Origin of the sequence: Streptomyces sp. MUM 203J, assembly GCF_022414595.1 — a bacterium.
Taxonomy (GTDB): Bacteria; Actinomycetota; Actinomycetes; order Streptomycetales; family Streptomycetaceae; genus Streptomyces.
Genome location: NZ_JADWYO010000021.1, coordinates 1 through 56790 on the forward strand (window position 1 = coordinate 1; position 56790 = coordinate 56790).

The 56790-nt window shown below is 72.7% G+C and carries 49 protein-coding genes and 5 tRNA genes (1 of these 54 only partly in view); 39 read left to right on the plus strand and 15 right to left on the minus strand.

The genetic code is table 11. The features are described 5' to 3' along the window. The first annotated feature begins 179 nt into the window (after positions 1–179). From I3F58_RS13420 to I3F58_RS13440, 5 genes are all read left to right on the plus strand, one after another. Positions 180–806, plus strand: coding sequence for a GNAT family N-acetyltransferase (locus I3F58_RS13420; RefSeq protein WP_240108607.1), 627 nt, complete (start codon positions 180–182; stop codon positions 804–806). Between the two features lie 96 nt (positions 807–902). Further along, a complete protein-coding gene (gene cbiE / locus I3F58_RS13425) occupies positions 903–2123 on the plus strand; it encodes a precorrin-6y C5,15-methyltransferase (decarboxylating) subunit CbiE (protein ID WP_240108609.1) in 1221 nt (406 codons plus the stop codon). Between the two features lie 307 nt (positions 2124–2430). Further along, positions 2431–6039: a nicotinate-nucleotide--dimethylbenzimidazole phosphoribosyltransferase gene (gene cobT / locus I3F58_RS13430; protein ID WP_240108610.1), complete on the plus strand. Its 3609-nt coding sequence runs from the start codon at positions 2431–2433 to the stop codon at positions 6037–6039. A gap of 545 nt (positions 6040–6584) precedes the next feature. Continuing rightward, positions 6585–7814 (plus strand): uroporphyrinogen-III C-methyltransferase, encoded by a 1230-nt coding sequence (gene cobA / locus I3F58_RS13435; RefSeq protein ID WP_240108611.1) that lies wholly within the window; start codon positions 6585–6587, stop codon positions 7812–7814. Positions 7815–7828: 14 nt separating this feature from the next. Next, positions 7829–8647: an RNA methyltransferase gene (locus tag I3F58_RS13440; protein ID WP_240108612.1), complete on the plus strand. Its 819-nt coding sequence runs from the start codon at positions 7829–7831 to the stop codon at positions 8645–8647. A 12-nt stretch (positions 8648–8659) separates the two neighbouring features. On the opposite strand, the gene I3F58_RS13445 is transcribed toward I3F58_RS13440, so the two are convergent. After that, positions 8660–10009 (minus strand): serine/threonine-protein kinase, encoded by a 1350-nt coding sequence (locus I3F58_RS13445; RefSeq protein ID WP_240108613.1) that lies wholly within the window; start codon positions 10007–10009, stop codon positions 8660–8662. Positions 10010–10544: 535 nt separating this feature from the next. Between I3F58_RS13445 and I3F58_RS13450 the strand changes: the two genes are divergently transcribed. Then, positions 10545–10754, plus strand: coding sequence for a hypothetical protein (locus tag I3F58_RS13450; RefSeq protein WP_240108615.1), 210 nt, complete (start codon positions 10545–10547; stop codon positions 10752–10754). A gap of 217 nt (positions 10755–10971) precedes the next feature. Here the strand turns inward: I3F58_RS13450 and I3F58_RS13455 are convergent. The 3 genes from I3F58_RS13455 to I3F58_RS13465 all read right to left on the minus strand — a co-directional run bounded on the left by I3F58_RS13455 (position 10972) and on the right by I3F58_RS13465 (position 11228). Further along, positions 10972–11043 (minus strand) — tRNA-Val (locus I3F58_RS13455). Between the two features lies 1 nt (position 11044). Then, positions 11045–11118: transfer RNA gene (locus tag I3F58_RS13460), tRNA-Cys, on the minus strand. A 37-nt stretch (positions 11119–11155) separates the two neighbouring features. Then, positions 11156–11228, minus strand: a tRNA-Gly gene (locus I3F58_RS13465). Positions 11229–11409: 181 nt separating this feature from the next. Between I3F58_RS13465 and I3F58_RS13470 the strand changes: the two genes are divergently transcribed. The 3 genes from I3F58_RS13470 to I3F58_RS13480 are packed head-to-tail and all read left to right on the plus strand — an operon-like array spanning position 11410 to position 14190. Continuing rightward, positions 11410–12477 carry a chorismate-binding protein gene (locus I3F58_RS13470; RefSeq protein WP_240108616.1) on the plus strand — a complete coding sequence of 356 codons (1068 nt, stop codon included), beginning with the start codon at positions 11410–11412 and terminating at the stop codon, positions 12475–12477. Positions 12478–12479: 2 nt separating this feature from the next. Further along, positions 12480–13295, plus strand: a complete 816-nt coding sequence (locus I3F58_RS13475) for an aminotransferase class IV (protein WP_240108618.1) — start codon at positions 12480–12482, stop codon at positions 13293–13295. Between the two features lie 55 nt (positions 13296–13350). Beyond that, positions 13351–14190, plus strand: a complete 840-nt coding sequence (locus I3F58_RS13480) for a GNAT family N-acetyltransferase (RefSeq protein WP_240108619.1) — start codon at positions 13351–13353, stop codon at positions 14188–14190. 10 nt (positions 14191–14200) lie between these two features. On the opposite strand, the gene I3F58_RS13485 is transcribed toward I3F58_RS13480, so the two are convergent. Beyond that, positions 14201–14728, minus strand: a complete 528-nt coding sequence (locus I3F58_RS13485) for a DsbA family protein (RefSeq protein ID WP_240108620.1) — start codon at positions 14726–14728, stop codon at positions 14201–14203. Between the two features lie 146 nt (positions 14729–14874). Here I3F58_RS13485 and I3F58_RS13490 point away from each other — a divergent pair, with 146 nt between their 5' ends. Further along, positions 14875–15351: a hypothetical protein gene (locus tag I3F58_RS13490; protein ID WP_240108621.1), complete on the plus strand. Its 477-nt coding sequence runs from the start codon at positions 14875–14877 to the stop codon at positions 15349–15351. Positions 15352–15475: 124 nt separating this feature from the next. Continuing rightward, positions 15476–15676 (plus strand): hypothetical protein, encoded by a 201-nt coding sequence (locus I3F58_RS13495; RefSeq protein ID WP_240108715.1) that lies wholly within the window; start codon positions 15476–15478, stop codon positions 15674–15676. A gap of 19 nt (positions 15677–15695) precedes the next feature. On the opposite strand, the gene I3F58_RS13500 is transcribed toward I3F58_RS13495, so the two are convergent. Beyond that, positions 15696–16259 carry a CGNR zinc finger domain-containing protein gene (locus I3F58_RS13500; protein ID WP_240108622.1) on the minus strand — a complete coding sequence of 188 codons (564 nt, stop codon included), beginning with the start codon at positions 16257–16259 and terminating at the stop codon, positions 15696–15698. Between the two features lie 288 nt (positions 16260–16547). Further along, a complete protein-coding gene (locus tag I3F58_RS13505; protein ID WP_003959770.1) occupies positions 16548–16961 on the minus strand; it encodes an SsgA family sporulation/cell division regulator in 414 nt (137 codons plus the stop codon). 199 nt (positions 16962–17160) lie between these two features. Between I3F58_RS13505 and I3F58_RS13510 the strand changes: the two genes are divergently transcribed. Together I3F58_RS13510 and I3F58_RS13515 are read left to right on the plus strand one after the other, a co-directional pair. Further along, positions 17161–17727: a TIGR02611 family protein gene (locus I3F58_RS13510; protein ID WP_374207965.1), complete on the plus strand. Its 567-nt coding sequence runs from the start codon at positions 17161–17163 to the stop codon at positions 17725–17727. A gap of 66 nt (positions 17728–17793) precedes the next feature. Next, positions 17794–17868 (plus strand) — tRNA-Val (locus I3F58_RS13515). Between the two features lie 105 nt (positions 17869–17973). Here I3F58_RS13515 and I3F58_RS13520 read toward each other — a convergent pair. Further along, entirely contained in the window at positions 17974–20457 is a 2484-nt protein-coding gene (locus tag I3F58_RS13520) for an SCO7613 C-terminal domain-containing membrane protein (RefSeq protein ID WP_240108624.1), read from the minus strand. 112 nt (positions 20458–20569) lie between these two features. On the opposite strand from I3F58_RS13520, the gene I3F58_RS13525 reads away from it, so the two are divergent. Together I3F58_RS13525 and I3F58_RS13530 are read left to right on the plus strand one after the other, a co-directional pair. Next, positions 20570–21019, plus strand: coding sequence for an SRPBCC family protein (locus I3F58_RS13525; RefSeq protein WP_240108625.1), 450 nt, complete (start codon positions 20570–20572; stop codon positions 21017–21019). Positions 21020–21058: 39 nt separating this feature from the next. Continuing rightward, positions 21059–21130: transfer RNA gene (locus I3F58_RS13530), tRNA-Val, on the plus strand. Between the two features lie 83 nt (positions 21131–21213). Here the strand turns inward: I3F58_RS13530 and I3F58_RS13535 are convergent. Then, complete coding sequence (locus I3F58_RS13535; protein ID WP_240108626.1) at positions 21214–21942, minus strand: 3'-5' exonuclease; 729 nt, start codon at positions 21940–21942, stop codon at positions 21214–21216. 167 nt (positions 21943–22109) lie between these two features. Here I3F58_RS13535 and I3F58_RS13540 point away from each other — a divergent pair, with 167 nt between their 5' ends. The 4 genes from I3F58_RS13540 to I3F58_RS13555 all read left to right on the plus strand — a co-directional run bounded on the left by I3F58_RS13540 (position 22110) and on the right by I3F58_RS13555 (position 26579). Beyond that, positions 22110–22679 (plus strand): DUF4365 domain-containing protein, encoded by a 570-nt coding sequence (locus I3F58_RS13540; RefSeq protein ID WP_240108628.1) that lies wholly within the window; start codon positions 22110–22112, stop codon positions 22677–22679. After that, positions 22679–23833, plus strand: coding sequence for a hypothetical protein (locus I3F58_RS13545; RefSeq protein ID WP_240108629.1), 1155 nt, complete (start codon positions 22679–22681; stop codon positions 23831–23833). Before I3F58_RS13540 ends, I3F58_RS13545 begins: the two co-directional genes overlap by 1 nt. Before the next feature lie 113 nt (positions 23834–23946). Next, positions 23947–25923 carry a threonine--tRNA ligase gene (gene thrS, locus I3F58_RS13550; protein ID WP_240108630.1) on the plus strand — a complete coding sequence of 659 codons (1977 nt, stop codon included), beginning with the start codon at positions 23947–23949 and terminating at the stop codon, positions 25921–25923. Positions 25924–26018: 95 nt separating this feature from the next. Further along, entirely contained in the window at positions 26019–26579 is a 561-nt protein-coding gene (locus tag I3F58_RS13555; protein WP_240108631.1) for an HIT domain-containing protein, read from the plus strand. Between the two features lie 2 nt (positions 26580–26581). Here I3F58_RS13555 and I3F58_RS13560 read toward each other — a convergent pair whose 3' ends face one another. After that, entirely contained in the window at positions 26582–28204 is a 1623-nt protein-coding gene (locus tag I3F58_RS13560; RefSeq protein WP_240108707.1) for a hypothetical protein, read from the minus strand. A gap of 214 nt (positions 28205–28418) precedes the next feature. Beyond that, positions 28419–30623 carry an elongation factor G-like protein EF-G2 gene (locus tag I3F58_RS13565; protein WP_240108632.1) on the minus strand — a complete coding sequence of 735 codons (2205 nt, stop codon included), beginning with the start codon at positions 30621–30623 and terminating at the stop codon, positions 28419–28421. A 312-nt stretch (positions 30624–30935) separates the two neighbouring features. Between I3F58_RS13565 and pgsA the strand changes: the two genes are divergently transcribed. The 15 genes from pgsA to I3F58_RS13640 all read left to right on the plus strand — a co-directional run bounded on the left by pgsA (position 30936) and on the right by I3F58_RS13640 (position 46872). Then, positions 30936–31664, plus strand: coding sequence for a phosphatidylinositol phosphate synthase (pgsA, locus tag I3F58_RS13570; protein WP_240108633.1), 729 nt, complete (start codon positions 30936–30938; stop codon positions 31662–31664). Further along, the gene (locus tag I3F58_RS13575; protein WP_240108634.1) at positions 31661–32620 is read left to right on the plus strand and encodes a phosphatidylinositol mannoside acyltransferase; all 960 of its coding nucleotides are present in this window, start codon (positions 31661–31663) and stop codon (positions 32618–32620) included. The genes pgsA and I3F58_RS13575 overlap by 4 nt, the downstream gene beginning before the upstream one ends. Next, the gene (locus I3F58_RS13580) at positions 32617–33780 is read left to right on the plus strand and encodes a glycosyltransferase family 4 protein (RefSeq protein ID WP_240108635.1); all 1164 of its coding nucleotides are present in this window, start codon (positions 32617–32619) and stop codon (positions 33778–33780) included. Before I3F58_RS13575 ends, I3F58_RS13580 begins: the two co-directional genes overlap by 4 nt. Before the next feature lie 196 nt (positions 33781–33976). Beyond that, positions 33977–34519 (plus strand): hypothetical protein, encoded by a 543-nt coding sequence (locus tag I3F58_RS13585; protein WP_240108636.1) that lies wholly within the window; start codon positions 33977–33979, stop codon positions 34517–34519. 522 nt (positions 34520–35041) lie between these two features. Further along, entirely contained in the window at positions 35042–35956 is a 915-nt protein-coding gene (gene pdxS / locus I3F58_RS13590) for a pyridoxal 5'-phosphate synthase lyase subunit PdxS (RefSeq protein ID WP_308355006.1), read from the plus strand. A 6-nt stretch (positions 35957–35962) separates the two neighbouring features. Then, positions 35963–36556, plus strand: coding sequence for a pyridoxal 5'-phosphate synthase glutaminase subunit PdxT (pdxT, locus tag I3F58_RS13595; RefSeq protein ID WP_240108637.1), 594 nt, complete (start codon positions 35963–35965; stop codon positions 36554–36556). 62 nt (positions 36557–36618) lie between these two features. Beyond that, on the plus strand, positions 36619–37371 hold the full coding sequence (locus tag I3F58_RS13600) for a YebC/PmpR family DNA-binding transcriptional regulator (protein ID WP_240108638.1): 753 nt from the start codon (positions 36619–36621) through the stop codon (positions 37369–37371). A 132-nt stretch (positions 37372–37503) separates the two neighbouring features. Then, positions 37504–38049, plus strand: coding sequence for a crossover junction endodeoxyribonuclease RuvC (gene ruvC / locus I3F58_RS13605; RefSeq protein ID WP_240108640.1), 546 nt, complete (start codon positions 37504–37506; stop codon positions 38047–38049). After that, on the plus strand, positions 38046–38657 hold the full coding sequence (gene ruvA / locus I3F58_RS13610; RefSeq protein WP_240108641.1) for a Holliday junction branch migration protein RuvA: 612 nt from the start codon (positions 38046–38048) through the stop codon (positions 38655–38657). The genes ruvC and ruvA overlap by 4 nt, the downstream gene beginning before the upstream one ends. A 109-nt stretch (positions 38658–38766) precedes the next feature. Continuing rightward, on the plus strand, positions 38767–39834 hold the full coding sequence (ruvB, locus tag I3F58_RS13615) for a Holliday junction branch migration DNA helicase RuvB (protein ID WP_240108643.1): 1068 nt from the start codon (positions 38767–38769) through the stop codon (positions 39832–39834). A gap of 164 nt (positions 39835–39998) precedes the next feature. Next, positions 39999–40496, plus strand: coding sequence for a preprotein translocase subunit YajC (yajC, locus tag I3F58_RS13620; RefSeq protein WP_308355007.1), 498 nt, complete (start codon positions 39999–40001; stop codon positions 40494–40496). 150 nt (positions 40497–40646) lie between these two features. Next, on the plus strand, positions 40647–42455 hold the full coding sequence (gene secD, locus I3F58_RS13625) for a protein translocase subunit SecD (protein WP_240108644.1): 1809 nt from the start codon (positions 40647–40649) through the stop codon (positions 42453–42455). A 1-nt stretch (position 42456) separates the two neighbouring features. Then, positions 42457–43536 (plus strand): protein translocase subunit SecF, encoded by a 1080-nt coding sequence (gene secF / locus I3F58_RS13630; protein WP_240108645.1) that lies wholly within the window; start codon positions 42457–42459, stop codon positions 43534–43536. Then, positions 43536–44090 (plus strand): adenine phosphoribosyltransferase, encoded by a 555-nt coding sequence (locus I3F58_RS13635; RefSeq protein ID WP_240108647.1) that lies wholly within the window; start codon positions 43536–43538, stop codon positions 44088–44090. The genes secF and I3F58_RS13635 overlap by 1 nt, the downstream gene beginning before the upstream one ends. Before the next feature lie 160 nt (positions 44091–44250). Next, positions 44251–46872, plus strand: coding sequence for a bifunctional (p)ppGpp synthetase/guanosine-3',5'-bis(diphosphate) 3'-pyrophosphohydrolase (locus I3F58_RS13640; protein ID WP_240108649.1), 2622 nt, complete (start codon positions 44251–44253; stop codon positions 46870–46872). A gap of 100 nt (positions 46873–46972) precedes the next feature. Here the strand turns inward: I3F58_RS13640 and I3F58_RS13645 are convergent, their stop codons facing one another. Then, the gene (locus I3F58_RS13645) at positions 46973–48202 is read right to left on the minus strand and encodes a DUF349 domain-containing protein (RefSeq protein ID WP_240108650.1); all 1230 of its coding nucleotides are present in this window, start codon (positions 48200–48202) and stop codon (positions 46973–46975) included. Between the two features lie 219 nt (positions 48203–48421). Further along, positions 48422–49210 carry a peptidylprolyl isomerase gene (locus tag I3F58_RS13650; protein ID WP_240108651.1) on the minus strand — a complete coding sequence of 263 codons (789 nt, stop codon included), beginning with the start codon at positions 49208–49210 and terminating at the stop codon, positions 48422–48424. Between the two features lie 146 nt (positions 49211–49356). On the opposite strand from I3F58_RS13650, the gene I3F58_RS13655 reads away from it, so the two are divergent. The 4 genes from I3F58_RS13655 (at position 49357) to I3F58_RS13670 (ending at position 53584) form a co-directional block, all read left to right on the plus strand. After that, a complete protein-coding gene (locus tag I3F58_RS13655) occupies positions 49357–50064 on the plus strand; it encodes an MBL fold metallo-hydrolase (protein WP_240108653.1) in 708 nt (235 codons plus the stop codon). An 11-nt stretch (positions 50065–50075) separates the two neighbouring features. Continuing rightward, positions 50076–51338 (plus strand): histidine--tRNA ligase, encoded by a 1263-nt coding sequence (gene hisS / locus I3F58_RS13660; protein ID WP_240108655.1) that lies wholly within the window; start codon positions 50076–50078, stop codon positions 51336–51338. A 207-nt stretch (positions 51339–51545) separates the two neighbouring features. Beyond that, positions 51546–52166: a vitamin K epoxide reductase family protein gene (locus tag I3F58_RS13665; RefSeq protein WP_240108656.1), complete on the plus strand. Its 621-nt coding sequence runs from the start codon at positions 51546–51548 to the stop codon at positions 52164–52166. Positions 52167–52210: 44 nt separating this feature from the next. Beyond that, complete coding sequence (locus I3F58_RS13670; RefSeq protein ID WP_240108658.1) at positions 52211–53584, plus strand: replication-associated recombination protein A; 1374 nt, start codon at positions 52211–52213, stop codon at positions 53582–53584. Positions 53585–53635: 51 nt separating this feature from the next. On the opposite strand, the gene I3F58_RS13675 is transcribed toward I3F58_RS13670, so the two are convergent. Further along, positions 53636–54400 carry a DUF2470 domain-containing protein gene (locus tag I3F58_RS13675; RefSeq protein ID WP_240108659.1) on the minus strand — a complete coding sequence of 255 codons (765 nt, stop codon included), beginning with the start codon at positions 54398–54400 and terminating at the stop codon, positions 53636–53638. 200 nt (positions 54401–54600) lie between these two features. On the opposite strand from I3F58_RS13675, the gene rpsD reads away from it, so the two are divergent. Beyond that, positions 54601–55215, plus strand: coding sequence for a 30S ribosomal protein S4 (rpsD, locus tag I3F58_RS13680; RefSeq protein WP_240108665.1), 615 nt, complete (start codon positions 54601–54603; stop codon positions 55213–55215). 60 nt (positions 55216–55275) lie between these two features. Here the strand turns inward: rpsD and I3F58_RS13685 are convergent, their stop codons facing one another. Then, positions 55276–56790, minus strand: partial view of a regulator gene (locus I3F58_RS13685; RefSeq protein WP_240108666.1) — the 3' portion only. It continues 705 nt past the right edge of the window; only the last 1515 of its 2220 coding nucleotides appear in the window; the start codon falls outside the window, past its right edge — the gene reads right to left on this strand; its stop codon occupies positions 55276–55278.

Sequence of the window (56790 nt, forward strand, 5' to 3'; positions counted from 1 at the left end):
GCCCAACGGCCACGGTCCTCGCAACTCCCACAGATCGCGGGTGTTGCGAGGACCGTCAGAACCCAAGCCGGGTGTGCGGGGCCCGTCCCGTCCCGCCATGCACAGGCACCCGTTCATGCTGCATGCTGTCCGTTCACGGCCTTCACCAACAGTCCCCGTCCTCTCGCATGGAGTTGCGCATGACCACCACGTTTCCTGACATCTCCATCAGTACGGAACGGTTGGTGCTGCGCCCGTACGACGCCGCCGACATTCCGGCGCACACCGAGATGATGAACGACGAACTCGTCGTCACCTGGACCTCCGCACCCCACCCCTACACCACCGCGCACGCCGACGAGTGGGTCCGCAGGATCGCTCCTGCGCAGCGCGCAGGGGGCCACGGACTCGTCCTCGCCGTCACCGAGTTCCTCACCCAGCGGCTCGTCGGCAGCCTCCACCTGCGCCACACCGACTGGCGGGCCCGCAGCGCCGGGATCGCCTACATCACCGCCCCCTGGGCCCGCGGCGAGGGCTACGCCACCGAGTCCCTCCTCGCCCTCGCCCGGTGGCTGTTCCGGGAGCAGCGCTTCGAACGCCTCGAGCTGCGCACCGCCGCCGACAACACCGCCTCCCAGCAGGTCGCCCAGAAACTCGGCTGCATCAGCGAGGGCGTCCTGCGCAACGCGGGCATAGCGCGCGTCCAGACGGAGGACGGCCACTGGACCGACACCAGGACCGACCTCATCCTCTGGAGCCTGCTCCCCGAGGACCTCGAAGGCGTCACCGACCACGACCGCCTCGCCGACGCCGGTTACTGGAACTGATCCCGCACACCCCGGCGGACCTTCGCCGCCGCCCCGTTCCGGGTACGCTCAACCCTGCCTCGACCTGCAACGACACGACCAGGGAGAAAGACGAAGATGGCCGACCGGGTCACGGTGATCGGATGGGACGGCTCCCCCCTCACCACGGCCGCGCGCTCCGCACTCTCCGCCGCCACCCTCGTCGCCGGAGCCGCCCACCACCTGGCCCTCCCGGAGATCCCCGCCGACGCCGAACGCATCCGGCTCGGCAGCCTCGGGCCCGCCGCCCGCCGTATCGCCGCCCACCGCGGCACCGCCGTCGTCCTCGCGGACGGCGACCCCGGCCTCTTCGGCGTCGTCCGCGCCCTGCGCGACCCCCGGCACGGCCTCGAAGTCGAGGTCGTCCCGGCCGTCTCCTCGGTCGCCGCGGCCTTCGCCCGCGCCGGCATGCCCTGGGACGACGCCCGGATCGTCGTCGCCACCGCCCGCACACTCCGCCGTGCCGTCAACGTCTGCCGAGCCCACCCCAAGGTCGCCGTCCTCACCTCACCCGGTGCGGGCCCCGCCGAACTGGCCCTCCTCCTCGACGACGTCCACCGCACCTTCGTCGTCTGCGAGGCTCTCGGCACCGACCGCGAACAGGTCTCCGTCCTCACCTCCGACAAGGCCGCCGACCTCTCCTGGCGCGACCCCAACGTCGTCATCGTCATCGGCGGCCCGGCCGCCACCGGCCCGGCCGCTCCCGCCGGCGGCTGGCTCATGGGCGCGCCGCCCCAGGACCCCGTACGCGGCTGGGCGCTGCCCCCGGACACGTACGGTGACGAGGACCCGCCCGGTCCCGGCGCGGGCGTCGAGCTGCGCGCCGCCCAGCTGGCGAGGCTCGGGCCCCGCCCGGGAGACCTCGTCTGGGACATCGGCTGCGGGCACGGAGGCTTCGCCGTGGAGGCCGCACGGTTCGGTGCCGCCGTCATCGCCGTCGACGCCGACCCCGCGGCCCGCGCCCGCACCGAGGCCGCCGCCCGCCGCCTGGGCGTCCAGGTCCAGACGGTCACCGGGCGGGCCCCTTATGCACTGGAGCGGCTGCCCGAACCCGATGTCGTGCGGGTCGGGGGCGGGGGAGCGCACGTCGTGTCCGCGTGCGCCGACCGGCGACCCGAACGCATCGTCGCCCACGCCGCCACCCGCGACCAGGCCGAGGCCATCGCCGCCGCCCTCCGGGACGGCGGCTACCAGGTCGAATGCGCCCTGCTCCAGTCCGTCGACCTGGATCCCGGTGCCTGGTCAGAGCGCCGCCGCGCAGTGGCCTTCCTGCTGGCCGGGCGCAGGTCCGCCCCGTGATCCCGTGGTGACCGCGGGCCGGGTAGGCTGGCCGACCGTTCCACCGCAGCCGGACAATTCGTCGGTACGTTCGTCAATATCCGGAGAAGGGGCCCCCTTTGGGGCACCATGGGGGAGAACGCGACCGGGTGGTTGCGCAACGTGGCGCAGTCCACAGCGGATCGCGGCACAAGCCGCTGCCGTGACGGCCGGATGCGGCGAGAATGCTGCACGTCCGCGTGGAGCCTCGTGCCGCGCGGCGCGCACGCTCGTTATCCGTTGACGGGCGGGACTCTGAAGGAGCACAACCGATGGGCGAGGGGTACGCATGACTGACACCGGCCAGGTCCCGGGCGAGGGACAGCCGGAGAACGACGGGCTGGTGGAGCAGCCGGGCATGCCCGTACCGGGTGCGTACACCTTCCTCGACCCCTCCGAGAACACCCCGGACGAAGACGATCTGCTGCTCATGCCGGGCGCCCAGGGCGCCTGGACCGAGCCGCAGCCCGGCGTGACCCCGGCACCGCCGGTGGCCGTCCCGGCCCCCGTGCCGGCTGCTCCCGATCCCGCTGCCGCTCCCGGTCTTGCCTCCGTCCAGGCTCCGGTGTCCGGGACGCCCGCGGGCGGGGTGCCCGTCGCGGGGATGCCCGTGGGCGGTCCGGCCGTCGGCGAGGCCGCCGCCGTGCCCGGGCACGCGCCCACGCCCGCTCCCGTCTCCGCGATGCCGGGGGCGCAGGCTCCCGCTGCCGCTCCCGCCGCGGTGCCCTCGGCGGAGGGCCTCGCTCCGCAGCCCGCCCCGGCCGCGCCGGAGCAGTTCGCGCAGCCCGAGCCGATGCCGCAGGCGCCGTACGACCCGCTGACCGGGGAACTGCCCCCGCAGCCGCAGGCCGTCCCGTACGGCATGGCGGACGCCCACGAGGCCGGTGCCCACGAGGCGGGGGGCCGTGACTCGGTCTCCGTCGACCTCGGAGCCGTACGGATGCCGCCGCCCGCTCAGGCGGCCACGGGCCCCGCAGCCATGGCGCAGCCGCCTCGGCGTCCGCTGCACATGGGCCCGCCCGTGCCGGACGCGACCGGAGGCGTGGTGCGTTCCCTGGCAGACCGGGGACCGGCCACGATGGCGCAGCCCATGGCCGCGCCGAACCCGGCGCCCGCGCCGCAGGGGTCGCCCACGGTCGGCCCGGAGTACCTGGACGTGCCGCGAGACGAGGCCGTGGCAGCCGTCGCCGCGCCGGGGCCGCAGTTCGCGGACATTCCGCCGCAGGGCGCCGAACCGTGGTCGTCGGTGCCGGTGCCCCCCGAGCCACAGCAGCCCCAGGCGCCCGTCGCCACCCCCGCAGAAACGGTCGGCCCGGACACAACGGGACAGTTCGTCCCCGTGGAGGGCCCCCTCCCGGTGCCCGAGCACCTGGCCCCGGTCCCCGTGCCCCCGGCAGGCTCCCCCGCACCGGAGGAGCCCGCGCCCCGGATGCCCGCGGGCGAGGGGGAGGCGGCGGCGCCGGAGGCTGCGAGCCCGGAGGCCGCCGTTCCGGAACCGGTCGCCGCTCCGGTCGGGCCGGAGGCCGCGGCAGCGGTTCAGGCCGTGCCCGCCGAGCCCGTGGCCGGTGAACCGGTCGAGGCCGCGCCGGTGGCCCAGCAGGCCGCGCCGGTGGCCCAGCAGGCCGCGCCTGAGCAGGCGGCCGAGCAGCAGGCTCCCGAGCAGGCGGCTCAGCCGGTGACCGCGGCCCCCGCGGAGGCGCCCGCCGCCGCACCGGCCGCCGGTACACCCGCCCCGGGTACGCCGGTCACCCCGCAGGACCCGGCCGTGCAGCCCGGGCTTCAGCCCGAGCCCCAGCCCGTGGCCGCCCAGGAGACCGCGCCCACCGTCCCCGCACCGCGTGACGGCGGCCCCACGGCGGAGGCCCCCGTGCCCGATGCCGCCACGGCACCGGAGCCGGTGGCGGCGGAGGCGCCCGGGGCCGTCGAGTCCCCGGCAGTGCCGCAGGCCGCCGCCGCGGAGCCCGCACCGGCGCCGGAGGTCCGGCCCGGGCCCGCCGCGACGGAGGAGACACCCGCACAGGCTCCCGAGGCCGGGGAGACCGTCCCCCCGGCGGCGGAGGCCGGGGCCGACGGGGCGCCGGCCCCGGTGGAAGCCCCGGAGCAGCCCGCCTCCGGGGCCGAGCCGGCCGGGGTCACGGGTGAGCCCGCCGCGGACACCGCCCCCCTGCCCCCCGCTCCCGGCTACGCCGACGACGAGCGGGAGACGATCATGCGGGTGATGCGGGAGCGCCGCGACATCCGCAACGGCTTCCGCAGCGACCCGATCCCGCACGAGGTACTGCTCCGGGTCCTGGAGGCGGCCCACACGGCGCCGTCCGTGGGCCACTCACAGCCGTGGGACTTCGTCGTCATCCGCTCCGCCGAGACCCGCCGGACGATGCACGAGCTGGCGCAGCGGCAGCGGGAGGCATACGCGAAGTCGCTGCCCAAGGGCCGGGCGAAGCAGTTCAAGGAACTGAAGATCGAGGCCATCCTCGACACCCCGGTGAACATCGTCGTCACCGCAGACCCGACCCGCGGCGGCCGCCACACGCTGGGTCGTCACACACAGCCCCAGATGGCCCCGTACTCGTCGGCGCTCGCCGTCGAGAACCTGTGGCTGGCGGCCCGTGCGGAGGGCCTGGGCGTCGGTTGGGTCAGCTTCTTCGACGAGCGTGAGATGGTCCGTACGCTGGGCCTGCCCGAACACCTGGAAGTCGTCGCCTACCTGTGCGTGGGCTACGTCGACGAGTTCCCGGAGGAGCCGGAGCTGATGCAGGCGGGCTGGTCGAAGCGCCGCCCGCTGTCCTGGGTCGTCCACGAGGAGACGTACGGCCGCCGCGCGCTGCCCGGCGAGGAGCCGCACGACCTGCTCCAGGAGACCATCGCCAACATCCGGCCGCTGGACGCGAAGGCGCTCGGTGAGGCGTGGGAGCGCCAGAAGCGCATGACGAAGCCCGCGGGGGCGCTCGGCATGCTGGAGATCATCTCCGCGCAGCTCTCCGGACTCTCCCGTACCTGTCCGCCGCCCATCCCGGAACCGGCCGCCGTCGCGATCTTCGCCGGCGACCACGGGGTGCACGCGCAGGGCGTCACCGCCTGGCCTCAGGAGGTGACCGGCCAGATGGTCGCCAACTTCCTCGGCGGCGGCGCGGTGTGCAACGCGTTCGCCACGCAGGTGGGCGCGGAGGTCTGTGTCGTGGACGTCGGAGTGGCCGCCGAGCTGCCCGCCACCCCGGGCCTCCTGCCCCGGAAGGTGCGGCCCGGCACGGCCGACTTCACGGCGGGCCCGGCGCTCACCCACGAGGAGGTGCTGGCCGCGATCGAGGTCGGCATCGAAACGGCCCGGGACCTGGTCGCCGCCGGCAACAAGGCGATCCTCACGGGCGAGATGGGCATCGCCAACACGACGGCGTCCGCCGCGATCATCTCGGTCTACACGGGCGTGGACCCGGCCGAGGTGACCGGGCGGGGCACCGGCATCAACGACGAGATGCACGCCCGCAAGGTCGACGTCGTGCGCCGCGCGCTGGAACTCCACCAGCCGGACCCGGCGGACCCGGTCGGCGTCCTCGCGGCGATCGGCGGCCTGGAGCACGCGGCCATGGTCGGGTTCATCCTGGGCGGCGCGTCCATGCGTACACCGGTCCTGCTGGACGGCGTCAGCGCGGGCGCGGCGGCCCTGGTGGCCCGTGCCGTCGCGCCCGAGTCCCTCGCCGCCTGCATCGCGGGCCACCGCAGCGCCGAGCCCGGCCATGTGGCCGCGCTCAACAAGCTGGGCCTCCGCCCGATGGTCGACCTGGACCTCCGCCTCGGCGAGGGCACCGGCGCCCTGCTGGCCCTGCCTCTGGTCCAGAGCGCCGCCCGCGCGATGCACGAGGTCGCCACGTTCGACTCAGCGGGTGTCACCGAGAAGTAGCGTCTGCGGCCCGCCGCGCCGACCGGGCCGCTCCGCTGCGGGCACGCGTTCCTCCTCTCGTGCCGGGGGGTCCCCGAGGTGACGGGGGCCTTCCGGTACGACCCACGCCGGGAGCCCGGGCACAGCGGGGAGGCGGCGCCGTGGCCGAAGAACGTGTGCCCGGCTCGCACCTCTCACGCTGCGCGCCCTCCCGGGGCGTGTGGGCCGGTGCCGTCTCGGGGGATCAGCTCCTCGCGACGGCCCGTGCGCGTGCGGGGCTCCTGGCGGATGGCCGCCGTCGCGGCGACCGGCCGTCCCGGGGGCCGCGGGCCGGTGCGGTAGCGCGTGCTCCGGCGCCGTGCGCCACCCCGCTGCCGCCGTGTGCGGGCCGGACCCGAGGACCGGGTCCGGACCTGCGGGCGTGACGCGATCAACGGGCTCCGGGGGCCGAGGCCCAGGCCCCCGCCCCGTATCGTGGTCGCCAGCGCGAGCACTGCCGCCGCCCCCTCACCAGCCACTTCACCGCCGCAGTGGCCCCGCCCACCCGCCGAGGAGACCACACCGCCATGGCCGGTAACGCCGAGCAGCCCGCCTATCCCGTCGGACTCCGCCTCTCCGGGCGCCGGGTCGTCGTCATCGGCGGCGGCCAGGTCGCCCAGCGCCGCCTGCCCGCCCTGATCGCCGCAGGCGCGGACATCACTCTCGTCTCGCCGTCCGCCACCGCCTCCGTGGAGGCCATGGCCGAGGCCGGCGAGATCCGCTGGGAGCGCCGCCGCTACGAGGAGGGCGATCTCCAGGACGCCTGGTACGCCCTCATCGCCACCCCCGACACCGAGGCCAACACCCGCGCCTCCGCCGAGGCCGAACGCACCAGGACCTGGTGCGTTCGCTCCGACGACGCCGAGGCCGCCACCGCCTGGACCCCGGCGACCGGTCGCATCGAGGGCGTCACGGTCGCGGTCCTCACCGGCAACGACCCGCGCCGCTCCGCCGCCGTCCGCGACGCGATCGTGGAGGGCCTGCGCGACGGCAGCCTCGCGGCGCCCGCGCACCGCTCCCGTACCCCCTTCGTCGCCCTGGTCGGCGGCGGGCCCGGGGACCCGGACCTCATCACCGTCCGGGGCCGTCGCCTCCTCGCGGAGGCGGACGTCGTCATCGCGGACCGCCTCGGCCCCCGCGACCTCCTCGACGAACTGCCCCCGCACGTCGAGGTCATCGACGCCGCGAAGATCCCGTACGGCCGCTTCATGGCCCAGGAGGCCATCAACAACGCCCTGATCGAGCACGCCGAGCAGGGCAGGTCCGTCGTCCGGCTCAAGGGCGGCGACCCGTTCGTGTTCGGCCGGGGCATGGAGGAGGCGCAGGCGCTCGCCGCCGCCGGCATCCCCTGCACGGTCGTCCCGGGCATCTCCAGCTCCATCTCGGTGCCCGGCGCCGTCGGTATCCCCGTGACGCACCGCGGCGTTGCCCACGAGTTCACCGTGGTCAGCGGTCATGTCGCACCCGACGACCCGCGCTCCCTCGTCGACTGGGCGTCACTGGCGAAGCTGCGCGGCACGCTCGTGATCCTCATGGGCGTCGACAAGATCGGGAAGATCGCGGAGGCCCTGATCGCCCACGGCAAGGCTCCGGACACTCCGCTCGCCCTCGTCCAGGAGGGCACCACGTCCGCCCAGCGCCGCGTGGACGCCACCCTCGCGACGGTCGCGGAGACGGTCCGGGCCGAAGATGTCCGCCCGCCCGCCGTGATCGTCATCGGGGACGTCGTCCACGAGAACCCGCAGAAGCAGAAGTAGGGACACCGACACCCGTGGCCGAGCTGATCACCGTCGACGATCCGACCGACCCCCGCCTGCACGACTACACGGGCCTCACGGACGTCGAACTGCGCCGCAGACGCGAGCCCGAGGAGGGGCTGTTCATCGCTGAGGGCGAGAAGGTGATCCGCCGGGCCCTGGACGGCGGCTACGCCATGCGGTCGATGCTGCTGTCGGCCAAGTGGGTGGATGCCCTGCGCGATGTCATCGACGCCTCCGACGCCCCGGTGTACGTGGTGACGCCCGCCCTCGCGGAGCAGGTCACCGGCTACCACGTGCACCGGGGCGCCCTCGCCTCGATGGCCCGCACCTCCCTCCCCGACGCCCGGGACCTGCTCCGTACGGCCCGCCGCGTCGCCGTGATGGAGGCCGTCAACGACCACACCAACATCGGCGCCGTCTTCCGCAGCGCCGCCGCCCTCGGCATGGACGCCGTGCTGCTGTCGCCGGACTGCGCCGACCCGCTGTACCGGCGGTCGGTGAAGGTGTCGATGGGCGCCGTCTTCTCCGTGCCCTACGCCCGCCTCGACAGCTGGCCCCGGGACCTGGACGCCGTACGGGAGGCGGGCTTCCGGCTGCTCGCCCTCACCCCGGACGCCCGCGCCACCACCATGGACGAGGCGGCCCCGCACCGCATGGAGCGGGTGGCACTGATGCTGGGCGCGGAGGGCTCGGGCCTGTCGGAGCGGGCGCTGAAGGCCGCCGACACCTGGGTCCGTATCCCCATGGCGCACGGGGTGGACTCCCTGAACGTGGGCGCCGCCGCAGCGGTCGCCTTCTACGCGGTGACGGCGGGCCGCCCGCAGGACTGAACCGGCAGGGGTTCAGCCCTGGAGGGCCTGCGCCCCCGCGATGCCCAGCAGCACGATCAGCGTCACCACGACGAAGACGAACAGCCGCTGGCGCAGCAGCCGGGGGTTGGCGGGCCTGCGCAGTCCGGACGTGGTCCCGGTCCCGGTACCGGTGCCGGACCGCCGGGAGCCGGTGCGGGAACCGGCGGAGGACCCGTGCGGGGCGCCGCTCCGGGACCCGCCCGTGTGCGGCCCGGCCCCCGCGCGGGACGCGGGACGCGGGACGGGAGTGCGCAGCGTACGGCGCTGGGCGCCGCGCTCCCCGCGCGGCTCGGCCGCCCGTTGCTCGGGCCGCTGGTCCGTCCTCTGCTCGCCCCGGTGCTCGGCACGGTCCGGCGCGCTCCGCCCGGTGGTCCGCTCCGTGTACTTCTCCGTCGGCCGTACAGGCGACCGCTCGCGCCCCGCATGCCCCGCGCGGGATCCGGCGGGGCCGCCTCGCTGGGAGGCCGTGACCCGCTCGGTCCGCACCGCGGCGGCACCGCGCCCGGTCTCCGGCAGTCCCTGCGCCTCGCGCGCGGCGATCTCCTTCAGCCGCAGCGCCAGCTGCAGCGTGCTGGGGCGTTCCTCCGGCTCCTTCGCCAGACAGGCGCGCAACAGCGGCGCCAACGCGTCCGGCACCCCCGTCAGCAGCGGCTCCTCGTGGACCACCCGGTACAGCAGCACCTCCGAGCTGCCGTGGCCGAACGGCGAGTCGCCCATCCCCGCGTACGCCAGCGTGGCCCCCAGCGCGAACACGTCCGTCGCGGGGGTGACCGCGGCACCCCGCACCTGTTCGGGCGCCAGGAAACCGGGGGAGCCCACCGCCGTTCCGACGTGCGTCAGAGTCGACGCGCCGGTCGCCCAGGCGATGCCGAAGTCGATGATCCTCGGCCCCTTGGGCGACAGCAGGATGTTCGACGGCTTCAGGTCCCGGTGCACGACCCCCGCCTCGTGCACGGCGACGAGCCCTTCCGCGAGCGCCGCCCCGATCGCGGCGACGTCGGCCGCGCCCAGCGGCCCCTCCTCCGCGATCTTGTCGTGCAGCGAGGGGCCCGGCACGTACTGGGTGGCGAACCAGGGCCGCTCGGCCTCCAGGTCGGCCGCCACCAGCCGCGCCGTACAGCCGCCGCGGATCCGCCGCGCGGCGGACACCTCCCGGGCGAAGCGCGACCGGAACTCCTGGTCCTCGGCGAGATCCGGCCGGATCACCTTCAGCGCGACCCGCTGCCCGCGCCGGTCGGAGCCCAGGTAGACGACCCCCATCCCGCCCGCGCCGAGCCGCCGGTGCAGCCTGAACGAGCCGACGACACGCGGGTCCTCGCGCCGGAGCCGCATCATCGCCATGTCCGTCCCCTACCTGCCGTGGGAAGCCCCCCACCCCGCTGCCGCGGTCCACTTGATGCCGCCCAGCTTACGTATCCGGGACCCGCCGCGCTCATAGGCCGCGCCCTCCCGCCCGGTCGATTGTCAGTGCTGGGCACCCGCCCTGAGGCCGTCTCACCAACCGCCGCCCCAAGGGCCCATGGCGTCACCGGGACCTCAAGCCCCTTGTGCCGAAAGCCTCTTGGGGCACTTCTTGTCCTGAACGGCCGCCGGGCGGTGCGGGGGAGACATACGTGAGCGAAGTCACCACCGCCCCACCCGGGACGCGGGTCCCTCGTCGGCCCCTCCGGGAAGACCCTCAGCGCCCCGCCGTGCGTCTCCAACCAGGGGAGTACGCGACCCGCCGCCGCGTCCTCCTGGAGGAGGCCCGGCAATGGGTACGCGGGCATGACGCCCCGGGGCCCGGGCTTCCCTAGTGTTGAGGACAAGCGGTGGGTGCGGCACTCGTCCCCCGAGGTCACGCGCCCACCGCATCACCGACCACAGGGGAGGAGCCATGGCGGACACGGCATCGCGGACGCTGATCCGCACGCGAGGGCGCATGACGTCACTCGCCGCGTTCGGCGTCCGACCGTCGGGCCGGCGGCATCCGCTGGTGGCGACGGCCATGGTCCTCCCCCTGGCCACGCTCCTGGTCGTCGTGTTCGGCGGCTGGGAGGCGGTGGTGACACAGGCGTCGTCCGTGGGCGTGATGCTGGGGCGCTGAGCGGGCGCCCCGGACCCGGGAGAGCGGCCCGGGTCGGGGACATCCGGCCAACCCCGTGGGGACGGGGGTGCGGCGGACGGCAGAGGCGGCCGGTCAGCTGGGGAGCTGACCGGCCGCCTTTCTGCTGCGGCTCGCCTCTGCTGTGGTCCGGTCCTGCTGTGGTCCGGTTCTGCACGAAGAAGCCCCGGCCGCACAAGGCGGCCGGGGCTTCCGGCGGTGGACGATACTGGGATTGAACCAGTGACCTCTTCCGTGTCAGGGAAGCGCTCTCCCGCTGAGCTAATCGTCCTTGGAGGTGGAGACGGGATTTGAACCCGTGTAGACGGCTTTGCAGGCCGTTGCCTCGCCTCTCGGCCACTCCACCCGGAGCGCAGGGGGTCTCGGGAAGATCCCCCACATCGAGCGGACGACGAGATTCGAACTCGCGACCCTCACCTTGGCAAGGTGATGCTCTACCAACTGAGCCACGTCCGCTTGTCGTTTCCGTTCCGCTTCCGCGTCCCGGCGACGTGTTGAACTCTAGCGGATTCCTGGGCCAGTACAAAAACGCGTTTCCGCAGCGTGCTGGCCACCCCCCTCCCGGGGCCCGCCCTCCGGCTTCTCCGGCGCCGACGGGCGAGAGCCGCGCGGCCCCCGCGGGCCTACACTCGCATCCGTGCACGACCTCGCTCCTCTGGCCCGCTTCGGCGGCCTTCTCGCGACCGACCTGCGGGACGTCACCAGTGACCCGGAGGCCCTCGACTCCTCCGGCTTCTGGGCCGTCGCCGCCGACTTCGAGGGCCGCCTCACCTGCGCCCGCTTCGGTGACGTCCGCCCCGCCCCGGTCCCCGCGCCCGTCCCCGGCCGCTGGCAGGGCCCCGCGGCCGACGCCTGGACGTCGTCCCTGGACCACGCCGCGTACACCGCCGGCGTACGGCGCATCCGAGAGCACATCGCGGCCGGCGAGGTCTACCAGGCCAACCTGTGCCGCGTCCTCTCCGCGCCCCTCCCGCCCGGCGCCCTCGCCACGGCCGACGTGGACGCGCTCACCGCCCTGCTCGCGCGCGGCAACCCCGCCCCGTACGCAGGAACGATCCGCCTGCCCGCGCACGGCGTGGAGATCGCCACCGCATCCCCCGAGCTGTACCTGCGGCGCGACGACCGCACCGTCGAGTCGGGGCCCATCAAGGGCACCGGCAGGACCGCCGAGGACCTGCTGCCCAAGGACCACGCCGAGAACGTGATGATCGTCGACCTGGTCCGCAACGACCTGGGCCGGGTCTGCGCCACCGGCACGGTCACCGTCCCCGAGCTGTGCGCCGTCGAGCCCCACCCCGGTCTCGTGCACCTCGTGTCCACCGTGCGCGGCGAGCTCGCCCCCGGCGAGGGCTGGGCGGGGCTGCTGCGCGCCACTTTCCCGCCGGGCTCCGTCACCGGTGCCCCGAAGTCCAGCGCCCTGCGGATCATCGAGGCGCTGGAGACCGCGCCGCGCGGCCCGTACTGCGGCGGCCTCGGCTGGGTCGACGCCGACCGCCGCACCGGCGGGCTGGCCGTCGGCATACGCACCTTCTGGCTCGACCGGCCAGCCGGCCTCCTGCGCTTCGGCACGGGCGCCGGCATCACCTGGGGCTCCGACCCCGAGCGGGAGTGGCAGGAGACCGAACTCAAGGCGAGCCGCCTGCTGGCGGTAGCGTCGGGCGCGTACGAACGGGGCCTCCACGAGGCGAGCGGAAGGGCCATCTGAAGATGAAGCTGTGGGTCAACGGCGAACTGCGTGACGCGGACACCGCGAGCATCTCCGTGCTGGACCACGGGCTGACCGTGGGCGACGGCGTCTTCGAGACCGTGAAGGCGGTCGACGGCCGTCTCTTCGCCCTGGAGCCTCATCTCGACCGGCTCGTCCGCTCCGCCCGCGGCCTCGGCCTGCCCGACCCGGACCTGGACGAGGTCCGCCGCGCCTGCCGCGCCGTCGCGGCGGCCAACCCGATGCCCCTCGGCCGCCTCCGGGTCACCTACACCGGCGGCCTGTCCCCCCTCGGCTCCGAGCGGGGCGCCGACGGCCCGACCCTCGTCGTCGCTCTCGGTGAGGCCGCCCGCCGTCCCGACAGCACCGCCGTCGTCACCGTGCCCTGGCCCCGCAACGAGCGCGGGGCCCTCTCCGGGCTGAAGACCACCTCCTACGCGGAGAACGTCGTCGCCCTCGCCCGGGCCCACCGCCAGGGCGCTTCCGAGGCACTCTTCGGCAACACCGTCGGACAGCTCTGCGAAGGCACCGGCTCCAACGTGTTCGTCGTGCTCGACGGCCGCATCCACACCCCGCCGCTCGCCTCCGGCTGCCTCGCGGGCATCACCCGCCGGTTCGCCGTCGAGTGGACCGGCGCCGAGGAGACCGACCTGCCCCTGGACGTGCTGGAACACGCCGAGGAGATCTTCCTGACCTCCACGCTCCGCGACATCCAGGCCGTCCACCGCGTCGACGGCCGGGAGCTGCCCGGCGCGCCCGGCCCGGTCACCGCCAAGGCCATGCGCGTCTTCGAGGAGCGCGCCGCCGCCGCACTCTGACCCGCCTGCCGCCGCCCGCCTGTTCGGGCGCGCCCGGGTGGGTAGGAAACGGGTGATGACCACCACCCTGCGGCCGACCGGGCCGCTTCAGCAGTCCGCCGACGGCACGCTGTCCCGCGCCTACGAGGTGTGCGTCAACAGCCGGCCCGTCGGAGCCGTCCGCGTCGCGACCGCCCCCGGCTTCGGGCGTGCCCTCGGCACGATCAGCGATCTGCGCATCGACGACGCCGACCGCAGGCGCGGCCGCGGCACGGTCGCCGCGCTCGCCGCCGAGGAGGTGCTGCGCGGCTGGCGCTGCCGGCTGGTCCGTGTCTCCGTCCCGGCCGAAGCCGCCGTCGCCCTGCGTCTCGCCACCGCACTCGGCTACACGGAGCGGGGCCGCACCATGACCCGAGCCCTGGCCGAGGGCGCTGCACCCGGGGAGCCGGGGGCGCCGGGGCAGGAGACGGCCGTCCGGCCGATGCGGGACGAGGAGTACGAGCCGTGGTGGACGGCTGCCGAGGACGCGTACGTACGAGTCTGGGGCGCGCGCGGCATAGCCGGGGACACGGCCCGCGCCAAGGCCCGCGCCGACCGGGCGCGGCTGCTGCCGGACGGGCTCGCCTCACGGGGCACCCGGCTGTATGTGGCCGAGGCGGCGGACGGGGCGCCCGTGGGGCACCTGTGGCTGGGGCTGGGCCCCGCCGCGTACGTCTGGGACGTCGAGATGGCGGCGGGGCGGCGGGGCGAGGGCCACGGCCGGGCCCTGATGCGGCACGCCGAGCGGACCGCCCGGGAAGCCGGCGCCGACACGATCAGCCTGCACGTCTTCAGTGATAACACCCCGGCCCTGAGGCTGTACGAGTCCCTCGGCTACCGCACCACGCACATCCAGCTCGACAAGCGGCTGTACTGACCTCGCGGGCTCAGGAGGCGGCGAGCAGCCGGTCCGCGATCTCCTCGATCCGGGCCCGCAGCCCCTCCTGGCTCTTCCCGCCGTCCAGCCGCTCGCCGCCGATCATGTACGTGGGCGTGCCGGTGACCCCCAGGGCCTTGCCCTCCGCCTGGTCGGCGTCGACGATCAGCAGATGCCGCCCGTCGATCAGGGCGGTGTCGAACTCCTCCGCGTCCAGGCCCAGTTCCCGCGCCACCTCCAGCAGCACCGGCTCGCCCTTCGTGTCCAGGTCCGCCACCCGGGCGAGGACGGCTTCCACGTACGCCCAGCCCTTCCCCTGATCCAGGGCCTCCTCGGCGGCCTGGGCCGCGGCGTAGGCGTGCTTGTGCTTCTCCAGCGGGAAGTGCCGCAGCCGCAGCTCCAGCCGGTCCCCGTAACGCTCCCGCAGGGAGCGCAGGTCCTCCAGCGCGGTCCGGCAGTCCGGGCACTGCAGTTCGCACCAGACGTCGAGGACGACGGGCCGGGCGGAGGGGGCGGCGGGGGTGCTGGAGTCGCTCATGGGGCTCAGTCTTCCAGCCCGCCCGCCACCGTCCCAATCCGCGACGTCGAGCGTGGGACCTGGGAAGGAGGCGGCCCCGGAGATCACCCGGAGATCAGCCGGGCGGGGGCGTGCGTCATGGCCTTCGGGCGGGTGGGCGAGGCAGGATGGAAGGGACGCGACGCCCACGGCTGGAGGACCGGATGCTTGCCGAGACCATTTGCTCCGCGGTGTCCGCGGCCGGACTGGGCGTCGCGGCGATCACTGCGTACCGCCGGCGCTTCCTGGCCGCGTTCCGGGTCGCCGCGTACGCGCTCGTGCCGCTGGGCCTGGTGATGACCGGGGCCGTCCAGTGGCTGGCCGACACCGCCTTCAGTCCGTTGGCCTGGGGCGGTTTCGTGGTGCTCGGCCTCGCGTGGCTGCTCTTCGTCACGACCCGGGCCGTCGAGCGGCGCCGGGCGGGGGCCGCGGACGCGGAGGGCGGCGCCGCCGTCGCGGGGGCACCCACCCGGGGCGCCGTCGCACCGCGCGCGGGCGGGCCGTCCCTGGAGGCCGGCAAGCGCCGCACGAAGAAGGGCGGGCAGTCCGAGCCTGCCGACGACTTCAGCGACATCGAGGCCATCCTCAAGAAGCACGGCATCTGAGTCCGGGGGTCCCACCGGTGGCGCTCCCGTGCGGCGGCGTGGGGTGGCGCGAGGGGTGGCGGTAGGGGGCGTCGGCACGGCGATCGTCGGGGAATTGCGGGAACTGCCCTTTTTGTGTGGGCTGTTGGCGGATCGTAGGGCCCTGGTCTGCGCCATGATCGGCCCCGAGATGCTCGACACGACAGGGGGACAGACCCCCGCCCACGCCACCGAAGAACCGCGCGGCTGCCTTTTCGCGCTGTCCCAGCCACCGCTCATGATCTTCCTGGGGGTGATCGGCCTCCTGCTGCTGATCGCGTCCGTCCACGACCTGTTCCTGCTGTGAGCGCCGCCCGCACGCCGCGTCAGCGGGCAGCCGCCGCCTCCTTGCGGCGCGCCCGGTACGCCGCCACATGCAGCCGGTTGCCGCAGGTGCGGCTGTCGCAGTAGCGGCGCGAGCGGTTGCGGGACAGGTCCACGAACGCCCGCCCGCAGTCCGGCGCCTCACACCGGCGCAGCCGCTCCCGCTCGCCCGCCACCAGGATGAACGCCAGCGCCATCCCGCAGTCCGCGGCCAGATGGTCCGCGACGGACGCGCCCGGCGCGAAGTAGTGCACATGCCAGTCGTAGCCGTCGTGGTCGGTGAGCTGCGGCGTCGTCCCGGCCGCGGCCACCAGCTGGTTGATCAGCCCTGCTGCCGTCCGCGCGTCCGGTGCTCCGAACACGTCGGTGAACCGGCCCCGCACCTCCCGCACCGCCCGTAGATCCCGCTCGTCGAGTTCGCCGACGTCGCTGATCTGGTGGCTCTCGACGAAGGCGTACAGCGAAGGGACATCGCCCAGCTCCTCGCCGTGCCCTCCCTCCGGTGCGGTGTTCATCAGGTCCACGACCGTGTCGAGGGCGGTCCGGGTGTCGTGGGGGATCAGCACGATTCACTCCCTGGCCTGCCGGCGGGCGGGCGCCCACCGGATTCCGCAGACTCTAGCGGCTCGCTCCGGCGAGCCCGAGGGCCGCCCGCCGGGGCGGCCGGGGCGACGTGCGAGGGTGCAAGGGGCATGCGGGGCGCACGGCACGCAGAAGGGCGCCGTCACCGCGCTGTACCGCGGTGACGGCGCCCTTCGTCGGCTGGTGGGCGCCCTGCCGGCCTCACGGCCACGGGAGGGCGCCCCGGCGCCGTCGCCCCGAGTCGGACGGCGCCGCGTGGCTCCGGCATCCGGTCAGCTTTCGGCCAGGATGTGCGAGAGCTCCGTGTCGAGATCGAAGTGTCGGTGTTCGGTGCCGGGTGGCACCGCCGCGTCGGTCCGCTTCAGGAACGACTCCAGGGCCCGCGCCGGGGCCTCCAGCAGGGCCTCGCCCTCCGGTGAGCTGAGGGCGATGCAGACGACGCCCTGACCGTGGCTGCGAGACGGCCAGACTCGGACGTCGCCCGTACCGGTGGGCCGGTGCAGGCCCTCTGCGAGAAGATCGCGGGCGAAGACCCACTCGACGGTCTCCTCGGCTCCGGTGTGGAAGGTGGCGTGCACGGCATAGGGGTCGGCCGTGTCATACCGCAGGCCCGCCGGGACAGGCAGGGAAGACTCGCTCGATACAACGAGGCGCAGGTGCAGCTCGCAGCTGACCGTGGTGTTCATAAGCGCCATGGCCTTTCGCTCAGTGTGCGCTCGGGGATTCGCACGTCGGCGAAATCGACATCCCACCTATGGTGCCGTTGTAAACCCCTCTGACCTATTTGTGCCGCTTGGGGTACCTCAAATGGCGGCACGTAACCGGCGGTTATAGGTCGTTTTCGGTTTCTCGCGAGTGGCTCTCGGGCGGGGTAGGTTGGGCCCTATGAGCGCGGAGAGTGACGAGCGAAGGAAGACCCCCGCCGCCCCGGCCGGCCACGCGGGCGCCCCCGTGGGCTTCAGGCCCGCCCCGCGGCCGGGGCGGCTCGCCACCACCGCCCCCCGCATGGGTGCGGGCGGCACCCCGGAGGGCGGCGCGCCCGGCACCCCCGATGCGGAGTCCGGCGGCGAGAAGCAGGAGCGGCCCCTGGGCTCCCGGGCGCCCGCCTTCGTCAAGGCCAGCCGGCCCCTGCACCTCACCTGGCAGGTGGGGGTCTTCCTTATCGGGCTCGCCGTGGTCGTCCTCGGCGTGATCATGCTGCCGCTGCCCGGTCCCGGCTGGGTCGTGATCTTCGGCGGCATGGCCATCTGGGCCACCGAGTTCATCTGGGCCCAGCTCGTCCTGCGCTGGACCAAGCGCAAGGTCACCGAAGCCGCCCAGCGCGCACTCGACCCCCGGGTCCGGCGCCGCAACATGATCCTCACCGCGATCGGACTGCTCGTCATCGGAGCCCTGGTCGCCGTGTACCTGTGGAACTTCGGGTTCGTCATGCCGTGGACGATCGACCGCTGACCCGTCCCCACCGCCTGCCCCCGTCAGAAGCACCCGCTGACATGCGGTAATGTTTGCCGTGCGCCCGGGCGATTAGCTCAGCGGGAGAGCGCTTCGTTCACACCGAAGAGGTCACTGGTTCGATCCCAGTATCGCCCACCACCCGGCCGGAGGCCCGGGGACCATACGGTCCCCGGGCCTCCGGCGTTCCGGCCCCGGGGGGTGCGAGGGCGGCCGGGTGTCCAGGGGGCGCCCCGGACACCGCACTCACCGCATCCGCCCCACCGCCTCCCGCATGCGCCGTACATCCCGCATCCGCCGCTCGTAGGTCGCACCCACCGCCAGCAGCAGCACCCCCGCCAGCGCCGGCGGCAGCCACCGCGGCAGCACGCCCACCACCTGCGCCACATACGGTGCCAGTTCGTGCGACGCCACCAGCGCCAGCACCGCCCCGCCCAGTACCAGCGGCGCCCGCAACCGCAGCCGCGCCCCCGCCAGCGTCACGCCCAGCGCCACAAGCCCCAGCAGCAGCGGGCGTACCCAGCCCGGGTCGCCCCACGCCGCCCACAGGCTCGGCAGCAGACCGGCACCCAGCCCCGGACCGTACGCCGACCAGGATCCCACCGCGGGATCACGGCGCACCCGCAGCGCACCCACCACCAGCGCGGGCACCGCCACCGGCAGCGCGTACGCCTCCGGTACCGCGACCTCCCACACCGCCAGCCGCACCCATGTCGCCGCCAGGAACAGCGCCGCCGCCACCGGCCCCGCCACCCGCCGCCGCTCCACCCGCAGAGCCGTACCCGCCGCGAGCACCCCGCACAGGCCCAGCACCAGGGCCAGCACCGCGGGCCGCGCCACCGCGAGCCCCACCGACACCACACCCACCGCGGCACCGGTCAGCTCCACCGGTGCCCCCGCAGGACCGAGCCGGAACCTCCCCCGGGCCTTCGAGGGTGCCCGAGCAGGGGGAACGCCCATCCCCAGCAGGGCCGTCGCTCCCGGCACCACCAGCAGCGCCAACGCCACCCCATGCGCCGGCCGTCCCGCCGCCACCGCACCAGCACCCACGAACCCGGCCCACGCCAGCACCGCCGCACACGCCGAACCGGCCCGCAGCCACCCGCGCTCCCCGCCCGCCGACACCGCCGCACCGGTGAACAGCACACCCAGCACGCCCAGCACCGACAGCGTCGCCGTCTCGGTCGCCAGCCCCAGCGCCACCAGGGCCGAAGCAGCCGCCACCGCGCACCCCGCACCCGTGCCCGCAGCCGCCGCGCGTCCGGCGCCCGTGCCCGTGCCCGCGGTCCCGGGCGCCTCCGGCAGCCCCACGACGACGACCCCCGGGCGGACCGCCACCGCCAGCAGCGCCGCGGTCACCAGTGACTGCGCCCCCAGCATCACCCCGTACGGGGACCCGGCCGCCACCGGCAGCACGAAGCCCGTCAGCGCCCCCAGCCCCAACGCCCCACAGCGCGCAGCCACCGCACACCCCCACCCCTTCGGCCCGCCCGCCCGGGCCCCCACGACCGAGGCGGACAACAACACCCCGGCCACCAGCAGCACCGCCACCACCGCGGGCCACGGACCCCCCGAGCCCGACGGCGCCACACCCGACCACAGCTCGGGCACCCGCACCACCAGCGCGCCCAGCAGCCACGGAACCGCCCCCAGCAGCCCCAGCCCCAGCACACCCGACGACGCCCAGGCCAGCCCACGACGCACGGCGACCGGAACCACCCGGGCCCCGGGTCCCACCCCCACGGCCGCGATCAGCGCCACGGCACACGCCAGGTGTCCGACCGCCGCCCACTCGCCCGGCAGCACCTCCCGCAGCAGCCCGCCCCACGCCGCCACCGCGACCAGACCCGCCACCACCGCGCACGCCCGGGCCGCCACACCGCCGACCCGCCAGGCGACCGCCAGCCAGAGCACCGCACCCGCCGCCAGCAGTGCCGCGGGCTCCACACCCCCGGCCGCCACGGACACCGACGCCCCGGTCAGCACCGCACCTCCGCCCGTCACCCCGGCCGCCACCCACGCGGCCACCCGCACCCGCACCGGCCGCACCGTCACCGCCAGCGCCGCGTCCGCCGCACCGGTCACCAGCAGCGCCCACGCCACCGCCGACGCGTCACCGTCCGCGGCCAGCACCCCGAGCAGCACCGGCAGTTGCCCCGCCACCACCGCCGACGGCAACGGCACCCGCAGACCGGCCAGCGCCGCGCCGTACCCGGCCCACACCGCACAGAGCAGCGCCGCCGCCACCGCCGCGTACCCCGTGCCACCCCATGCCCACGGCTCCGCCACCAGATACAGCGCCAACGCGTCCAGCACCGTCAGGACCAGGGCCAGTGCCGCCACCGTCTCCGCCGTCGCCCCGAGCCCCCGCCGCACCAGCGTCACCGGCACGGCCAGTGCCGCCACAGTCACCGCCGTCAGGACGGCCGCACGGCCGCCGATGCCCAGGCTCCCCCAGCTGACGAGCGTGAACGCCAGCGCCGCGATCACCAGCAGCACCCCGCCCAGCGTCAGCAGCACCGTCCGCACACCCCACACGGACGCCTCCCGCACGGGCCCCGGATCCTTCGGCCCCGGTGCCGCGGCCACCCACGGAGACCTCGCGGTCGACACACTCACCAGCCACGCCCGGCGCGCCAGCAGCCACGACCGGCGCGCCTCCAGCTGAGCCAGCTCACGATCGATCAGGACCAGCTCTTCGGCCGGCGAAGGCACAGGTACGGTTCCCATACCGCGCAGTGTGGGACCCGCCACGGCCTCGCGGTATGGGCGCGGGTACTCAGATCCGGCGCCGATCCGTGTGAGTACCACCTCGTGCCCGCACAGCGGGCACACTCCCCGCATGGACTGGAACCACTACCGCTTCCGCAGTCTCTGGGACCTTCCCGCGCCCCCTGACGCCGTCTACGCGGTGCTCGAAGCGCCCGAGGGCTACCCCCTCTGGTGGCCCCACGTGCGCGCCGTCACCCGCCTCGACGCGCACAGCGCCACCGCCCGCATCCGCGCCTTCCTTCCGTACACCCTCGACCTCACCCTCACCGCGCGCCGCCGCGACCCCGCCGCCCGGGTCCTCGAGACCACCCTCACCGGAGACCTCGAAGGCTGGGCCCGCTGGACCCTCACCAGCCTCGGCCCCCGTCGCACCCACGCCCTCTACGAACAGGACGTCCATGTACGCAGCCCCCTGCTGCGCCGGCTCGCCGTGCCGGGACGCCCGCTCCTCCGCGCCAACCACACGCTGATGATGCGTGCCGGGCAACGCGGCCTCACCGCACACCTGAAGGCGGTTTGAACGGAGCCCGCCGGGACCTGTATGGTTCAGTGCGTTCCCGGGCGATTAGCTCAGCGGGAGAGCGCTTCGTTCACACCGAAGAGGTCACTGGTTCGATCCCAGTATCGCCCACCGTCGCGAAGGCCGGTCCGTACACACAAGCGGACCGGCCTTCGTCGTGTCCGCGTACGGCAGCCCTTCGAGCGTACGGCTCCTCACGCCGCCGCCGCGGGCTGGTCCGGGCGCAGCGGCCACGCCGGATCGACCGATTCCTCCTGGCCGTTCCGCGCGAACCACGCCTGCAGCCCCCGTGCCTGCGCCGCGTGCCACACCGCCTGCCGGGTGTGCAGCTCCGCCACCGACAGCTCCTCCAGCCGGTCCGCGAAGCACCGCCCCACCGCCCGTACGACATCCAGCGCCGCCACCGCGTCGGCCGCCGCGTCATGCGCCCCGTCCAGCACCACCTCGTAGTGCGCGCACAGGTCCGTCAGCGTGCGGCGCCCCTTGCGATACCGGTCCAGGTGCTTGTCCAGCACCCTCGGATCCAGTACGCACAGCGACACGTTCTGCAGATACCGTGCCAGCGACGACGCGCGGTGCCTCCGCAACTCCCGGTCCAGCAGGGTGAGGTCGAACGGCGCGTTCATCACCACCAACGGCCGCCCCGCCGCACACTGCTCCGCCAGCAGCCGGGCTATCTCCTCCACCACCGGCGCCGGCCACCGCCCGTTCCGCTGCACGTGCTCGTCCGTCAGGCCGTGCACGTCCGTCGCCGCGCGCGGTACCGGAATCCCCGGGTTGACCAGCCACCGCGTCGTACGCGGCCGCGCGCCCGCGCAGTCCTGCACCACCACCGCCGCCGAGACGATCCGGTCCCGCTCGACGTCCACTCCGGTCGTCTCCGTGTCGAAAGCCGCCAAGGGCCCCTCATACCAGCGCGCCATACCCCGAACTCCTCGTACATCACCGGCAGATGGACCGATCCCCGGCCCGAAGCGGTGATACCCGGACCGTTTGCCCTGTACGCCGCCCGGTCACAACAGACGTGAGGGCAACAGACGTGAGAGCCCGTTCAACTGACGCACAGCCAGCCCGGAAGGCACGAAGAGCCATGGCGCTCGCGGCCCAACCCGACCCCGCAGCCCCGCAGATCCCCCGCATCCCGGCGGCACGCGGCGGCCTCGCCACCACCGCCTGCATGGAAACCCTCCAGGTCGGCTACCTCCACGCCGTGGCCGCCGCAGCGGGCTGCACCCTGTCCCAGCCCTTCCCCGACAACGGCATCGACTGGCACCTCAGCCACAGTGCCCCCGGCCACACCGTCGACGACGAAGTCACCATCAAGATCCAGCTCAAGGCCACCCACCAGATCCCCCCGCGCCCCCCGGGCCCCACCTTCCCCTTCACCCTCGACAACGGACACCTCGCCAAACTCGCCCGCACCCCCGTCGCCGTCCACAAGATCCTCGTCGTGATGCTCGTCCCCCGCACCCAGGACGACTGGCTCCGCGCCCACCACGACCGGCTCGACCTGCGCCACTGCTGCTACTGGACCAACCTCGCCGGCCACCCCGTCACCGGCCGCCACCGCACCACCGTCCGTATCCCCACGTCACGGATCTTCGACGACCGGGCCCTCTGCGGAATCATGGCCCGCGTCGGGACGGGAGGGACTCCCTGATGCACCACCGACCCACCGACGGCACGGGTGCGGACGCCGCGGCCCCCGGTTCCGTCGACCCGCGCGTGCTCGGCGCCCTCCTCCACCGGCACGGCTGGCACCCTCATGGCAGCCCCGCAGGCCCCTGCACCCGCTGGACCCCACCCGTCCCCGGCACCACCCCCACCAGCCTCCTCATCCCCACCAGCCGCACCTACCCCGACGCCGACGACCTCCTCACCGATGCCCTCAGGGCCCTCACCCGCAGCACCACCCCCTCCGCACGCGACATCCTCACCAGCCTCGCCACCCCCAGCGACGAGATCCGGTGGACCCGCCACACCACCGCACCCGCCCCACCAGCCGACGCCACCCCCTGGACCGGCCACGACCACCTCCGCACCGCCGCCCGTGACCTGCTCCTCGCCGCCGCCCTCGCCGTCCACCGCCACGCCCGCCACCACGGAACCCGCAACCGCGCCCACGCCCGGCACCTCCTCGAACCGGTCCTCATCGGCACCGCCCCCGGCGCCCGCCGCCTCACCGCCCTCGTCCCCGTCGATCCCGGCCGCCCCCTCACCGAACGCCTCCACCACGCCCTCGCCGCCACCCGCGACGCCGTCGACTACGAGCGGGCCACCGGCAGGCCCGACGCCTTCGACACCGCGGTGGCCGCAGGCGTCAGCCACGAACTCACCCGGGCCCTCGTCACCCTCGTCCAGGGCACCGAGGGCGCCACCGTCGCCCTCGCCTGGGCCCCCGCCGCCGGCGCCCCCGCCGGCTGTGCCGCCCGACCCGAACCCGTCGAGTTCACCCCCGGCGACCTCCCCGTCCTCCGCCGGGCAGCGGCCCGCTACCTCCTCGACGAGCCCTCCGTCCCGGTACGCGTGACCGGCACGGTCGTACGGCTCCGCAGGGCCGGCCCCCGTGGCCCCGGCAAGGTCCGCATCCGCGTCCTGACCGGTGCCGACGTGCCGTACATCCGCGTCACCCTCCCCGAGGACGCCTACCGCACCGCCGCCCACGCCCACCTCGCCGGACAGCCGGTCCGTGTCTCCGGCCGCCTGGAGAACCGCGGCGGCTTCCGCAGGCTGACGGGTGCGCACGGGCTGGAACCGGTCCAGGTGGACGAGGCGGAACGGGACCGGCTGATGAAGACGTACGAGGAGGACTGAAGCCACCGCCGGGCAAACCGTTTCGCGGAGGGGGACGGCGGCTCGGTACCATTCCCTACTACATCGCGCGCGCCCACGACCGGGCGCGTTCCGCCTTCAGTCAGGAGAGACCGGTGTCAGACGTCCGTGTGATCATCCAACGCGATTCCGAGCGGGAAGAGCGCGTGGTGACGACGGGCACTACCGCCGCCGACCTCTTCCCCGGCGAGCGCACCGTCGTCGCCGCCCGGGTGAACGGCGAGCTGAAGGACCTCGCGTACGAGCTCCGGGACGGCGAGACCGTCGAGGGCGTCGAGATCTCCTCCCAGGACGGTCTCGACATCCTGCGCCACTCCACCGCGCACGTCATGGCCCAGGCCGTCCAGGAACTCTTCCCGGAGGCCAAGCTGGGCATCGGCCCGCCGATCAAGGACGGCTTCTACTACGACTTCGACGTGGAGAAGCCGTTCACCCCCGAGGACCTCAAGCGCATCGAGAAGAAGATGCAGGAGATCCAGAAGCGCGGCCAGCGCTTCTCCCGTCGGGTCACCACCGACGAGGCCGCCCGCGAGGAACTGGCGAACGAGCCGTACAAGCTGGAACTGATCGGCCTCAAGGGCTCGGCGTCGAGTGAGGACGGGGCGAACGTCGAGGTGGGCGGCGGCGAGCTGACCATCTACGACAACCTGGACGCGAAGACCGGCGAGCTGTGCTGGAAGGACCTGTGCAGGGGGCCGCACCTGCCCAGCACCCGGATCATCCCGGCGTTCAAGCTGATGCGCTCGGCCGCCGCGTACTGGCGCGGCAGCGAGAAGAACAAGCAGCTGCAGCGCGTCTACGGAACCGCCTGGCCGTCCAAGGACGAGCTGAAGGCGCACCTCGAATTCCTGGCCGAGGCCGAGAAGCGGGACCACCGCAAGCTGGGCGCCGAACTGGACCTCTTCTCGATCCCGGAGCAGATCGGCTCCGGCCTCGCGGTCTTCCACCCGCGCGGCGGCATCATCCGCCGGGTCATGGAGGACTACTCGAGGAAGCGGCACGAGGAGGAGGGCTACGAGTTCGTCTACAGCCCCCACGCGACCAAGGGGAAGCTGTTCGAGACCTCGGGCCACCTGGACTGGTACGCCGAGGGCATGTACCCGCCCATGCAGCTCGACGAGGGCGTGGACTACTACCTCAAGCCCATGAACTGCCCGATGCACAACCTGATCTTCGACGCGCGGGGACGCTCGTACCGCGAGCTGCCGCTGCGGATGTTCGAGTTCGGGACGGTCTACCGGTACGAGAAGTCGGGCGTCGTGCACGGCCTGACCCGCGCCCGGGGCTTCACCCAGGACGACGCGCACATCTACTGCACCCGCGAGCAGATGGCGGAGGAGCTCGACAAGACGCTCACCTTCGTCCTGAACCTGCTGCGTGACTACGGTCTGACCGACTTCTACCTGGAGCTGTCGACCAAGGACCCGGAGAAGTTCGTCGGCTCGGACGAGATCTGGGACGAGGCCACCGAGACCCTCCGCCAGGTGGCCGAGAAGCAGGGCCTGCCCCTCACCCCGGACCCGGGCGGCGCGGCCTTCTACGGCCCGAAGATCTCCGTCCAGACGAAGGACGCGATCGGCCGTTCCTGGCAGATGTCGACGATCCAGCTGGACTTCAACCTCCCGGAGCGTTTCGACCTGGAGTACACCGCTGCCGACGGCACCAAGCAGCGCCCGGTCATGATCCACCGAGCCCTGTTCGGCAGCATCGAGCGCTTCTTCGCCGTACTGCTGGAGCACTACGCGGGCGCCATGCCGCCGTGGCTGGCCCCGGTCCAGGCGGTCGGCATCCCGGTGGGCGACGCGCACGTCGCGTACCTCCAGGAGTTCGCCGCCGAAGCCAGGCGGAAGGGCCTGCGGGTCGAGGTGGACGCGTCCTCGGACCGGATGCAGAAGAAGATCCGGAACCAGCAGAAGCTGAAGGTCCCGTTCATGATCATCGTCGGTGACGACGACATGAACGGCGGCACGGTGTCCTTCCGGTACCGCGACGGTTCGCAGAAGAACAACATTCCGCGTGATCTCGCGCTGCAGGAGATCGCCGACGCCGTCGAGCGCCGCGTCCAGGTGTGATGTCGTCTCCGCGCACGCGGGGCTGACCGAGGGGGGGGCGGTACCCGGCCGGGTACCGCCCCCCCTCGGCGCGTCCGCAGGCTCCGTCAGCCCATATGCTGATCCGCATGACGAATGAGCCCGAGCAGCAGATCGGAGTCGGGACGCCGGACGCGTTCCAGCGCCTGTGGACGCCCCACCGGATGGCGTATATCCAAGGGGAGAACAAGCCCAGTGGCTCGGGCGCGGGCGACGGCTGCCCGTTCTGCACCATTCCGTCGAAGAGCGACGAGGACGGGCTGATCATCGCTCGGGGCGAGAGCGTCTACGCGGTGCTGAACCTGTACCCGTACAACGGCGGCCACTGCATGATCGTCCCGTTCCGGCATGTCGCCGACTACACCGAACTGAACGATCCCGAGACCGCCGAGCTGGCCGTCTTCACCAAGCGGGCGATGAAGGCTCTGCGCAAGGCCTCCGGGGCCCACGGGTTCAACATCGGCATGAACCAGGGTGCGGACGCCGGCGCCGGTATCGCCGCCCATCTGCATCAGCACATCGTTCCCCGCTGGGGCGGCGACACCAACTTCATGCCGGTCGTCGGCCACACCAAGGTCCTGCCGCAGCTCCTCGCCGACACCCGCCGGATGCTCGCGGAGGCATGGTCCGACGCCTAGCCTCAGGCGTCGTACATGTCTGCCTTCTTCGGGGCCGGGTCGGCGGCGAAGCTGCTGCCGGCCATGGAGCTGGTGTCCACGCCGTGTTCCTCCAGGACCTTCACGGTCGCGGCGTGGACCGCGCGCATCACGGGAGTGGCCGCGCGGATCGCGTCGTCCGCCATGAAGCGGTGCTTCCAGGGGGCCTCGGCCCACACGTGGCGGAGGCCGAAGGGCTCGGGCAGTTCGAGTTTGCCGCCGAGGAAGTCCAGGACCGGGGGGAACCAGGTCAGGGGGGCGCGTACGGCGAGGCGTACGACCTCGTTGGTCTCGATCAACGGGAGCTTGATGTCCCGGGTCTCCCAGAAGCGGACCGTCTTGGCGACCGTCTTGGTCTTCGCGGCGGGTTTGCCGAGGAACAGGCCGTTCACCGGGCCGAGCGCGTGGCCGGAGACCTCGATGCGCAGGGTGTGGAGCAGGGAGGTGACCGTGACCAGCATGGTGAGGACGAGCTGGCCGTCCCAGAGAACGAACTGCACGCCCAGGTAGTGACGGTTGCCCTTGCCGAACTGGTTCTCGTTGCAGATGCGCTGGATCTCGTGCGGTTTCACCTGGTACGCGACGATGTTCTCGCCGTCGGGGCGGGCGACCTCCTTGGCGCCGTCACCGACGGGGACGACGATCCAGTGGTGCACGGACGGGGTGGGGAACCCGGTCTTCAGGGAGCCGCGTTCGAGGAGCTTGAGCTGGTCGTGGATGGGGCGTATGACGTCCCAGGTGCGGAAGGCGTGGATCTCCTGGCCGTCGCGGGGCTTCAGTTCCTCCGCGAGATGCCAGCCGCCCCATCGGGTGCCCATGCCGAGTATGCCGCGCGGCCCGGCGTAGAAGACGACGTTGGAGTGCTGTTCGGCGGTGAGCTTCTCCAGGTTCTGGCGGAGTTCCTCCGCGGCGGTCTCGCCGGGGGACTGGGGAACGGCTTCGGGGATCTTCGCGGCGACGCCGCCTCCGCTGAGCAGGCCCTCCCAGCGGGCCCGCAGGTCCTTGGCGGTCTTCTCGCAGACGTACTTGGCGAGGTACCAGCCGATGACCGGGGCGATCACCATGGCGCGCACATAGACCGACAGGAAGCCGGTGACCGGCAGTCTGACCAGGACGAGGACGCCGAGGACACCGGCGCCGAGGAGGAGCGCGGTGCTGACGAGCCCGGCGCGCTTGCCGTCGGCTCCGGACATGGAGCGGCGGAGCTGGAAGACGACGAGCCAGAGCAGCAGTCCGGGGAGGAAGGCCACTCCGAAGACGAGGGTGATGAGGGTGAGGCGGGTGTCTCGCTGTTTGCGGAGCCGGTTGGCGGCGAGGCAGTGTTCGACGACGGGCTGCGGGTCGGTGCCGAAGGACTGGATGACGGGACTGCGCCCGCCGCCGAGCATGCGGGTGGCGACGGCACGGGAGTAGGCCTCACCCAGATTGGGCTCGAAGAGGCTGAACTTGCCCTTCTTGACTTTGGATTCGTACCAGTCGTTGTTGGCCTTGAGGATGTCTTCGAGCGGGCTGTCCCGGTACGCGGCGGAGGCCAGGGCGTTGGTGGCCACCGTCTGTCCGGCAGAGCCCGCGAGCGGGACCTGAGCCCCGGGGCCGAAACTGTCCATTGTCACTGCCGCCCCCATCGACGCCTGTGCCGCATGCTGAGTCCCCGCACTGCGGCCTTCCCAACTCGGCGCTGTCGCACACCTTCTGAGCTGGGCACTACAGCCTATCGGGGACGTATGCCCCGCGTCAGGGCCTGTGGACAACGGCCGGATCCGCCTGCCGGGCAGAGGAGTTGGCGGGCGGATCCGGCGGGGCCGCAGTGGCCGCGGTGAGTCAGGAGGCGTCGGACTCCGCGCGGATCCTCTCCGCGAGGTGCGGAGGCATGGCCTCGTGGCGGGTGTAGGTGCGCTGGAAACGGCCGGTGCCGTGGGAGAGGGAGCGCAGTTCGATGGCGTACCGGTCGATCTCGATCTCGGGGACGTCGGCGCGGACGAGGGTCTGGCCGGGTCCTGCCTGCTCGGTGCCGACGACACGGCCGCGGCGGCCCGAGAGGTCGCTCATGACGGGGCCGACGTACGCGTCGGGGATGAGGACGCGGACTTCCGCGACGGGTTCGAGGAGCTGGACGGGGGTGTCGGCGGCGGCTTCGCGGAGGGCGAGGGCGCCGGCGGTCTGGAAGGCGGCGTCGGAGGAGTCGACGGAGTGGGCCTTGCCGTCGCGGAGGGTGACGCGGATGTCGACCAGGGGGTATCCGGTGGAGACGCCGCGGGCGGCCTGGGCGCGTACGCCCTTCTCGACGGAGGGGATGAACTGGCGGGGGACGGCGCCGCCGACGACCTTGTCGACGAACTCGATGCCGGAGCCCTGGGGGAGGGGTTCCACGTCGATCTCGCAGATGGCGTACTGGCCGTGGCCCCCGGACTGCTTGACGTGCCGGCCGCGTGCGGCGGCCTTGTCTCCGAAGGTCTCCCGGAGGGCGACCTTGTGGGCGACGGTGTCGACCTGGACGCCGTAGCGGCTGCGGAGGCGTTCGAGGGCGACTTCCATGTGCGCCTCGCCGAGGCACCAGAGGACGATCTGGCGGGTGTCCTGGTTCTGTTCGAGCCGCATGGTGGGATCTTCGGCGGCGAGTCGGGCCAGGCCTTGGGAGAGGCGGTCCTCGTCGGCCTTGCTGTGGGCGCGGATGGCGACGGGGAGGAGCGGATCGGGCATGGACCAGGGCTCCATGAGGAGCGGGTCGTCCTTGGCGGAGAGGGTGTCGCCGGTCTCGGCGCGGGTGAGTTTGGCGACACAGGCGAGGTCGCCCGCGATGCAGTGGTTCATCTGGCGCTGCTGCTTGCCGAAGGGGCCGAAGAGCGCACCGATGCGTTCGTCGACGTCGTGGTCCTCGTGCCCGCGGTCGGTGAGACCGTGCCCGGAGACGTGGACGGTGTCGTCGGGGCGGAGGGTGCCGGAGAACACGCGGACCAGGGAGATGCGGCCGACGTAGGGGTCGGAGGTGGTCTTGACGACTTCGGCGGCGAGGGGGCCGGCGGGGTCGCAGGTGAGGGCGGGCCGCGGTGTTCCCTGGGGGGTGGTGACGTCGGGTGCGGGGTGTTCGAGAGGGGTGGGGAAGCCGCGGGTGATGAGGTCGAGGAGTTCGACGGTGCCGAGGCCCTGCGTGGCGCCGTCGGCTGCGGGGGCGGCGGCGAGAACGGGGTGGAAGGTACCGCGGGCGACTGCCTTCTCCAGGTCGTCGATGAGGGTCTTGAGGTCGATGTCCTCGCCGCCGAGGTAGCGGTCCATGAGGGTCTCGTCCTCGCTTTCCGCGATGATCCCTTCGATGAGGCGGTTGCGGGCGTCCTGGATAAGGGGGATCTGCGAGTCGTCGGGCGGGTTCTCCTTTCGTTCGCCGGTGGAGTAGTCGAAGATCTTCTGGCTGAGCAGGCCGACGAGGCCGGTGGCGGGGGCGTGTCCGTCGGCGGCTTCGGGACCGAGGACGGGCAGATAGAGGGGCAGGACGGCGTCGGGGTCGTCGCCGCCGAAGATCTCGGCGCAGATCTGTGTGAGTTGTCCGAAGTCGGTGCGGGCGGTGTCGAGGTGGGTGACGACGATGGCGCGGGGCATGCCGACGGCGGCGCATTCGTCCCAGACGAGCCGGGTGGAGCCGGCGACGGCGTCGGCTTCCTGGGCGGCGGAGACGACGAAGAGGGCGGCGTCGGCGGCGCGGAGTCCGGCGCGGAGCTCTCCTACGAAGTCGGCGTAGCCGGGGGCGTCGAGGAGGTTGATCTTGCAGCCGTCCCAGGAGAGGGGAACGAGGGAGAGCTGGACGGAGCGCCGTTGCCGGTGCTCGATCTCGTCGTGGTCGGAGAGGCTGGTGCCGTCCTCGACGCGTCCGGCGCGGTTGACGGCACCCGCGGTGAGGGCGAGGGCCTCGACGAGGGTGGTCTTGCCTGCTCCGCTGTGGCCGACCAGCACCACGTTTCTGATGGATGAGGGCTGGTCGGCCGCTACTGCCCTGCCGGCGGCCCCGGGATGGGTGTTCGCCTTGTCGCCCATGGTTCTGCCTCCCGATCGCTGGTGCACGGTGAGGTGGGGGCGCGGGCACGGGGAGCGGCGTGTGTGGGCATGGGCCCCAGCCCGGTCGGGCGGCTCCGTCGGTGCCCGCGGTCGTTCTTCGAGCTTTCCACTGTGTCGGGGCCGCGTCCATACGGCGGACATCGGCCGATGCGGGAGGGGTGGTACGGGGGTGCGTCGGGAGCCCCCCGGGTGTCGTGCGGGTGCCCGCGGGTGTGGCGGGGCGGTGCGTGGCTACGATGGGCGCGCCGGTGGCCGTAGGGGCCGCTCGGCCACCGACCTCTCGGGAAGGCCATGCTGAACAAGTACGCGCGTGCGTTCTTCACGCGTGTTCTCACGCCGTTCGCCGCGTTTCTGCTCCGCCGGGGGGTGAGTCCCGATGTGGTGACCCTGGTCGGAACGGCCGGGGTGGTGGCGGGTGCGCTGGTGTTCTTCCCGCGCGGTGAGTTCTTCTGGGGCACGATCGTCATCACGCTGTTCGTGTTCTCCGACCTGGTGGACGGGAACATGGCCCGTCAGGCGGGGGTCTCCAGCAGGTGGGGGGCGTTCCTGGACTCGACGCTCGACCGGGTCGCGGACGGCGCGATCTTCGGCGGGTTCGCGCTCTGGTACGCGGGCGGCGGGAACGACAACGTGCTGTGCGCGGTGTCGATCTTCTGTCTCGCGAGTGGCCAGGTGGTGTCGTACACGAAGGCGCGCGGCGAGTCGATCGGGCTGCCGGTGGCGGTGAACGGGCTGGTCGAGCGGGCGGAGCGGCTGGTGGTGTCGCTGGTCGCGGCCGGCTTCGCGGGGCTGCACAAGTTCGGCGTGCCGGGGATCGACGTGCTGCTGCCGATCGCCCTGTGGGTGGTGGCGGTGGGCAGTCTGGTGACGCTGGTGCAGCGGATGGTGACGGTCCGCCGCGAGGCGGCGGAGGCGGATGCGGCCGCGGCCGCGGCGGCCACCGGTACCGGTGGCACGGGTGAGCCCGGTGGGGGTACCCCGGGCGGGGGGAGTACGAGGGGGAGTGAGGCCACGTCATGAGCCGGGCGCGTGAGCGGTTGACCGACGGTCTGTACGGGCTGGGCTGGGGCACGGTGAAGAAGCTGCCCGAGCCGGTCGCGGTGGGCCTGGGCCGGAGGATCGCGGATACGGCGTGGAAGCGGCGCGGCAAGGGGGTGCTGCGGCTGGAGTCGAACCTCGCGCGCGTGGTGCCGGATGCCTCGCCGGAGCGGCTCGCGGAGCTGTCGCGGGCCGGGATGCGCTCGTACATGCGGTACTGGATGGAGTCGTTCCGGCTGCCGGCGTGGAGCCGGGAGCGGGTGAGCGGCGGCTTCGATCCGAAGGACCTGCACCATCTGACGGACGGGCTGGCCAGCGGCCGGGGCGTGGTACTGGCGCTGCCGCATCTGGCGAACTGGGATCTTGCCGGGGTGTGGGTCACCCGCGCGTTGGGCGTGCCGTTCACGACCGTCGCGGAGCGGCTGAAGCCGGAGACGCTGTACGACCGGTTCGTGGCGTACCGGGAGTCGCTCGGCATGGAGGTGCTGCCGCACACGGGCGGGGCGGCGTTCGGGACGCTGGCGCGGCGGCTGCGGTCGGGCGGGCTGGTGTGTCTGGTCGCCGACCGGGACCTGTCGTCGTCGGGCGTGGAGGTCGACTTCTTCGGGGAGAAGGCGCGGATGCCCGCCGGTCCGGCGCTGCTGGCGCAGCAGACCGGGGCGCTGCTGCTGCCCGTGACGCTGTGGTACGACGACACGCCGGTGATGAAGGGGCGGGTGCATCCGCCGGTCGGGGTGCCGGAGTCAGGCAGCCGGGCGGAACGGACGTCTGTGATGACGCAGGAGCTGGCGGACGCCTTCGCCGGCGGCATCGCGGAGCACCCGGAGGACTGGCACATGCTGCAGCGGTTGTGGCTGAAGGATCTGGAGCCCGGCAGGACGGCTCCTCGGCGGACCGGTACGGGGCCCGGGACGCGGCCTGAGACGGGGACGATGTGAGGATCGGCATCGTCTGCCCGTACGCGTGGGACGTGCCGGGCGGCGTCCAGTTCCATATCCGCGACCTGGCCGAGCACCTGATCCGGCTCGGGCACGAGGTGTCGGTGCTGGCGCCGTCCGACGACGAGACGCCGCTGCCGCCCTACGTGGTGTCGGCGGGGCGCGCGGTTCCGGTCCCGTACAACGGGTCGGTGGCCCGGCTGAACTTCGGTTTCCTGTCGGCGGCGCGGGTCCGGCGGTGGCTGCACGACGGCACCTTCGATGTGATCCACATCCATGAGCCGATGTCGCCGTCGCTGGGGCTGCTGGCGTGCTGGGCGGCGCAGGGGCCGATCGTGGCGACCTTCCACACGTCGAACCCGCGCTCGCGGGCGATGATCGCCGCGTACCCGATTCTCCAGCCCGCGCTGGAGAAGGTGAGTGCGCGGATCGCGGTGAGCGAGTACGCGCGGCGGACGCTGGTGGAGCATCTGGGCGGGGACGCGGTGGTCATCCCGAACGGCGTGGACGTGGAGTTCTTCGCGCGGGCCGAGCCGAAGGAGGCGTGGCAGGGGGAGACGCTCGGGTTCATCGGGCGGATCGACGAGCCGCGCAAGGGGCTGCCGGTGCTGATGCGGGCGCTGCCGAGGATCTTCGCGGCACGGCCGGGTGCGCGGCTGCTGGTGGCGGGGCGCGGCGACGCGAAGGAGGCCGTGGCGTCGCTGCCGCCGGAGCTTCGGGAGCGGGTGGAGTTCCTCGGCATGGTGAGCGACGAGGACAAGGCGCGGCTGCTGCGCAGCGTCGATGTGTACGTGGCGCCGAACACGGGCGGGGAGAGCTTCGGGATCATCCTCGTGGAGGCGCTGTCGGCCGGCGCACCGGTGCTGGCGAGCGATCTGGACGCGTTCGCGCAGGTGCTGGACCAGGGCGGGGCGGGCGAGCTGTTCGCGAACGAGGACGCGGACGCGCTGGCCGACGCGGCGATCCGGCTGCTGGGCTACCCGGCGCGGCGTGAGGAGCTGCGGGCGCGGGGGAGCGCGCACGTCCGGCGGTTCGACTGGTCGGCCGTGGGCGCGGACATCCTGGCCGTGTACGAGACGGTGACGGACGGGGCGGCGTCCGTGGCGACGGACGAGCGGGCGACGGGGTTGCGGGCCCGGTGGGGGCTGGCACGGGAGTAGCGGCCGGCTGGGAGAGGCACCGGTGCGGGCCTTCCCCGGCCCCGCCCCTTCCCGGCTGTGCCGGTGTCCGGCTCCGCCGGGCGGCGGGCCGCGCTTCCCGGCCCCCGCTGCCGCCTCCCCGGAGGGGTGTGCCCGGCAGGGAGCCCGCCCCCGGGCACCGGGCGGGCCGGGTTCCGGGGCCCGATAGCCTTCCGGCGTGATCGAAACCCTCATCTGGATCGTTCTCGCCCTCGTCGTCGTCGGCGTGTACCTGAGCTGGACCGCGGGGCGGCTCGACCGGCTGCACGCGCGGCTCGACGCCGCACGGGCGGCGCTGGACGCGCAGCTGCTGCGGCGGGCGTCGGTGGCGCAGGAGGTGGCCACGTCGGGGGTGCTCGACCCGGCGGCGTCCATCGTGCTGTACCAGGCGGCGCACGCCGCGCGACAGGCGGAGGAGGAGCAGCGGGAGGTCGCGGAGAGCGAACTGAGCCAGGCGCTGCGGGCGGTGTTCGGGGAGCCGGAGCAGGTGGAGGCCGTCCGCGAGGCGCCCGGGGGCGAGGAGACGGCCGGAGAGCTGGCCGCGGCGGTGCGCCGGGTGGCGATGGCGCGGCGCTTCCACAACGACGCGGTACGGGCCGCGAGGGCGCTGCGCAGGCACCGCAAGGTGCGCTGGTTCCGGCTGGCGGGCCACGCCCCGTTCCCGCTGGCGTTCGAGATGGACGACGAGCCCCCGGCGGCGCTGGCGGACCGGGTGGCCTGATCCCGTCGTCGGGGTGAATCCCGGTGCGTGGGCCATCTCGCAGGCCGTGGCGTGGCGGTACCTCGTCATGACCCGTCCGCCACCGGGCTGGGTCCGGTGGGGTCCGGTGCGTCCGGCGCCGCCCCGGCCCGCGGGCGGGGCCGGACGGACGACCGGATGGTCCTGGACGGGATCGTGCGGAGGTTCCGGGGACCGGGGCCGCCCCGCGGGACGCGCCCGACGGTACGGGCCGTGGGCCGCGCCGCCCACCGGGTTCCGCCGGTGGACCGCGGACGTGACGTCCGGCCGGATGCTGCGGGCCGAGAGGGCCGGCACGGCCGTGTGCGGCGTCGGTTTTCCCCGCCCCGCGGGCGCATCCACCGGACCCCGCACACCGGCAGAACAGGCCGGGACCTCGGGTTTCGCCGGAAAACGAGCCACCGCGTCGTCATTGGCCCTTGATGTGGACTGGTCGCAGCCTGTTTCCTCGCTGTGTTGTCCTGGGTCTTTCCGACCCGTCCCGCTTTCCGAGTGAGGTCCTCCGTGTCCACCACGCCCACCACCACCCCGCAGTCCCCCGAGACCGGCACCGCGCGCGTGAAGCGCGGTATGGCCGAGCAGCTCAAGGGCGGCGTGATCATGGACGTCGTCACGCCGGAGCAGGCCAAGATCGCTGAGGACGCCGGCGCCGTCGCCGTCATGGCCCTGGAGCGTGTGCCCGCCGACATCCGCAAGGACGGCGGCGTCGCGCGCATGTCCGACCCGGACATGATCGAGGGCATCATCGAGGCCGTCTCCATCCCGGTCATGGCCAAGTCCCGCATCGGCCACTTCGTCGAGGCTCAGGTCCTGCAGTCCCTCGGCGTCGACTACATCGACGAGTCCGAGGTCCTCACCCCGGCCGACGAGGTCAACCACTCCGACAAGTGGGCCTTCACCACCCCGTTCGTGTGCGGCGCCACCAACCTGGGCGAGGCCCTGCGCCGTATCGCGGAGGGCGCGGCCATGATCCGCTCCAAGGGCGAGGCCGGCACCGGCAACGTCGTCGAGGCCGTCCGCCACATGCGCCAGATCAAGAACGAGATCGCCCGCCTGCGCGGTTTCGACCACAACGAGCTGTACGCCGCCGCCAAGGAGCTGCGCGCCCCGTACGAGCTGGTCAAGGAGGTCGCCGAGCTCGGCAAGCTGCCGGTCGTGCTGTTCTCCGCCGGTGGCGTCGCCACCCCGGCCGACGCCGCGCTGATGCGTCAGCTGGGTGCCGAGGGCGTGTTCGTCGGCTCGGGCATCTTCAAGTCCGGCGACCCGGCCAAGCGCGCCGCCGCCATCGTGAAGGCCACCACCTTCTACGACGACCCGAAGATCATCGCGGACGCGTCCCGCAACCTGGGCGAGGCCATGGTCGGCATCAACTGCGACACCCTCCCCGAGGCCGAGCGCTACGCGAACCGGGGCTGGTAAGCACTGATGAGCACCACCCCCGTGATCGGCGTCCTGGCCCTCCAGGGTGACGTACGGGAGCACCTGATCGCCCTGGCTGCGGCGGACGCCGTGGCCAGGGCGGTCCGGCGCCCCGAGGAGCTGGCGGCGGTCGACGGTCTCGTCATCCCGGGCGGCGAGTCCACCACCATCTCCAAGCTGGCCCGTCTGTTCGGGATGGCGGAACCGCTGCGCGAGCGGATCGCCGCCGGGATGCCGGTGTACGGCACCTGCGCCGGCCTGATCATGCTCGCGGACAAGATCCTCGACCCGCGCTCCGGCCAGGAGACGTTCGGCGGCATCGACATGATCGTGCGCCGCAACGCCTTCGGACGGCAGAACGAGTCCTTCGAGGCGGCCGTCGACGTCGCCGGCATCGACGGCGGACCCGTGGAGGGCGTCTTCATCCGCGCCCCCTGGGTCGAGTCGGTGGGCGCCTCCGCCGAGGTCGTCGCGGAGTACGACGGGCACATCGTCGCGGTCCGCCAGGGCACGGCCCTCGCCACCTCGTTCCACCCGGAACTGACGGGCGACCACCGGGTGCACGCCCTGTTCGTCGACATGGTGCGCGCCGCGCTCTGACGAGATCCCGGTAGGATCTCCGGAGTTCGTTCTGTATTTGGTTACGCGAAGGAGACAGGCAGATGTCCGGCCACTCTAAATGGGCTACGACGAAGCACAAGAAGGCCGTGATCGACGCCAAGCGCGGCAAGCTCTTCGCGAAGCTGATCAAGAACGTCGAGGTCGCGGCCCGTACCGGCGGCGCCGACCCGGACGGCAACCCGACGCTGTTCGACGCCATCCAGAAGGCGAAGAAGAGCTCGGTGCCCAACAAGAACATCGAGTCGGCGGTCAAGCGCGGTGCCGGCCTCGAGGCGGGCGGCGCCGACTACGAGACGATCATGTACGAGGGTTACGGCCCGAACGGTGTCGCGGTGCTCATCGAGTGCCTCACCGACAACCGCAACCGTGCCGCCTCCGACGTCCGTGTCGCCATGACCCGCAACGGCGGCTCCATGGCCGACCCGGGCTCCGTGTCGTACCTCTTCAACCGCAAGGGCGTCGTCATCGTCCCCAAGGGCGAGCTGACCGAGGACGACGTGCTGGGCGCGGTCCTCGACGCCGGCGCGGAGGAGGTCAACGACCTCGGGGAGAACTTCGAGGTGATCAGCGAGGCCACCGACCTGGTCGCGGTCCGCACCGCCCTTCAGGAGGGCGGGATCGACTACGAGTCGGCCGAGGCCAGCTTCGTTCCCAGCATGCAGGTGCAGCTGGACGAGGAGGGCGCGAAGAAGATCTTCAAGCTGATCGACGCGCTGGAGGACAGCGACGACGTGCAGAACGTCTTCGCGAACTTCGACGTGGCCGACGAGGTCATGGCGGCGATCGACGCCTGACACGCGCCGGAACGGCGTCTGATCGACGGCACCACGCCGCGGGCCGACGGGGACACACCCCGTCGGCCCGCGGCGTTGTCAGAGGGTCCGGTTAATGTGGCCACCGCAGTCGAAGCAGGGAGGCGGGGCCAGATGCGGGTGCTTGGGGTGGACCCGGGGCTCACCCGGTGCGGGGTCGGAGTGGTCGAGGGCGTCGCCGGACGGCCGCTGGCGATGCTCGGCGTCGGCGTCGTCCGGACTCCCGCTGACGCGGAGACCCCCGACCGGCTCGTCGCCGTCGAGCGGGGCATCGAGGAGTGGCTGGACACCCACCGGCCCGAACTGGTCGCCGTCGAGCGGGTCTTCAGCCAGCACAACGTCCGTACGGTGATGGGCACCGCCCAGGCCAGCGCGGTCGCCATGCTGTGCGCCGCCCGGCGCGGCATCCCCGTGGCCCTGCACACCCCCAGCGAGGTCAAGGCCGCCGTCACCGGGTCCGGGCGCGCCGACAAGGCGCAGGTCGGAGCCATGGTCACCCGGGTGCTCCGGCTCGACGCCCCGCCGCGACCGGCCGACGCCGCCGACGCCCTCGCTCTCGCCATCTGCCACATCTGGCGCGCCCCCGCGCAGAACCGCCTCCAGCAGGCGGTCGCCGCGCACCGGGCGACGCACCGAGTTCTGAAAGGCCGCACCGCATGATCGCCTTCGTGACGGGCCCGGTCGCCGCCCTCGCCCCCACCACCGCCGTGATCGAGGTCGGCGGCGTCGGCATGGCCGTCCAGTGCACCCCGAACACCCTGTCAGGTCTGAGGATCGGTCAGGAGGCCCGGCTGCACACCTCGTTGGTCGTACGGGAGGACTCGCTCACCCTGTACGGCTTTCCCGACGACGACGAGCGGCAGGTCTTCGAACTGCTCCAGACCGCCAGCGGCGTCGGCCCCCGCCTCGCCCAGGCCATGCTGGCCGTCCACGCGCCGGACGCGCTGCGCGTCGCCGTCGCGTCGGGCGACGAGAAGGCGCTCACGGCCGTCCCCGGCATCGGCAAGAAGGGCGCCCAGAAACTGCTCCTGGAGCTGAAGGACCGGCTCGGCGCCCCGGCCGGCGGTCCCGTCGCGGCACCGGCCGCCGCCTCCGCGCCCCCGCCCTGGCGGGACCAGCTGCACGCGGCGCTCGTCGGCCTCGGCTACCAGGCGCGCGAGGCGGAGGAGGCGGTCAGCGCCGTGGCGCCGCAGGCCGAAGCCGAGGCGGACCCGCAGGTCGGGCAGCTCCTCCGGGCCGCGCTCCAGACCCTGAACCGGGCCCGCTGAGCCCGGGCCGCCGAGCACGGTCCGGCGGTCCGGGCCCGCCGGGCCGCCGCGCCCGGACCGCCGCCCGCCCAACGCCATCCCCGCCACCACACACCCGAGGCACACACTCATGAACTGGGACGACACCGCAGACGCGAGCGCCGTCGAGCGCCTGGTGGACTCCGCCGCCGACCGCGAGGACCAGGCCGTCGAGGCCGCGCTGCGCCCCAAGGACCTGGACGAGTTCATCGGCCAGGAGAAGGTGCGCGAACAGCTCGACCTGGTCCTCAAGGCCGCCCGCGCGAGGGGGGCCACCGCCGACCACGTCCTGCTGTCCGGCGCGCCAGGCCTCGGCAAGACCACCCTCTCCATGATCATCGCCGCGGAGATGGGCGCCCCCATCCGCATCACCTCCGGCCCCGCCATCCAGCACGCCGGAGACCTCGCCGCGATCCTCTCCTCCCTCCAGGAGGGCGAGGTCCTCTTCCTGGACGAGATCCACCGCATGTCCCGGCCCGCCGAGGAGATGCTGTACATGGCCATGGAGGACTTCCGCGTCGACGTCATCGTCGGCAAGGGCCCCGGCGCCACCGCCATCCCCCTCGAACTGCCGCCCTTCACCCTGGTCGGTGCCACCACCCGGGCCGGACTGCTGCCGCCTCCGCTGCGTGACCGGTTCGGCTTCACCGCGCACATGGAGTTCTACGTCCCCGCCGAACTGGAGCGGGTCGTCCACCGCTCCGCCCGCCTCCTGGACGTGGAGATCGGAGCCGAGGGCGCCGCCGAGATCGCCGGACGCTCCCGCGGCACGCCCCGGATCGCCAACCGGCTGCTGCGCCGCGTCCGGGACTACGCTCAGGTCAGGGCCGACGGGGTGGTCACCCGCGAGATCGCCGCCACCGCCCTCCGTGTGTACGAGGTGGACGAGCGCGGCCTGGACCGGCTCGACAGGGCGGTGCTGGAGGCCCTGCTGAAGCTGTTCGGCGGCGGACCGGTCGGCCTGTCCACGCTGGCCGTGGCGGTGGGCGAGGAACGCGAGACCGTCGAGGAGGTGGCGGAGCCCTTCCTGGTGAGGGAAGGACTGCTGGCCCGCACGCCGCGTGGCCGGGTCGCCACACCTGCCGCCTGGGCCCATCTGGGACTCGTACCCCCGCAGGCCACGGCCCCGGGCGGGCAGCAGGGCCTGTTCGGGGGGTGACGGCGCGGGCACTCGCCCGTCCGGGAACCGCGGTGCGATGCTGGGCGTTGTTCCATCGATGCGGACTCGCCTAGACTCCGCCGATGCCGCCCTTTCAGGTCGGCGTGCCCACCCCCGTAGATCAGGCCGCTCACCAGCGCGGTCGTGCGAAGGAAATCTGTCCCGTGGACAATCTCGTCACCCTTCTCCCCTTCATCGTGCTGATCGGGGCCATGTTCCTGATGACCCGCTCCGCGAAGAAGAAGCAGCAGCAGGCGCTGCAGATGCGCAGCAGCATGCAGCCCGGCACCGGTGTCCGGACGATCGGGGGCATGTACGCCACCGTGAAGGAGGCCGGTGACGACACGGTCCTCCTCGAGGTCGCGCCCGGAGTGCACGCCATCTACGCGAAGAACTCGATCGGCGCCGTCCTGGACGACGCGGAGTACAACCGCATCGTCCACGGTGAGACGGACTCCGAGGAAGACGGCGAGCTGAGCGCCGACGACCTGCCGGCCGTGCCGGACGACGCCTCCTCGCTGATCGAGTCCGACGACGCCAAGGGCGACGCCAAGCCGGACCTCACCAAGAAGGAGGCCGCGGCCGAGGGGGACGAGGCAGCCGGCAGCGCCGACGCCGCCCGCAAGGACGGCAAGACCGACGGCGAGGCCGACACGAAGTAGCCGCGCACGGGGACCCCGGGCCGCCGACCGCGCCCCGGGGTCCCCGTACCGCGTCCACTTCGGCATCTGCGGGGGCAGGTCCCCACACATACTTCGTGGCCGCCCCGCGCACACCCGGCGCGGGGCGGTTGGACAGGGAGATACGACAAGGTGGCAGCACCGAAGAAGGGCAGAAGGCCGTCGGGGGGCCAGGGGAGGCCAGGGCGTGCCCTGGTGTTCATCCTGATCGCGATGGTCGCGCTGGCCGGCGGCATGTTCTGGTCCGGTCACACGACGCCGCGGCTGGGCATCGACCTGGCCGGCGGTACGACGATCACGCTGGAGGCCAAGGCCGAGCCCGGCCAGGAGAGCGCGGTCAACGAGACCAACATGAACACGGCGGTCGGCATCATCGAGCGCCGTGTGAACGGTCTCGGCGTGCAGGAGGCCGAGGTTCAGACCCAGGGCTCCCGGCACATCATCGTGAACATCCCCAAGGGGACGGACCAGGAGCAGGCGCAGAAGCAGGTCGGCACCACCGCGCAGCTCTACTTCCGGCCGGTCATCGCGGTCGCCCCCAGCGAGCCCGAGATCCCCGAGCCGTCCACGAGCGGCTCTCCCAGCCCGTCCACGAGCCCGTCCCCGGGCACCTCGGCCTCCTCGTCCGACAAGAAGGACGGCGCCAAGGACGACGAGGACGCCGCCACGGCCCCGTCGGCCACTGCCACCACCCAGGGCCGTGCCCTGACCGACGCCCTGAAGAAGGCCCCGAGCCCCGGCGCGTCCGAGGGCGCCTCGCCCAGCCCGAGCGCCTCCCTCCCGGAGCTGCCAGCCCCGGCCGTCAGCCCCAGCGCCGACCCCGCCGGCGACGCCGCACTCCAGGCCAAGTTCGCCGCTCTGAACTGCGCCGACGAGCAGGAGCGGGTCAAGGTCAGCGAGGGCGTCAAGCCGACCGACGCCATCGTGGCCTGCGGCAAGAACCCGGCCGGTCTGTGGGAGAAATACCTGCTCGGCCCGGCCGAGGTCGACGGCAAGGACGTCGACGACGCGCGAGGCGTGCTGGACCCGGAGCAGGGCCGGTGGATCGTCCAGCTGGAGTTCAACAGCGCGGGCACCAAGAAGTTCGCCGACACCACGACGAAGCTGTCCAGCCAGGGCGACCCGATGAACCGCTTCGGGATCGTGCTGGACGGCGAGGTCGTCTCCGCGCCGTCGGTGAACCTCCCGATCACCGGCGGTCAGGCCGAGATCTCCGGCAGCTTCGACCAGAAGTCGGCCCAGGAGCTGGGCAACATCCTCTCCTACGGAGCGCTGCCGCTGTCCTTCCACGAGCAGTCGGTCACCACGGTCACCGCGGCGCTGGGCGGCGAACAGCTGCAGGCGGGCCTCATCGCCGGTGCCATCGGCCTGGCGCTGGTCATCATCTACCTGGTGGTCTACTACCGCGGCCTGTCGCTGGTCGCGATCGCGTCCCTGGGCGTGTCCGCGATCCTCACGTACACGATCATGGCGCTGCTCGGCCCGGCGATCGGCTTCGCGCTGAACCTGCCGGCGGTGTGCGGTGCGATCGTCGCCATCGGTATCACGGCTGACTCGTTCATCGTGTACTTCGAGCGCATCCGTGACGAGATCCGCGAGGGCCGCACCCTGCGCCCCGCCGTCGAGCGGGCCTGGCCGCGGGCCCGGCGCACCATCCTGGTGTCCGACTTCGTGTCCTTCCTGGCCGCCGCGGTGCTGTTCATCGTGACCGTCGGCAAGGTGCAGGGCTTCGCGTTCACGCTCGGCCTGACCACCGCACTCGACGTGGTCGTGGTGTTCTTCTTCACCAAGCCGCTGATGACGATCCTGGCCCGCGGCAAGTTCTTCGGCGGTCAGCACCCCTGGTCCGGCCTCGACCCGAAGCGTCTGGGCGCCCAGCCGCCGCTGCGCCGCTCGCGCCGTACCACGCCCGTCGTCCCGACCGAACCGAAGGAGGCGTGAGATGTCTCGACTCGGGAATCTCGGCGCCCGTCTCTACCGCGGTGAAGTCGGTTACGACTTCGTCGCCAAGCGCAAGCTCTGGTACGGGATCTCGATCCTGATCACCATCACCGCCATCGCCGCGCTGGCGGTGCGCGGCCTGAACATGGGTATCGAGTTCAAGGGCGGCGCGGTCTACAACACCCCGGCCACCTCGGTCTCCCTCGCGAAGGCGCAGGAGATCACCGAGGAGGCCGCCGGGCACGACGCGATCGTCCAGAAGCTCGGCAACGGCACTCTGCGCATCCAGGTGTCCAGCCTGGACACCGCGCAGGCCAACGAGATCAAGGGTGAGATCGCGGAAGGCCTCGGGGTCGACGCCGACGCCGTCAACGCCGAGCTGGTCGGCCCCAGCTGGGGCAAGCAGATCGCCAACAAGGCATGGACCGGCCTCGGCGTGTTCATGATCCTCGTGGTGATCTATCTGGCGATCGCCTTCGAGTGGCGGATGGCGCTGGCCGCGCTCATCGCACTCGTCCACGACCTCACCATCACCGTCGGCATCTACTCGCTCGTCGGCTTCGAGGTCACCCCCGGCACGGTGATCGGTCTGCTCACCATCCTCGGCTACTCCCTGTACGACACGGTCGTCGTGTTCGACGGGTTGAAGGAGTCGTCGAAGGACATCACCAAGCAGACCCGCTACACCTACAGCGAGATCGCCAACCGCAGCCTCAACGGCACCCTGGTGCGGTCCATCAACACCACGGTCGTGGCGCTGCTGCCGGTGGCAGGCCTGCTGTTCATCGGCGGCGGCTTCCTGGGCGGCGGCATGCTGAACGACATCTCGCTGTCCCTGTTCGTGGGCCTCGCGGCCGGCGCGTACTCCTCGATCTTCATCGCCACCCCGCTGGTCGCGGACCTCAAGGAGAGCGACCCGCAGATGAAGGCCCTGCGCAAGCGCGTCCTCGCCAAGCGTGCCGCGAACGCCATGAAGAAGGACGGCGAGCAGGACACCGGAGACGAGCTGCCCGAGGCCGCCGGGGCCATCGCCGGGCAGCGTGCCCGCCGGGGCGGCGACCGGCCGACCGGGAGGCGCTGATGACCGCCGACAGCCGAGCCGACACCCGGGAGCTGCTTCTCAGCCGCATCCGGGACGTGCCGGACCACCCCAAGCCCGGTGTGATGTTCAAGGACATCACACCGCTGCTCGCGGACCCGCTCGCGTTCGCCGCGCTCACCGGGGCCTTCGCCGACCTGTGCGCCGGCTTCGGCGCCACGAAGATCGTCGGCCTGGAGGCGCGCGGGTTCATCCTCGCCGCCCCGGTCGCGGTCTCCGCGCAGATCGGCTTCGTGCCGGTCCGCAAGGCGGGCAAGCTGCCAGGCGCGACGCTCCGGCAGGCGTACGAGCTGGAGTACGGCACGGCCGAGATCGAGGTCCACGCCGAGGACCTGGCTCCGGGCGACCGCGTCATGGTCATCGACGACGTCCTCGCCACCGGCGGCACCGCCGAGGCCTCCCTGGAGCTGATCCGGCGGGCCGGTGCCGATGTGGCGGGCGTCGCCGTTCTCATGGAGCTGGGCTTCCTGGCCGGGCGCGCCCGGCTGGAGGCCGCCCTGCGCGGCGCCCCGCTGGAGGCGCTGATCACCCTCTGACGGCAGCGGCCGACAACCGTACGGGACGGGCATCCGGGAACACCGGGTGCCCGTCCCGCGTCGTCCGCGGGTACCGCCCGGGGCGAGTGGGACGCCCGGGGTCGATACCATGGGGTTTCCGGGACTCACCGGGGGACCCGGACCCGCACGAGGAGCGCCCTTGCCAGACGAGGTCCAGCCACTCTCCGCCGCGACCCCCGACCAGCGGGCCGACCAGGCACGGAAGGCCGCGGCGACCTCCGCCACGCCATCCGACCGGCCCGCCGACGCGGCGTCGGCTGCCGAGGGTGCCTCACCCGCCTCCGCCCGCCCCGCGCCCAAGCCCGCGGCACCGGGCACGGCGCAGCAGGGCGGCCGGTCCGGCAAGGCCCAGCCCAAGCCGGCCCCGCCGGTCAAGCAGGCGCCGCCCGCCAAGGCAACCCCCGCGAAGCCGAAGCCCGCGGCGCCCCCGGTCAAGCCCGCGCCCCCGGCCCCGGTCCGCTCCAGCGGGTCCTCCAGCCGGGTCCGCGCGCGCCTCGCCCGTCTCGGAGTGCAGCGCTCCACCACGTACAACCCGGTCCTCGAACCCCTGCTGCGGATCGTCCGCAGCAACGACCCGAAGATCGAGACGGCCACGCTCCGCCAGATCGAGCAGGCCTACCAGGTCGCGGAACGCTGGCACCGCGGCCAGAAGCGCAAGAGCGGTGACCCCTACATCACCCACCCGCTGGCCGTCACCACCATCCTGGCCGAACTCGGCATGGATCCCGCCACGCTCATGGCGGGCCTCCTCCACGACACCGTCGAGGACACCGAGTACGGCCTGGAGGACCTGCGCCGCGACTTCGGGGACCAGGTCGCCCTCCTCGTCGACGGTGTCACCAAACTCGACAAGGTCAAGTTCGGGGAGGCCGCCCAGGCCGAGACCGTCCGCAAGATGGTCGTCGCCATGGCCAAGGACCCCCGCGTCCTGGTCATCAAGCTCGCGGACCGCCTGCACAACATGCGCACCATGCGCTATCTCAAGCGTGAGAAGCAGGAGCAGAAGGCCCGCGAGACCCTGGAGATCTACGCTCCGCTCGCCCACCGCCTGGGCATGAACACCATCAAGTGGGAGCTGGAGGACCTCGCCTTCGCGATCCTCTACCCCAAGATGTACGACGAGATCGTCCGGCTCGTCGCGGAGCGCGCGCCCAAGCGGGACGAGTACCTCGCGATAGTGACCGACGAGGTCCAGGCCGACCTGCGGGCCGCCCGCATCAAGGCCACCGTCACCGGACGCCCCAAGCACTACTACAGCGTCTACCAGAAGATGATCGTCCGCGGCCGGGACTTCGCGGAGATCTACGACCTGGTCGGCATCCGCGTCCTCGTCGACACCGTCCGCGACTGCTACGCCGCCCTCGGCACCATCCACGCGCGATGGAACCCGGTCCCCGGCCGGTTCAAGGACTACATCGCGATGCCGAAGTTCAACATGTACCAGTCGCTGCACACGACGGTCATCGGTCCCGGCGGCAAGCCCGTCGAACTCCAGATCCGCACGTTCGACATGCACCGCCGCGCCGAATACGGCATCGCCGCGCACTGGAAGTACAAGCAGGAGGCCGTCGCCGGCACCTCCAAGGTGCGCACCGACACCCCGCGCGCCGGTGGCAAGGGCAAGGACGCCGTCAACGACATGGCGTGGCTGCGGCAGCTCCTGGACTGGCAGAAGGAGACCGAGGACCCGGGTGAGTTCCTGGAGTCCCTGCGCTTCGACCTGTCCCGCAACGAGGTCTTCGTCTTCACCCCCAAGGGCGATGTCATCGCGCTCCCCGCCGGGGCCACACCCGTCGACTTCGCGTACGCCGTCCACACCGAGGTCGGCCACCGGACCATAGGGGCCAGGGTCAACGGCCGTCTCGTGCCGCTGGAGTCCACCCTGGACAACGGCGACCTGGTGGAGGTCTTCACCTCCAAGGCCGCGGGTGCCGGACCGTCCCGCGACTGGCTCGGCTTCGTCAAGTCGCCCCGCGCCCGCAACAAGATCCGCGCCTGGTTCTCCAAGGAGCGCCGCGACGAGGCCATCGAACAGGGCAAGGACGCCATCGCCCGGGCGATGCGCAAGCAGAACCTGCCGATCCAGCGGATCCTCACCGGCGACTCCCTGGTCACCCTCGCGCACGAGATGCGCTACAGCGACATCTCCTCGCTGTACGCGGCGATCGGCGAGGGCCATGTCACAGCGCAGTCCATCGTCCAGAAGCTCGTCCAGGCCCTCGGCGGCGAGGAGGCCGCGACCGAGGACATCGCGGAGACCGTGCCCCCGGCCCGGGGCCGCGGCAAGCGGCGCGCCAAGGCCGACCCGGGTGTCGTCGTCAAGGGCGTCGAGGACGTGTGGGTCAAGCTGGCCCGCTGCTGTACGCCCGTACCCGGCGACCCGATCATCGGCTTCGTCACCCGTGGCAGCGGTGTGTCGGTGCACCGCGCGGACTGTGTGAACGTCGACTCGCTGTCGCAGCAGCCCGAGCGGATCCTGGACGTCGAGTGGGCGCCCACCCAGTCGTCCGTCTTCCTCGTCGCCATCCAGGTCGAGGCCCTGGACCGCTCGCGGCTGCTCTCGGACGTCACCCGCGTCCTGTCCGACCAGCACGTCAACATCCTGTCGGCGGCCGTCCAGACGTCCCGGGACCGGGTGGCCACCTCCCGCTTCACCTTCGAGATGGGCGACCCCAAGCACCTGGGGCACGTCCTGAAGGCGGTGCGGGGTGTCGAGGGCGTGTACGACGTGTACCGCGTGACATCGGCCCGCAGGCCGTAACCGGGGCCGCGGGGCGCCGAACGCCGAAGGGCCGGTACGGATGATCCGTACCGGCCCTTCGTACGACTCCCGCCTCAGCCCGGCGCGAGCCGCGGCGGGTTCAGCCGCCGAACTCCTGCAGGCCCTTCAGGGCCTGCTCCAGCAGCGCCTGGCGGCCCTCCAGCTCACGCGAGAGCTTCTCCGCCTTGGCGTCGTTGCCCGCGGCGCGCGCCGCGTCGATCTGCTTGCGCAGTTTGTCGACGGCCTCCTGGAGCTGGCCCGTCAGACCCGCGGCCCGCGCCCGCGCCTCCGGGTTGGTGCGCCGCCACTCGGTCTCCTCGGCGTCCTGGAGCGCCCGCTCCACCGCGTGCATCCGCCCCTCGACCTTCGGCCGGGCGTCGCGCGGCACATGGCCGATGGCCTCCCAGCGCTCGTTGATGTCCCGGAACGCGGCCCGCGCCGCCTTCAGGTCCGTCACCGGCACCAGCTTCTCGGCCTCGGTGGCCAGCTCCTCCTTCAGCTTGAGGTTCTCCGCCTGCTCCGCGTCCCGCTCCGCGAACACCGAGGCCCGGGCCGCGAAGAACACGTCCTGGGCACCGCGGAAGCGGTTCCACAGCGCGTCCTCGTGCTCGCGCTGCGCACGGCCTGCGGCCTTCCACTCGGCCATCAGCTCGCGGTAGCGCGCCGCCGTCGCACCCCAGTCCGTCGAGTCCTGGAGCGACTCGGCCTCCACGACCAGCCGCTCCTTGATCCGCCGGGCGTCCTCGCGCTGCGCGTCCAGCTGCGCGAAGTGCGCCTTGCGCCGCTTCGAGAACGCCGACCGGGCATGCGAGAACCGGTGCCACAGCTCGTCGTCGGACTTGCGGTCCAGCCGGGGCAGGCCCTTCCAGGTGTCCACCAGGGCCCGCAGCCGCTCACCGGCCGCCCGCCACTGCTCGCTCTGCGCCAGCTGCTCCGCCTCCGCGACCAGCTCCTCCTTGGCGCGCCGCGCCTCCTCGGACTGCCGCGCCTTCTGGGCCTTGCGCTGCTGGCGGCGCGCCTCCACGGTCTCGACGAGCTTGTCGAGCCGCCTGGCGAGCGCGTCGAGATCCCCGACCGCGTGATGCTCGACCACCTGCGTCCGCAGATGGTCGATCGCGGTCATCGCGTCCTTCGCGGACAGGTCGGTCGTCTTCACCCGCCGCTCGAGGAGGCCGATCTCCACAACCAAGCCCTCGTACTTGCGCTCGAAGTAGGCCAGGGCCTCCTCAGGACTGCCCGCCTGCCACGATCCGACGACCTTCTCGCCATCGGCGGTACGCACGTACACGGTGCCCGTCTCGTCGACGCGGCCCCACGGGTCGCTGCTCACGACGCCTCCTCCACATGATGCCGCTGAGGGGGCCGTCGACCCCCTGGGCATCGTCCACAGTTTCCTGGGACGGGCCTCGCCCGCCCTCCACGGCCCGCGTACCGGGTCCGAGGGACCCCGTACGCGCTGCACAACGCCAATCTAGGCGAACGGCCGCCCGGCTGTCCGCACTCAGCGCCACCGAATTGCCCCGCATTCCCGTAGAGGAACGCGGGAGGCTCATTTCCTGGTGACGGTTGCCTTTTCAATGGTCACGGGCTTCTTCGGCCTGCCGTCGCCCGCCGTGCCCTCGGCGCCGCCCTCGGCGACCTCCCGCACGGCCTTCAGGCCCGCCTCGTCCATGGTGCCGAACGGCGTGTAACCGGGTGGCAGCCGACTGTCCTCGTACACCAGGAAGAACTGGCTGCCCGCCGTGTCCGGGCCGCTGTTCGCCATGGCGACGGTCCCGGCCTTGTACGTGACGGTGCCGTCGGTCCCGGCCTTGCCGAGCGCGTCCAGGTTCTCGTCGGGCAGGTCGTAGCCCGGGCCGCCGTAGCCGTCGCCCTGCGGGTCGCCGCACTGCAGCACGGAGATGGGGGCCGGCGCGGTCGTCAGCCGGTGGCACGCGGTGCCGTCGAAGTACTTCTGGTCCGCGAGGTACTGGAACGAGTTCACCGTGCGAGGCGTCTTCGCCGCGTCCATCGCGATCGTGATGTCGCCCCGGTTCGTCCTGAGCTCCATCGTGTACTTCGCCTTCCGGTCGACCGCCATCGACGGCTCGGGCGACGAGGCGGGCCCGCTGGTGGCCGGGTCGGCGCTCGCACCCGCGGCGCCCTCGCCGTCCTTGTCGCCGCCGCTCAGCACGCCCGTCGCGTACGCGCCCGCGCTCGCGGCGAGGGCGACGGTGAGGGCCGCCGCGATCACCGCGTTGCGGCGCTTGGCCTTCCGGCGGGCCTCCTCCTGCCGCTGCCGCTGCCGCTCGAGCTTCTTCCTGGCGAGCTGCCGCCGCCGCTGATCGCTGCTGACCACCGGGTGTCTCTCCTCGTGGGCTCTGGTCGGTTTCGTACCGGGGCTTGTGTGCCCCGTACCGTATACGGGTTGGCCCGGGAAGGAGCAGCGCCGGTACCCTCTGATCTGCTGCATTCTTCCTGCCGGACGACTATCTGAGGACGATCGTGCTTATTGCCGGGTTCCCCGCCGGGGCCTGGGGGACCAACTGCTATCTGGTCGCCCCCGCCACAGGTGAGGAGTGCGTGATCATCGACCCGGGCCACCAGGCCGCCCAGGGGGTCGAGGAGACGCTGAAGAAGCATCGGCTCAAGCCCGTCGCCGTCGTGCTCACGCACGGCCACCTCGACCATGTCGCCTCGGTCGTCCCGGTCTGCGGCGCCCACGACGTGCCCGCCTGGATCCACCCGGCCGACCGCTACATGATGAGCGACCCCGAGAAGGCGCTCGGCCGTTCCATCGGCACGCAGCTCATGGGGGAGCTGACCGTGGGCGAACCGGACGACGTCCACGAGCTGACCGACGGCGCCGCACTGGAGCTGGCCGGTCTGGAGCTGACCGTCGCGCACGCGCCCGGCCATACCAAGGGGTCGGTGACGTTCAGGCTCCCGGAGACCTCGGACATCCCGTCCGTGTTCTTCTCCGGCGACCTGCTCTTCGCCGGCTCCGTCGGACGCACCGACCTGCCCGGCGGTGACATGGACGAGATGCTCGGCTCGCTGGCCCGTGTGTGCCTGCCGCTCGACGACTCGACCGTGGTGCTGTCCGGACACGGCCCCCAGACGACCATCGGCCAGGAGCGCGCCACCAACCCCTATCTGCGGCAGGTGGCCGCCGGCCTCGGGAGCGCCGCCGCTCCCCGACGAGGAATGTGACGAGAGACTTCGTGAACACCTTCAAGGCCCCCAAGGGCACCTACGACCTCCTGCCCCCCGATTCCGCCACCTTCCTGGCCGTGCGCGAGGCGATCGCCGCGCCGCTGCGGAACTCCGGGTACGGCTACATCGAGACGCCCGGCTTCGAGAACATCGAGCTGTTCGCACGTGGTGTGGGCGAGTCCACGGACATCGTGACGAAGGAGATGTACGCCTTCGAGACGAAGGGCGGCGACAGGCTGGCCCTGCGCCCCGAAGGCACGGCGTCCGTGCTGCGTGCCGCCCTGGAGGCCAACCTCCACAAGACCGGCAACCTCCCCGTCAAGCTCTGGTACTCCGGCTCGTACTACCGCTACGAGCGCCCGCAGAAGGGCCGCTACCGCCACTTCTCCCAGGTGGGCGCCGAGGCGATCGGTGCCGAGGACCCGGCGCTCGACGCCGAGCTGATCATCCTGGCCGACCAGGCGTACCGCTCGCTGGGCCTGCGGAACTTCCGCATCCTGCTGAACAGCCTCGGGGACAAGGAGTGCCGCCCCGTCTACCGGGCGGCCCTCCAGGAGTTCCTGCGCGGCCTCGACCTGGACGAGGACACCCGGCGGCGCATCGACATCAACCCCCTGCGCGTCCTCGACGACAAGCGTGCCGAGGTGCAGAAGCAGCTGGACGGCGCCCCGCTGCTCTCGGACTACCTGTGCGACGCCTGCCGGGCGTACCACAAGGAGGTACGCGAGCTGCTGTCGGCGGCGGGTGTCGTGTTCGAGGACGACGTGAAGCTGGTGCGTGGCCTCGACTACTACACGCGGACGACGTTCGAGTTCGTCCACGACGGTCTCGGCTCCCAGTCCGCGGTGGGCGGCGGCGGCCGTTACGACGGCCTGTCCGAGATGATCGGCGGCCCGGCCCTCCCGTCCGTCGGCTGGGCTCTCGGCGTGGACCGCACGGTGCTGGCGCTGGAGGCGGAGGGCGTCGAGCTGGACATCCCGGCGAGCACCAGTGTGTATGCCGTGGCCCTGGGCGACGAGGCCAAGCAGCGCCTGTTCGCGCTGGTGACGGAGCTGCGCAAGGCCGGTGTCGCCACGGACATGGCCTACGGCGGCAAGAGCATGAAGGCCGGCATGAAGAACGCCAACCGCTCCGGTGCCCGTTTCGCGGTGATCGCCGGCGAGCGTGACCTCGCGGAGGGCGTCGTCCAGCTCAAGGACATGGAATCCGGCGGGCAGGAGGCGGTCGCCATGGACGCGGTCGTGACACTGCTGAAGGACAAGCTGGTCTGACCCACGCGCGCGTGGAGACGGAACCGAGGGCGGGCACCCCAGGGTGCCCGCCCTTTCCCGTACCCCTTGGGCCCCCGCCGTGGCCGAAGGTCCCTCCTTATGCCAACCGAACGGCGGAGCAGGCTCCTTGTCCGGCAGAATGACCACGGCTTCGGCCACCCGACAGCAGTCCGCCCACCACTTCACCCACTCGACGGAACGGCCGGTATGACGACGAAAGCAGCAGTTGACGACGTGTCCTCGGGCTCCCGCACCTTCGGTGCGAGCCGGGCGTTCGCCTGGATGCTGGTCGTCACGGGCGCGGCGGGGCTGCTCGCCGCGTGGGTGATCACGATCGACAAGTTCAAGCTGCTGGAGGACCCGGACTTCACCCCGGGCTGCAGCCTTAACCCGGTCGTCTCCTGCGGCAGCATCATGGAGAGCGAGCAGGCCTCGGTGTTCGGCTTCCCGAACCCGATGATCGGCCTGGTCGCCTACTCCGTGGTCATCGCCATCGGTGTGGGGCTGCTGGCCGGCGCACGCTACCGGCGGTGGTACTGGCTCGGTCTGAACGCGGGCACGCTCTTCGGTGTCGGCTTCTGCATGTGGCTGATGTGGCAGTCCCTGTACGTGATCGGCGCCCTGTGCCTGTGGTGCAATCTCGCCTGGGTCGCGACCATCGTCATGTTCTGGTACGTGACCTCGTACAACGTCCGCAACGGGATGCTGCCCGCGCCCGGCTGGCTGCGGCGTTTCCTCGACGAGTTCACCTGGCTCCTGCCCGTCCTGCACATCGGGATCATCGGGATGCTGATCCTGACCCGCTGGTGGGACTTCTGGACCAGCTGACCGGCCCGTCGGGACTGTCGGCGGGCTGGCATAGGCTTCATGCCGTGGAGCCCGACCTTTTCACCGCCGCAGCCGAGGAACGCCAGGAGAAGGACCCGACCAGCAGCCCTCTGGCGGTCCGGATGCGCCCGCGCACCCTGGACGAGGTCGTCGGCCAGCAGCATCTGCTGAAGCCCGGCTCGCCGCTGCGGCGGCTGGTGGGGGAGGGCGGCGGAGGCCCGGCCGGGTCCTCGTCCGTGATCCTGTGGGGCCCGCCCGGCATCGGCAAGACCACGCTCGCGTATGTGGTGTCGAAGGCCACCAACAAGCGGTTCGTGGAACTTTCCGCGATCACGGCGGGGGTGAAGGAGGTCCGGGCCGTCATCGACGGCGCCCGGCGCGCGGCCGGCGGTTTCGGCAAGGAGACCGTCCTGTTCCTGGACGAGATCCACCGCTTCAGCAAGGCACAGCAGGACTCGCTGCTGCCGGCCGTGGAGAACCGCTGGGTGACGCTGATCGCCGCGACGACGGAGAACCCGTACTTCTCGGTGATCTCGCCCCTGCTGTCCCGCTCGCTGCTGCTCACTCTGGAGCCGCTCACCGACGACGACCTGCGCGGGCTGCTGAGGCGCGCACTGGGCGAGGAGCGGGGTCTGGGCGGTGCCGTGGAGCTGCCGCAGGACGCGGAGGCGCATCTGCTGCGGATCGCCGGAGGGGACGCGCGGCGGGCGCTGACCGCGCTGGAGGCGGCGGCCGGGTCGGCCCTCGCGAAGGGCGAACCGGAGATCACGCTCGCCACCCTGGAGGAGACCGTCGACCGGGCGGCCGTGAAGTACGACCGGGCGGGAGACCAGCACTACGACGTGGCGAGCGCGCTGATCAAGTCGATCCGCGGCTCCGACGTGGACGCGGCACTGCACTATCTGGCCCGCATGATCGAGGCGGGGGAGGACCCGCGGTTCATCGCGCGGCGGCTGATGATCTCCGCGAGCGAGGACATCGGGCTCGCGGACCCGACGGCTCTTCCGCTGGCGGTGGCGGCGGCGCAGGCAGTGGCGATGATCGGTTTCCCGGAGGCGGCGCTCACCCTGAGCCACGCCACGATCGCTCTCGCCCTGGCCCCCAAGTCCAACGCGGCGACCACCGCGATCCAGGCGGCCCAGGCGGACGTACGCGCCGGACTGTCCGGCCCGGTCCCGGCGCACCTGCGCGACGGGCACTACCGGGGCGCCGCCGAGCTGGGCCACGCCCGGGGGTATGTGTACCCGCACGACGTGCCGGGCGCGATCGCGGCGCAGCAGTACGCGCCGGACGGCGTCCAGGGCAGGCGCTACTACCAGCCGACCCGCTACGGGGCGGAGGCGCGGTACGCGGACGTGGTGGAGAAGGTCCGCGAGCGCCTCGGCGACGAGGGCACGGGCTCGGCCGCGGCGCGGTGAGGGTACGGCGGGCCGGACCCCGCGGTGCGGGTCCGATCCGCGGGGCGCGCCTCAGCCGTCCCGGGCTTCGCGGTTCCGGCGCCCGGCCGGATCCTGTCCGGAAGCCTCCTCGGCCGCGTCGAACAGGGCCTGCATGGCCCGGCGCAGCCGGGTCACCTCCCGTACCGGCTCCGGGAAGTCGAAGCGCGCGTCGAACACCCCGCCCCCGGCGGCCCGGCAGCGCACCCGCAGCCCGAAACTGTCCAGCGCCAGCGGCACCACCCGTCGCACGGGCGGGTCGGTACGGGCCCGGTCGCGCCCCAGCAGGGAGGCCAGCGCGAGCATCCGGTCGCCGTGCGCGGCGGCCAGGTGCTGGAGCAGTTCCGCCTCGTGCCGCCGCAGCGGGTCGGGCCGGGCGCCGGCGAAAGCCTCGGTGTCGACGGGCCCGGAGCCCCACAGATCGTCCACGTACAGGTCGCCCACCTCCAGGCGCAGCATCATCTGGCCGGGCTCGGCCAGGCCGGGCTGTGAGGTGAGCCACCCGCGGACCCGGGCGCGGGCGCGGATCCGGTGGGGGACGGCGACGGGTGCCACGTCCGTCAGCTCCAGTTCGGCGGGCAGTTCGTCGTCCTGGGCGTGGGTGGCGGCCCGTACGGCGGGGGAGTCGGCCGGGTAGAGCAGCAGGATCTCGCCGTCGCCGCCGACGGTGCGGGCCTCGGGCGACAGCGGGTCGGCCGGGAGCCGGTCGGGGGCGGGGGCGCAGGCCCCGGGGATCAGCAGGGTCGCGGAGCATGTACTCTGTACGAGAGTTCGTGTGCGCTCGGCTGCTGACGGCATCCGGGCGGTTTCAAGTCCGCTGGGACGCGGCTGACCATGAGCTGATCGGACCTCCGTCACACCGGCGCCCTGCTGAGAAGCAGAAGGGGTGTCGTTCTCTGTGCTGCTGTCTGTGATGCGCGTGGTGTTCCCCGGGCGAGACATGCGATCTCCTTGAGTAAGGTGAGCCTAACCTAACCTATTTCGGAGGTCTGGAGAACGTGCCTAACCAGTCGCGTCCCAAGGTCAAGCGGTCTCGCGCGCTCGGTATCGCGCTGACGCCGAAGGCTGTCAAGTACTTCGAGGCCCGCCCGTACCCCCCGGGTGAGCACGGCCGTGGCCGCAAGCAGAACTCGGACTACAAGGTCCGTCTGCTGGAGAAGCAGCGCCTGCGTGCCCAGTACGACATCAGCGAGCGCCAGATGGCCCGCGCCTACGACCGCGCCAAGAAGGCCGAGGGCAAGACGGGCGAGGCCCTGGTGGTCGAGCTGGAGCGTCGTCTCGACGCCCTGGTCCTGCGTTCGGGCATCGCCCGCACCATCTACCAGGCCCGCCAGATGGTCGTCCACGGCCACATCCAGGTCAACGGCCAGAAGGTCGACAAGCCGTCCTTCCGCGTCCGCCCGGACGACGTCGTGATGGTCCGCGAGCGCTCCCGCAGCAAGGCGCTCTTCCAGGTCGCCCGCGAGGGTGGCTTCGCCCCCGACGGCGAGACCCCCCGCTACCTCCAGGTCAACCTGAAGGCCCTGGCCTTCCGCCTGGACCGCGACCCGAACCGCAAGGAGATCCCGGTCATCTGCGACGAGCAGCTCGTCGTCGAGTACTACGCCCGCTGACCCGGGCGCGGTACCGAACCGCGATCCGCTTGCGCGGTGCGCCGAGCACCGCAGCGGCTGTCAGCCCGCCGTCTCCCCGCCCTGCGCGGTGGGGGAGCCGGCGGGCTTTCGCATGTCCGGCAGCCTGCCCTGCCCGCCTCGCGCGCGCTCGCCCTCCGTCCGCGCGGGCGCCCGGCGGGGCCGCACCGACAGAGCCCGCCGCACGGCCGCGTCCAGCGACAGGGAGCGCCCCTCCGAGACGTACTCCTCGAACCGCCGCTGCCCCAGCACCTCCCGGGCGCGCCCCTCGCACAGCCGCCGGGGCGCGCTGAAGTACGCCGACCCGAACAGCGGCGGCCCCACCGCCTCCCACATGCGGCCCGCCGCCCCCTGCAGCACCGCCGCCTCCACCGGGTCGCCCTCGCTCGCCGTCACCAACGCCAGCAGCTCGACCGCCAGCACCAGGCCCACAAGATCGCGGAACGTGTGGTTCACGGTCACGCACTCGTCCAGCAGCTCCCGCGCCTCTCCGTGGTCGCCCCGGGTCCAGGCCGCGTACGCCAGGACGTACAGCGCGTAGGCCCTGGTCCAGCGCTCCCCGCGGTCCTCACAGGTCTCCCGCACCTCCCGGCACAGCTCCACCGCCGTCTCCAGGTCGCCCAGGAACACCTTGACGATCGCCAGCTCCACCTGCCCCATCAGCACCTGGCTGTTGAGTTCCCCCAGCTCCCCGTACGCCGTGAGCGCGCGGCCCAGCAGCTCCTCCGCCCCCGGCATGTCGTCCGACAGCAGCGCCAGACACCCCATCCGGTGCGTCGTGTACGCCGAGGCCAGCGCGTTTCCGGCGAGCGCGGCCCGCTCCCCGCACTCGTGCAGCGCCCCCACCGCCGCCGTGCCGTCCCCCTGCAGGATCGCCACATAGCCCAGCACCCACAGCGCCTTCAGCCGCGCCGACTCGTGGTCCGCGCGCCGCTCGGAGTCCGGCTGCCCCGGCTCCGCCGCCAGCGCCCGGTCCAGCCAGTGCCGCCCCTCCGCGAGCCGCCCGCAGCCCACCCAGTAGAACCACAGCGTCCCCGCCAGATGCTGCGCCAGACGGGCCTCGCCCGGCATCTCCAGGCACAGTTCGAGCGCCGCCCGCAGATTCGGGAGCGCGCTGTCCGCGCAGGCGGCGACCTCCGCCTGCCGGGGGCTGAACCACTCCAGTTCGCACCAGGTCGCCAGACCCATGTACCAGTCCCGGTGCCGCCTGCGCAGCCGCTGCGCGTCGCCCAGCGCCGCCAGCCACTCCGCCCCGTACGCCGCGACCGTGTCCAGCACCCGGTACCGCGGCCCCGCCGGGGTCTGCTCCCGCACCACCACCGACTGGGCGATCAGCTCGCCGAGCACATCCAGCACCCGCTCCGGCGGCAGGTCCGGCCCCGTGCACACGTACTCCACGGCCTCCAGGTCGAACGGCCCCGCGAAGACCGAGAGCCGCGCCCACAGCAGACGCTCCTCCGGCGTGCACAGCTCATGGCTCCAGCCGATCGCCGTCCGCAGCGTCTGATGGCGGGCCGCCGCACCCCGGCTGCCGTGGGTCAGCAGCCGGAACCGGTC

Coding starts and splice junctions, on each gene's coding strand:
- I3F58_RS13420 (WP_240108607.1), top strand. CDS start 180: ATGACCACCACGTTTCCTGACATCTCCATCAGTACGGAACGGTTGGTG.
- cbiE (WP_240108609.1), top strand. CDS start 903: ATGGCCGACCGGGTCACGGTGATCGGATGGGACGGCTCCCCCCTCACC.
- cobT (WP_240108610.1), top strand. CDS start 2,431: ATGACTGACACCGGCCAGGTCCCGGGCGAGGGACAGCCGGAGAACGAC.
- cobA (WP_240108611.1), top strand. CDS start 6,585: ATGGCCGGTAACGCCGAGCAGCCCGCCTATCCCGTCGGACTCCGCCTC.
- I3F58_RS13445 (WP_240108613.1), bottom strand. CDS start 10,009: ATGGCGATGATGCGGCTCCGGCGCGAGGACCCGCGTGTCGTCGGCTCG.
- I3F58_RS13450 (WP_240108615.1), top strand. CDS start 10,545: ATGGCGGACACGGCATCGCGGACGCTGATCCGCACGCGAGGGCGCATG.
- I3F58_RS13475 (WP_240108618.1), top strand. CDS start 12,480: ATGAAGCTGTGGGTCAACGGCGAACTGCGTGACGCGGACACCGCGAGC.
- I3F58_RS13480 (WP_240108619.1), top strand. CDS start 13,351: ATGACCACCACCCTGCGGCCGACCGGGCCGCTTCAGCAGTCCGCCGAC.
- I3F58_RS13485 (WP_240108620.1), bottom strand. CDS start 14,728: ATGAGCGACTCCAGCACCCCCGCCGCCCCCTCCGCCCGGCCCGTCGTC.
- I3F58_RS13490 (WP_240108621.1), top strand. CDS start 14,875: ATGGAAGGGACGCGACGCCCACGGCTGGAGGACCGGATGCTTGCCGAG.
- I3F58_RS13505 (WP_003959770.1), bottom strand. CDS start 16,961: ATGAACACCACGGTCAGCTGCGAGCTGCACCTGCGCCTCGTTGTATCG.
- I3F58_RS13510 (WP_374207965.1), top strand. CDS start 17,161: ATGAGCGCGGAGAGTGACGAGCGAAGGAAGACCCCCGCCGCCCCGGCC.
- I3F58_RS13520 (WP_240108624.1), bottom strand. CDS start 20,457: ATGGGAACCGTACCTGTGCCTTCGCCGGCCGAAGAGCTGGTCCTGATC.
- I3F58_RS13525 (WP_240108625.1), top strand. CDS start 20,570: ATGGACTGGAACCACTACCGCTTCCGCAGTCTCTGGGACCTTCCCGCG.
- I3F58_RS13535 (WP_240108626.1), bottom strand. CDS start 21,942: ATGGCGCGCTGGTATGAGGGGCCCTTGGCGGCTTTCGACACGGAGACG.
- I3F58_RS13540 (WP_240108628.1), top strand. CDS start 22,110: ATGGCGCTCGCGGCCCAACCCGACCCCGCAGCCCCGCAGATCCCCCGC.
- I3F58_RS13545 (WP_240108629.1), top strand. CDS start 22,679: ATGCACCACCGACCCACCGACGGCACGGGTGCGGACGCCGCGGCCCCC.
- I3F58_RS13555 (WP_240108631.1), top strand. CDS start 26,019: ATGCTGATCCGCATGACGAATGAGCCCGAGCAGCAGATCGGAGTCGGG.
- I3F58_RS13560 (WP_240108707.1), bottom strand. CDS start 28,204: ATGGACAGTTTCGGCCCCGGGGCTCAGGTCCCGCTCGCGGGCTCTGCC.
- I3F58_RS13565 (WP_240108632.1), bottom strand. CDS start 30,623: ATGGGCGACAAGGCGAACACCCATCCCGGGGCCGCCGGCAGGGCAGTA.
- pgsA (WP_240108633.1), top strand. CDS start 30,936: ATGCTGAACAAGTACGCGCGTGCGTTCTTCACGCGTGTTCTCACGCCG.
- I3F58_RS13575 (WP_240108634.1), top strand. CDS start 31,661: ATGAGCCGGGCGCGTGAGCGGTTGACCGACGGTCTGTACGGGCTGGGC.
- pdxT (WP_240108637.1), top strand. CDS start 35,963: ATGAGCACCACCCCCGTGATCGGCGTCCTGGCCCTCCAGGGTGACGTA.
- I3F58_RS13600 (WP_240108638.1), top strand. CDS start 36,619: ATGTCCGGCCACTCTAAATGGGCTACGACGAAGCACAAGAAGGCCGTG.
- ruvC (WP_240108640.1), top strand. CDS start 37,504: ATGCGGGTGCTTGGGGTGGACCCGGGGCTCACCCGGTGCGGGGTCGGA.
- ruvA (WP_240108641.1), top strand. CDS start 38,046: ATGATCGCCTTCGTGACGGGCCCGGTCGCCGCCCTCGCCCCCACCACC.
- ruvB (WP_240108643.1), top strand. CDS start 38,767: ATGAACTGGGACGACACCGCAGACGCGAGCGCCGTCGAGCGCCTGGTG.
- secF (WP_240108645.1), top strand. CDS start 42,457: ATGTCTCGACTCGGGAATCTCGGCGCCCGTCTCTACCGCGGTGAAGTC.
- I3F58_RS13635 (WP_240108647.1), top strand. CDS start 43,536: ATGACCGCCGACAGCCGAGCCGACACCCGGGAGCTGCTTCTCAGCCGC.
- I3F58_RS13665 (WP_240108656.1), top strand. CDS start 51,546: ATGACGACGAAAGCAGCAGTTGACGACGTGTCCTCGGGCTCCCGCACC.
- I3F58_RS13675 (WP_240108659.1), bottom strand. CDS start 54,400: ATGCCGTCAGCAGCCGAGCGCACACGAACTCTCGTACAGAGTACATGC.